This is a genomic window from Variovorax sp. E3 (assembly GCF_016082275.1).
Classification (GTDB): Bacteria; Pseudomonadota; Gammaproteobacteria; order Burkholderiales; family Burkholderiaceae_C; genus Variovorax.
Map to the genome: position 1 here is coordinate 1 of NZ_MOWM01000039.1, position 52,559 is coordinate 52,559.

The window sequence follows — 52,559 nt, forward strand, 5'->3', positions numbered from 1 at the left end:
GGCGTCGTAGCTGCCCCACTTGGCGTCGATGGCCTTGGCCAGCGCACCGCTGGGAGCACCGCCGCCTTGCGGCTTCATGCAGTTCCAGAAGAAGGTGTGGTTCCAGATCTGGGCGGCGTTGTTGTAGATGCCGCCGCTGGACTTCTTGACGATCTCTTCGAGCGTCATCGCCTCGAACTCGGTGCCCTTTTGCAGGTTGTTGAGGTTCACGACGTACGCGTTGTGGTGCTTGCCGTAGTGGTATTCCAGCGTCTCTTGCGAGTACTCGGGTGCCAGTGCGTCGAGCGCGTAGGGCAGGGGTGGGAGCTTGTGTTCCATCGTGGTTCCTTGTGGTTGTTGAAAGAAAAGAAAAACGGATTCAGTTGGCCGCCTTGGGCACGACCCGGTAGGCGCAGCGCCGCGCGCCCGCGAGCACGTGTTCGACGCGGCTCACGCTCACGTCGGGCCCCAGCACTTCGTCGAAGAGCTGCAGCTCGCTGCGGCAAAAGCCGGTGCAGGCCTGCGCGGCGGTGCAGATGGGGCAGTGGTTCTCGATGAAGAGAAAACCGTCGCCCCCGCCGTCGCCGTCGCCGTCGTCGGCCCGGAACTCGGCCATGTAGCCTTCGCGGCTGCGGATTTCCGCCAGCCGCTCCAGCCGCGTCTTCAGGCTGCGCGCGCCGCGCATGGCCTCGGTGTAGTTGGCGCGCATGGTGGCCTCGCGCGCGAGATGAGCTGGTCCATGCCCTTCTCGCCGAACACGCCGATGACGGCGCTGATCATCTGCACCGTCATTTCGGCGTGCGTGTCGGGAAAGCGCTTGTGGCCCTCCCCGGTCAGCCGCCAGATCTGCGTGGGCCGGCCGCGGCCGCTGGAGCGGCTCTCGGCGTCGACCAGGCCTTCGGCCTCCAGCTTGGCCATCTGCTGGCGCACCGCTTCCACCGTGACGCTCAGGATCTTGGCGATGTCGGGAATGCCGAGCGCGCCGCGGGTCTTGAGCGTCGAGAGGATGCGGTCTGCCGGCTGGTGCGGCATCCAGGTGGGCTTGGCGGCATCTGGGGCGGACATGGCGAGTTCGATCGTGGAGGAAAACGGTGCCATTGTCAGGTGGTTGGGCCTCCCCTTGTTCCGGCGGGTGCTTGCCAGCCGCCGCCCAGCGCCTTGTAGAGCGCGACGAGGCTGGTGTACGAGGCGGTTTCGGCCTCGGCCACCGCGTCCTGCGCGCGCAGCAGGGTGCGTTGGGCGTCGAGCACGCTCAGGTAGGGCGCGGCGCCTTCGCGGTAGCGCACCTCGGCCAGTTCGGCGGCGCGGCCGCTGCGTGCCGAGGCCTCGGCCAGCCGCTGCAGGCGCAGCTGGTTCTGGCCGTAGCTGGTGAGGGCGCCTTCCACGTCCTCGATGGCGCGCAGCACGGTCTGCTCGTACAGGGCGCGGTCGCCTTCGGCGCGGGCCTCGGCGCCGCGCACGCGGGCCTTGACCGAGCCCAGCCGCAGGGCAGGCCAGCTCACGCCCGGCGTCACGCTGAAGGCCCGGCTCGACGAACTGCCCAGGTCCGACCCGCGCAGCGCGATGAAGCCCAGGAAGCCGCCGATGTCCAAGCGCGGATACAGCTCGGCCGTGACCGCGCCCACGTCGGCCGTGCTGGCCGCAAGGCCGCGCTCGGCGCGCAGCACGTCGGGGCGGCGGCGCAGCAGGTCGCTCAGGTCGCCGACCGGCAGGCGCTTGTCGAGCACGCGCAGCGGCCGGGGCTGCAGCATCGGCTCCAGCTCGGCGGGGCGCAGGCCGGCCAGCACCGCAACGCGGTAGGCCGCCTGGCGGCGCGTGGTTTCCAGCGCGGGCAACTGGCTCTCGGTGGTCGCCAGGTTGGCCTGCGCGCTCGCCAGGTCGCCTTCGAGCGCGCGCCCGGTCTGCACCTGCGCCTCGGTCACGCGCAGGCTGCCGTGCAGGCTGTCGAGCGTGCGCCGCGTCACGGCCATGCGCTGCTCGGCGCCGCGCATCTCGTAGTAGTTGCGGGCCAGCTCGGCCACGGCCACGATGCGCACCTGCTCGAGGTCGGCCGCGCTGGCTTCGGCGCGCGCGGTGGCGGCGTCGTCGAGCCGCTTCAGGCGCCCGAACAGATCGATTTCCCACGAGGCGTCGAAGCCCGCGCGGCTGCTCTGCGACAGCGAGCGCACGTCGGGCTGCGCGCCGTTGTTGCCCTGCGCGATGCCGCGCGTCTTGCTCGCGCCGGCGGTGACCACCGGCAGCCGGTCGAGCTCGGCCCCGGTCTGCGTGGCGCGGGCTTCGAGCAGCCGGGCCTGCGCGATGCGGATGTCGTGGTTGGCGGCCAGCGCGCGGTCGATGAGCGCATCGAGCTGCGGGTCGTCGAGCTGGCGCCACCAGTCGCGCTGCACCGCGTCGTCGGCGAACAGCGAGCGCTCGGGCGCGAGATGGCGACCGGCGCATCGGCCGGCGCGGTGTAGGTCGGCCCGACGGCGCAGCCGGCCAGCACCAGCACGCTCAGTGCAAAAGGCGCGGCGTAGGAAAAGAGTCGGTTCATGGTCGTGCTCCTTGGCATCAGGCGTGTTCCGCCGCCGGTTCGCGCGCGGCCAGCGCATCGAGTTCGGTGGCGCGTTGCGATCGGCTCGCGGGGCGGTGGTCGCGGGCCAGCAGCGTGTACATGGTGGGCAGCACGAACAGCGTGAACAGCGTGCCCACCAGCATGCCGACCACGATGACCAGGCCGATGCTGAAGCGGCTGTTGGCACCCGCGCCGCTCGCGAACAGCAGCGGCACCAGGCCCATCACCATCGCGGCGGTGGTCATCAAGATGGGGCGCAGGCGGATGCGCGCGGCCTCCTCGATCGACGCGCGCCGGTCGAGGCCCTTGTGCATCTGGATCTCGTTGGCGAACTCCACCATCAGGATGCCGTGCTTGCTGATCAGCCCGATCAGCGTCACCAGCCCGATCTGCGTGTAGATGTTGATGGTGCCCAAGCCCAGCGCCAGCGGCACCAGCGCACCGCAGATCGACATCGGCACGCTGATCAGGATGATCAACGGGTCGCGCAGGCTCTCGTACTGCGCCGCCAGCACCAGGTAGATCACCACGATGGCGAAGACGAAGGCCATCACCAACGCCGAACCTTCCTGCGTGAACTGTCGCGCGTCCGACTGCCAGTCGTAGCTGAAGCCGGCCGGCAGCTTTTTCGCCTCTTCGCTCAGGAACGCCACCGCGTCGCCCATGGTCACGCCCGGCATCGGAATCGCCTGGAAGGTGGCCGCGTTGAGCTGGTTGAACTGGGTGAGCTTGTTGGGCCCCACGCTGGTCGACAGCTGCACCAGGTTGGCCAGCGGCACGGGCTGGCCGCTGGCGCTCTTCACGTAGTAGCGCGACAGCGCCTCGGCCGTCAGGCGCTGGTCGCGCGGCGACTGCGGAATCACGTCGTACGAGCGGCCGTCCATGCCGAAGCGGTTGACGTAGTTCTCGCCCACCAGCACCGCCAGCGTGTCGCCGATGGCCTTCATGGTCACGCCCATGCTGTTGGCCTTGGCGCGGTCCACGCGGATCTCGACCGTGGGGTTGTTGAACTCCAGGTCGCTGTCGACCACGGCGAACTTGCCGCTCTCGCGCGCCGACTTCTTCAGTGTTTCCATGGCCTCGAACACGCTGCGGTGGTCGCCCGCGCTGCGAATGACCATCTGCACCGGCAGCCCGCCGGTCGAGCCCGGCAGCGACGGCAGCTGGAACGCGAAGACGCTGCTGCCCTCGACCTCGTTCATGCGGCCCTGCGTGTCGCCCTGGATCTGGTCGGCGTTGCGCTTGCGGTCCTTCCAGTCCGACAGCTGCACGCCGCCGATGCTGTTCGACACGCCGTCGGAGCCGTTGATGAGCCAGCGGCCGGTGTTCTCGGGCAGCCCGGCGAACACCTCGTCCCACTTCTTGCCGAACTTCTCGACGTAGTCGATGTTGGCGTGCTGCGGCGACTTGATGGCCGTGAGCACCATGGCCTGGTCTTCACCCGGCGCCAGCTCGCGCTGCGCCGCGTTGTACAGGAAGGGCAGGCTCGCCAGCACCACCACCGCGAACGCACCCGTCACCCAGCGGTGGTGCAGAGACACGTCGAGCAGCCGGCCGTAGCGCGTCGACAGGCCGTGGAAGAACGACTCCGCCGCGCGCGACATGCGGCTGCCGGCGGGGTCCTGCGGCAGCAGGAACGAGCTCATCACCGGCGACAGCGTGAGCGCGATCACGCCCGACACCACCACCGCGCCCGCGAGCGTGAAGGCGAACTCCTTGAACAGCGAACCCGTGAGCCCGCCCATGAGCCCGATGGGCGCATACACCGCGGCCAGCGTGAGCGTCATGGCAATCACCGGGCCGGCCACTTCGCGCGCGCCGATCAGCGCGGCCTGCACGCGCGACTTGCCTTCTTCGATGTGCCGGTGCACGTTCTCCACGACCACGATGGCGTCGTCCACCACCAGCCCGATGGCCAGCACCATCGCCAGCAGGGTCAGCAGGTTGATGCTGAAGCCGAACAGCAGCATCAGCGCGGCGGCGCCCAGCATCGACAGCGGAATCGTCACCACCGGGATCAGCACCGCGCGCACCGAGCCCAGGCACAGGAAGATCACCACCACCACGATGGCAATGGCTTCGAGCAGCGTGTGCTGCACTTCGTCGATCGAGGCTTCGATGAAGCGCGCGAGCTCGAAGGGCAGCTGCACCTCCACGCCCGGCGGCAGGTTCTGCTTGATGCCGGGCAGCAGGTCGCGAATGCGCTTCACGATGACCAGCGGGTTGCCGTTGGGCGCGGCCTGCAGGCCCAGGTAGATGGCGGGGGTGCCGTCCATGGTGGCGCTGCTGTCGGCGCTCGCGGCGCCCAGCTCGACCGTGGCCACGTCGCCCAGGCGCACGATGGCATCGCCGTCGCGCTTGACCACCATGTCGCGAAACTCCGCCACGTTCACCAGGTCGGTGTTCACGCGGATGTTCGACACCACGTACAGGCCCTTGACCTGTCCGGGCGCGGCCTGCACGTTGTTCTGGCGCAGGGCGTCGGCCAGCTCGCCGGCCGAGATGCCGCGCGCGGCCATGCGGTTGGGGTCGAGCCACACGCGCATCGCCAGCGTCTGCCCGCCCGACACCTCCACGCCCGACACGCCGGGAATCGACGCGAACTGCGGCTGCACCACGCGCGAGAGGTAGTCGGTGAGCGCGGGCATCGGCATCGTCTGGCTCGAGAAGCCCACGTAGGCCACGGCCGTGGCCTCGCCCGACGACTTGAGGATGACGGGGTCGAAGGCCTCGGCCGGCAGCCGGTACTTCACCTGGCTGACCTGCGCCATGGCCTGCGTGAGCGCCTGGTTGGCGTCGGCGTTGAGCTTCATGCGCACGCTGATCACGCTGCGGCCCAGGGTGGAGGAAGACGACAGGTAGTCGACGTTCTCGATGGTCGCCACCGCCTGCGCAATGGGCTGGGTGACAAAGCCCTGCATCAGCTCCGGCGATGCGCCGGGGTACTGCGTGGTGATGGTGAGCGTGGTGCTTTCGGTCAGCGGGTACTGGCGCACCGGCAGGTCGCCCAGCGCACGCGCGCCGAGCAGCAGGATGAGCGTGCTCACCACCAGCGCCAGCACGGGCCGGCGCACGAAGAGGTCGGTGAACTTCATGACTTCGGCTCCTGCAGGGCCAGCGTGTCCTTGTCGGCCGGCGCGACGGCGGCGCCGGTGTACAGGCGCAGCTGGCCCGAGGTGACGACCTTGTCGCCGGCCTGCAGCCCCTGCTCGATGACGACCCGGCCGTCTTGCCGCTCGCCGGCCTTCACGAACACCTGCTGCGCGGTGAAGCCGTTGCCCTTGTCGGCGGCGCGCACCACGAACACCGCGTCGCCGTGCGTGCTGTAGGTGATGGCGGTCTCGGGCACGGTGATGGCGTCGGCGCGCGCGGGCAGCGCGACCTTGCCGTTGACGAACATGCCGGGCGTGAGCGCGCCGTCGGCGTTGTCGATGGTGGCCTGCAGGCGCACGGTGCGCGTGTCGCTGCCGATCTGCGGCTCGATGGTGGTCAGCCTGCCCTGGAACACGCGGCCCGGATACGCATCGACCGAAAGCGCCACCTGCTGGTTGCGCTTGAGCGCGGGCAGGGCGGTTTCGGGCAGCGTGAGGTTGGCGAACAGCGTGCGGCTGTCGGTGAGCGACACCAGCGCGTCGCCGGCGCGCACGAACTGGCCGAGGTTGACCTTGCGGATGCCCAGCACGCCGTCGAACGGCGCCTTGATGTGCTTCTGCTCGAGCATGGCCTGCGCGCGCCGCAGGTCGCCGCTGGCCTGGTCGAAACCGGCCTGCGCCTGGTCGAGCTGCTCCTGCGTGGCGGCCTGCTGCGGCACCAGCCGGCGCGTGCGCTCGAGCAGGGCCCGAGCGTTGGCGCGCTGGGCCGTGAGGCGCTCGAGGTCGCCTTGCTCGGGCGCGTCGTTGAGCTGCACCAGCAGCTGCCCCGCGCGCACTTCGCCGCCGGGCGTGAAGAGGATCTTCGCCACGCGCCCTTCGGCCTCGGCCGGCACCTCGACCTGGCGGTTGGCCTCCAGCGTGCCGATGCCGCTGAGAAAGCGCGCCACCTCGGTCTTGCGGGCGACGGCCACCGCCACCTTGGCGGGCGGCGTGCCGCCGCCGCCTTCGGCCGCCCGGGACTTCGTCGCGAGCCCGTAGCCGACGCCTCCCACCACCACTGCCGCCGCGAGCCCGGCGCCGAGCCAGGCCTTTGAATGCTTGTTCATATGCAGTCCGTTATTTATCAAAGAATGTGCTTTGATTATTATTGGGGGCCGACGGACTGTCGACAAGGACGTTGCAATGGCCGCCATAGGGCAGGGCTATCTGCGTGAAGCTGTGCATGTTGGGTTCTCCAGGTGCTTGCGCGGCGAATGCCGCAGACCTGAAGACGGGCGAGCGGTGTCGCCTGTGACAACGCGGCGGGCGAAAGCCATCACCCGGGTGCCGTGCATCGACCCGGGCCGCCGGAGGCCGATGTACATTGCGGCCTGCTCAGGAATCTTTCAGCATGGCCACCAAATCCCGAAAAAAGCCCGCGGCCGTCACCGAGGACGAGGTCTTCGACATGGCCGCCGAACTGTTCCGGGCGATGGCCGCGCCCATGCGGCTGAAGATCGTCAGCCTGCTGTGCAACGGCGAGAAGAACGTGAGCGAGCTGCTGGCCGAGATCGACACCACCCAGCCCAACATGTCGCAGCACCTGAACACGCTCTACCAGGCGGGCGTGCTGGCCCGACGCCGCGAGGGCGTGAGCATCTACTACAGCATCGCGAACGAGACCGTGGTGGCGCTGTGCCGCAGCATCTGCGTGCAGATCGCCATCGAGCAGGAATAAGCGGCCTTCGGGCGCCTCAGGGCTTCAGGTACACGTAGCCTTCCTTGGCCTGCAGCCGCGCCACCTCGGCCACGCCCGAGGGCACGACCTTGGCTTCCATCAGCAGCTTGCCCGCGTCGATGTGGCGCGTGGTCAGCGTGTTGTTGCACACCCTGAACTCCACGCCGCGCGCGGCCAGCGCGCTCACCGGCCCGCTGAACTCGCGGCCCTTGCTGTCCTTGGCGTCGGTCAGAAGAAAGTCGATGCCGGGGCCGTGCGTCACCACCACGATCTTCGCCTTCGGGTCCGCGTTGAGGTGGTTGGTGATGTTGGCGAGCACCGCCGCGCTGGTCTCGACGCCGGTGTTCACGTGATAGACCACCTTGACCTCCTGCGCTCCCGCGAACGAAGCGACCATGGCGAGCAGGAAGGCGATGAATGCGTGTCTCATGGGGAAACCCTCTGGTTGTTGTCGTCGTTCGCAAAATATCATCTTCTGCTTATATGTACAGCCGGGCAAGCCCGAGGCCATCGCCACGGCAGGAGACGACACACGATGTTCATGGCTCTTCTTCGAGGCCCGCGGCAGCTTGCACGCGCGGCAGCGAGCGCGTTGCTGGCGATGGCAATGACAGTGGCAACTGCCACCGCCTTCGCGGCACCCGACATCGAGCCGCTGCGCGTGGCGCCCGATGTCTATTACGTGCAGGGCATTCCGGCGCTGGGCTCGCCGGCCAACCAGAACTTCATTTCCAACGCGGGCTTCGTCGTCACGCAGGACAGCGTGGTGATGATCGACGCGCTCGGCTCGCCCGCCGCCGCTGAAAAGCTGGTGGCGCAGATCCGCAGGATCACGCCCAAGCCGATCAGCCACGTCATCCTCACGCACTACCACGCCGACCACGTGTACGGGCTGCAGGTGTTCAAGGCGCTGGGCGCGCAGGTGGTGGCGCACACGTTGGGCAAGGCGTACCTGTATTCCGACGCCGCGCGCCTGCGGCTCGAAGCCTCGCGCAAGGACCTCGCGCCGTGGATCGACGACAGCACGCGGCTCGTGCCCGCCGACGTGTGGATCGACGGCCGCACCGAGATGACCATCGGCGGCACGCGTTTCGTGCTGCAGCCGGCCGGGCCCGCGCACACGCCCGAAGACCTGGCCATCTACCTGCCGAAGCAGCAGGTGCTGTTCTCGGGCGACATCGTGTTCCGCAACCGCATTCCGTACGTGGGCACGGCCGACAGCCGCCACTGGATCGCGGCGCTCGACGCCCTGCTGGCGCTCGATGCGCGCGTCATCGTGCCGGGCCACGGACCGGCGTCGACCGAGCCGCAGCAGGACCTGCGCCACACGCGCGACTACCTCGTCTTCCTGCGCGGCGCGATGAAGAAGGCCGCGGCCGACATGACGCCGTTCGACGAGGCCTATGCCGCCACCGACTGGTCGGCGTACGAGTCGCTGCCCCTGTTCAAGGCCGCCAACCGCATGAACGCCTACAACACCTACCTGCTGATGGAGCAGGAGGCGCGATGAAACGTGGCCCTGTTGCCACGCGCCGCCACGCCGTCGTGGCCATGGCCGCGCTGTGCGTGGTGCCCGCAAGCCGCGCGGCGGAATCGGCATTGCCGTCGCCGGCATCGCTTGCCGATGCGCTCGCGAAGGCGCTCGCGCGGCAACAACCGCTGGTCGTCATGGCCAGCCTGCAGGGCTGCCCGTTCTGCAAGATCGTGCGCGAGCACTACCTCGCGCCTGAGCTCGCGGCGGGCCTGCCCGTGGTGCAGATCGACTTTCGCGACACGCGCGCGGTGCGCGGCTTCGACGGTGCGCCGCTCACGCACGAGGCCTTGCTCAAGGCATGGGGCATCACCGTCGCGCCCACCGTGCTCTTCTTCGGTCGCAACGGCCGCGAGGTCGCCGAGCGGCTGGTCGGCGGCGCATCGGACTTCTACGGCGCCTACCTCGAAGAGCGGTTGCGGCAGGCCCGCGCGCAGGCGGGTTTCCCCCAACCATCCAGCCCTTCCCTTCCGCGCGATCGCTCCTAAAATCATTACATAACGATTTACTTATTTAACGATGAAACTGGCAGCTTCGATGCGAGTTTCGAGGAGACAGAATTGAAGTTGTTGCCGTCGCTCGCGGTTGCCGCCGCATTGCTGATTTCGACCCAGGTTCACGCGAACAAGGAACTCGCCCAGAAGAACGCCTGCCTGGCCTGCCACGCGGTCGACAAGAAGCTGGTCGGCCCGGCTTATCAAGACGTCGCGAAAAAGTACGCCGGCCAGGCCGACGCCATGGCCGTGCTCACCGCCAGCATCCAGAAGGGCAGCAGCGGCAAGTGGGGCGCGGTGCCGATGCCGGCCCAGCCCGCGATGAGCGAGGCCGACGCCAAGGCGCTGGCCGCGTGGGTGCTGGGCGGCGCGAAGTAAGCCGCGCAAGGCCCGCCATGAGCGCCAGCAGCATCCAGCAGCAGCCCGGGCAGGTGCGCAAGGCACCGGAGAATTTCGTCGACGCACAGGGCGTGCGCACGGTCTTCTCGCAGGCCCATGCGGGGCGCCGCGATTTCATTCGCAACGCCTTCGCCGCCGCCGTTGCGGGCACGGCGGCCTCGTCCGCGCTTGCGCAGCCCGGTGCCGTCGGCGACGGCGATCCCGCCATTCTTCAGTTGCCCGCGCACAGCACGGGCCTGGGCCAGGCGGTGGTCACCGACGGCTACGGCAAGCCCTCCAAGTACGAGGCCAACGTGCAGCGCCGCCAGAGCCCGGGGCTCACGCCGACCGCGCAGGCCTCGGTGTCGTTCGCGCCGCTGCAGTCGCTGTTCGGCATCGTCACGCCGAGCGGGTTGCACTTCGAGCGGCACCACCAGGGCTGGTGGGACATCGATCCGTCGAAGCACCGGCTGATGATCAACGGCATGGTGAAGGCGCCCAAGGTCTTCACGCTCGACGAGCTGATGCGGCTGCCTTCGGTGTCGCGCTTTCACTTCATCGAGTGCGGTGCCAACACCGGCATGGAGTGGGGCAACGTCGCGGTGCCGACCGCGCAGTACACGCACGGCATGCTGTCGTGCAGCGAGTTCACGGGCGTGCCGCTGATCACGCTGCTCGAAATGGCCGGCGCCGACCTGAAAGGCGAACGCTTCGTGCTGGCCGAAGGCGCCGACGGTTCCTCGATGACGCGCACCATTCCCATGAGCCTCATCCGTTCGGGCGAGGTGCTGGTGGCCTACGGGCAGAACGGCGAGATGCTGCGCCCCGAGCAGGGCTACCCATTGCGGCTGGTGGTGCCCGGCGTGCAGGGCGTGAGCTGGGTCAAGTACCTGCGCCGCATCGAGCTGGGCGACCAGCCCTACGGCACCAAGGACGAGACGGTGCACTACGTCGACCTCATGCCCGACGGCCAGCACCGCCAGTACACCAGCATCCAGGAATGCAAGAGCGTGGTGACCACGCCTTCGGGCGGGCAGATGCTGCTGGACAAGGGCTTCTACAACATCACCGGCCTGGCGTGGTCGGGGCGCGGCAAGGTGAAGCGCGTGGACGTGAGCGTGGACGGCGGGCGCAACTGGCGCACCGCGCGGCTCGAGTCGCCGGTGCTGTCCAAGTGCCTCACGCGCTTCAACATCGACTGGGTGTGGGACGGCACGCCCGCCATCATCCAGAGCCGCGCGATGGACGACACCGGCTACGTGCAGCCGAGCTACCGCCAGCTGCGCGCCGTGCGCGGCACGCGCTCGATCTATCACAACAACGCGATCCAGTCGTGGCAGGTGCAGCAAAGCGGGGAGGTGGCGAATGTCCAGCTTTCCTAGCCGCGCGCTGCTGGCGCTGGTGGCTGCCTGCGGCGTGTGCGTTGCCGCGTGGGCGCAGCCGAAAACGGCAACGGGCTACCCCGGCATCGGCCGCGACGCCACGCCCAAGGAAGTGGCCGCCTGGGACATCGACGTGCGCCCCGACTTCAAGGGCCTGCCGCCCGGCTCGGGCTCGGTGGCGCGCGGGCAGGATTTGTGGGAAGGCAAGTGCGCGTCGTGCCACGGCGTGTTCGGCGAATCGAACCAGGTGTTCAGCCCGATCGTCGGCGGCACCACGGCCGACGACATCAAGACCGGCCACGTGGCGCGCCTGAAGGACCCGGCCTTTCCGGGCCGCACCACGCTGATGAAGGTCTCGAGCCTGTCGACCGTGTGGGACTACGTGTATCGCGCCATGCCGTGGAACCAGCCCAAGTCGCTGACGCCCGACGACGTGTACGCCGTGACCGCCTACATGCTGAACCTCGGCGGCATCGTGCCCGACGACTTCACGCTGTCCGACAAGAACATCCGCGAGGTGCAGGCCCGCATGCCCAACCGCAACGGCGCGACCACCGCGCACGCGATGTGGCCGGGCGCGGAGTTCGGTCGCGGCGCCAAGCCCGACGTCGCGGCCGTGGCCTGCATGCGCGACTGCGTGCCGGCCGAGCAGAAGGTGGCGCAGCTGCCGCCGCATGCGCGCGGCAGCCACGGCAACCTGGCCGACCAGAACCGGCTGGTGGGCGCGCAGCACGGCATCGAGACCGCGCCGCCGGCGGCCGTGAAGACCGGCGCGCCGCAGCCCGCGGCCGCCGCAGCCGCATCGAAAGCACCCGTTGCGCTGCTCGAGAAGAACAGCTGCACCGCCTGCCACGGCATGACGCAGAAGCTCGTGGGCCCCGCCTTCTCGGACATCGCCAAGAAGTATCCGGGCCAGGCCGACCACCTGCAGCAGAAGATCAAGGCCGGCGGCACGGGCGTCTGGGGGGCGATCCCGATGCCGCCGCAGGCCATCGCCGACGAAGATGCCAAGGCCATCGCACGCTGGCTCTCGGACAGTGCCGGACCATGAATCGACAGGAGACAACCCCATGAAGAACCGCAGACAGATGCTCAAGCAATCCGCCGCCCTCGCGGGCCTGGCGGCCACCGCCGCCTGGCTTCCCGCCACGGCGCTCGCGTATTCGAAGGATGCCTTCGAGGCCAAGAGCGTGGCCGACGCGCTGAAGGCCGTGGGCGCCGGCGCGCCCGCCGAGAGCAAGGACGTGACCATCACCGGCCCCGACATCGCCGAGAACGGCGCCGTGGTGCCGCTGAGCGTGGCCACCACGCTGGGCGGCGTGAAGCAGCTGATGCTGCTGGTCGAGAAGAACCCGACGCCGTGGTCGCGATCTTCAACACCTCGGAGTTCGTGGAGCCCAACTTCACCACGCGCGCCAAGCTGGGCCAGTCGTCCGACGTGTACGCCATCGCGATCATGAACGACGGCAAGGCCTTCTATGCGAAGAAGGAAGTGAAGGTCACGCTGGGCGGCTGCGGCGGTTGACGGCGCGGCGAACCCGCACGCAAGCACCTCACGACGACGAAGACAACAACAAGGAGACAAGACATCATGGCAGCAGATCCCATGCGCATCCGCGCCCAGGCTTCGGGCGACAAGACGACCGTGCGCATCCTGATGGCGCACGAAATGGAAACCGGCCAGCGCAAGGACGCCGCCGGCAAGACCATTCCGGCCTGGTTCATCCAGGAGGTCTCGGCCTCGCTCAACGGCAAGACCGTGCTCACCGCCGACTGGGGGCCGGCCGTGTCGAAGAACCCGTTCATGCAGTTCACGCTCAAGGGCGCGAAGGCCGGCGACAAGATCGCCGTGACCTGGAAAGACAACCGCGGCGAAACGCGCACCGACGAAGCCACCGTCAGCTAGGCGGGCGCCATGAACAAGACCACACGCCTGGGCCTGCTGGTGGCGCTGGCAGGCTGCTGCCTGCCGTTTCACGCCGCGGCGCAGAAGACCACCGCCGAAGGCATTGCCGAGTACCGCGCGCTGCTGCAGGACGGCAACCCCGCCGAGCTGTTCGAAGCCAAGGGCGAAGACCTCTGGAAGCAGAAGCGCGGGCCCAAGAACGCGTCGCTCGAGAAGTGCGACCTGGGCAAGGGCCCGGGCGTGGTCAAGGGCGCCTTCGCCGAACTGCCGCGCCACTTTGCCGACACCGGCCGCGTGCAGGACATGGAGTCGCGCCTGCTCACCTGCATGCAGACGCTGCAGGGCTTCGACGCCGCCGAGATCGCGAAGACGCCGTTCGGCAGCGGCGAGCAGAAGAACATCGAGGGGCTGGTGGCATGGATCTCGGCCGAGTCCAAGGGCCTGCCGCTGAACCTGCCGCAGTCGCACGCGACGGAGCGCCGTGCCTACGAGGTCGGCAAGCGCCTGTTCTTCCTGCGCGCCGGCCCGCACGACTTTGCCTGCGCCACCTGCCACGGCGCCGACGGCAAGCGCATCCGCCTGCAGGACCTGCCCAACCTCACGAAGAACCCCGGCGCGGGCGAAGGCTTCGGCGCCTGGCCGGCCTACCGCGTGTCGTCGGGCGAGCTGTGGGGCATGCAGCGTCGGCTGAACGACTGCTTTCGCCAGCAGCGCTTTCCGTACCCCGGCTATGCCAGCGACGTGACCGTGGCGCTGGCCGTGTACATGGGCGTCAACGGCAAGGGCGGCAAGACCACGGCCCCCGCCATCAAGCGCTGAGGAAACACGCTCCATGAAAACCGACCACATCCTCGGCGCCATGGCCGTGGCCTGCGCGCTCACCGTGTTCGGCTGCGCGTCCGTCGACAGCGCCGCAGACCTGGACAAGCTCACCGCCGAGGCGCTGCAACGCTCCTTCCGCGACCAGGGCATCGCCAAGGTCGAGCGCCTCGTGCAGGACCCGGCCAACCTCGCCTGCAGCGAGGCCGACGCCAGCGGCAAGCCGCTGGACGACAAGACCACCAAGGACATCGAGGCCGCCAACATGAGGACCATCCGCTGGCCGGCGGACGGCAAGTTCATCGGCGACTGGCGCGAGGGCGAAAAAATCGCGCAGAACGGGCGCGGCCTGACCTGGAGCGACCCGGCCACCGCCTCGGCCAACGGCGGCAACTGCTACAACTGCCACCAGATGTCGAAGGAAGAAATCTCCTTCGGCACGCTCGGCCCCAGCCTGTACCACTACGGCAAGCTGCGCGGCGTGAGCGAGCCGGCCAGCGCAGCTTCCAGGCCCATCGTCGAATACACCTGGGGCAAGCTGTGGAACGCGCGCGCCTACAACGCCTGCTCGAACATGCCGCGCGTCGGCCACTCGGGCATCCTGAACGAGCAGCAGATCCGCGACGTGATGGGCCTGCTGCTCGACCCGCAATCGCCCGTCAACCGCTGACCCGGCGGCGGAACGCTTTTCTCCCATGAACCTTTCCAAGCGCGAGTTCCTCCAGATGCTCGGCGCCGGCAGCGTGGCCGGCTTCGGGCTCGGCAGCCACGGCGGCAGCAACGCCGCCGCGGCTGCCGCGGCCATGGACAGCCTCTACACGCTGCCGCGCTTCGGCAACGTGTCGATGCTGCACATGACCGATTGCCACGCGCAGCTCAAGCCGCTGTACTTTCGCGAGCCCAGCGTGAACATCGGCGTGGGCGCCATGCGCGGCAAGGTACCGCACCTGGTGGGCGAGCACCTGCTCAAGGCCGCGGGCGTGCAGCCCGGCACGCGCGTGGCGCATGCGCTCACCTACCTGGACTTCGACAGCGCCGCGCAGCGCTACGGCAAGGTCGGCGGCTTCGCGCACCTGGCCACGCTGGTCAGGCAGCTCAAGGCCAGCCGGCCCGGCGCGCTGCTGCTCGACGGCGGCGACACCTGGCAGGGCTCGGCCACCTCGCTGTGGACGAACGCGCAGGACATGGTCGACGCATGCAAGCTGCTCGGCGTCGACGTGATGACCGGGCACTGGGAGTTCACCTACGGCATGGAACGGGTGAAGGAGATCATCGAGAAAGACTTCGCGGGCCGCGTCGAATTCGTCGCGCAGAACGTCAAGACCGCCGACTTCGGCGACCCGGTGTTCAAGCCGTATGTCATGCGCGAGATCAACGGCGTGCCCTGCGCCATCGTCGGCCAGGCCTTTCCGTACACGCCCATCGCCAACCCGCGCTACATGGTGGCCGACTGGACCTTCGGCATCCAGGACGACAACCTGCAGCGCGTGGTGAACGAGGCGCGCGGCAAGGGCGCGCAGGTGGTCGTGGTGCTGTCGCACAACGGCATGGACGTCGACCTGAAGATGGCCAGCCGCGTGACCGGCATCGACGCCATCCTGGGCGGCCACACGCACGACGGCACGCCCATGCCCACGCTGGTGAGCAACGCGGGCGGCAAGACCATCGTGGTCAACGGCGGCTCCAACGGCAAGTTCCTCGGCGTGATCGACTTCGACGTGAAGGGCAAGAAGGTCAGCGACTTCCGCTACCGCCTGCTGCCCGTGTTCTCGGACCTGATTCCGGCCGACAAGGAGATGGACGCGCTCATCACCCGCATCCGCGCCCCTTACGAGGCCAAGCTGTCGGAAACGCTCGCGCACACTGACGGCTCGCTGTACCGGCGCGGCAACTTCAACGGCACCGGCGACCAGCTGCTGCTCGACGCGCTGATGGAAGTGCAGGACGCCCCCATCGCCTTTTCGCCCGGTTTCCGCTGGGGCACCTCGCTGCTGCCGGGCCAGCCTATCACGCGCGAATGGCTGATGGACATGACGGCCACCACGTACTCGTACGCCACCGTGACGCAGATGAGCGGCGAGATGCTCAAGACCGTGCTCGAAGACGTCTGCGACAACCTCTTCAACCCCGACCCGTACTACCAGCAGGGCGGCGACATGGTGCGCGTGGGCGGGCTGCAGTACGCCTGCGACCCCACGGCCGGCATGGGCCAGCGTATCCAGGACATGCGCCTGGGCGGCAAGCCGATCGAGGCCGGGCGCAACTACAAGGTGGCGGGCTGGGCGCCGGTGAGCGAAGAGGCGCGCAGCGCCGGCAACAAGCCGGTGTGGGAAGTGATCGAGCCGTGGCTGAAGTCGCGCAAGGTCGTGACCGCGCGCCGGCCCGAGGAGCCGGTGCTCAAGAACATCGCGCCCAACCCGGGGCTGGGCTGAGACGCCCCGCGCGGCGGCGCGCTCCCTAGAATCGCCGCATGTCTGTAGAGCAAGTCTCTCTTCTCACGTCGCTCGCGCTCGCGGCCGCCTTCGTGCTGTCGGCCGTGTTCGGCGCCGTCGCGCGTTCCACGCGCTTTTGCACCATGGGCGCCATCAGCGACGTGGTGAACCTGGGCGACTGGACGCGCGTGAAGCAATGGGCGGCGGCCGGCGGCGTGGCGCTCATCGGCTTTTCGGCGCTGGTGTTCGCGGGGCTGGTCGATGCCGACCGCACGCTCTATGCATCGAGCCGCATCCTGTGGCTGTCGGCGCTGGTGGGCGGGTTGCTGTTCGGCGCGGGCATGGTGCTGTGCTCGGGCTGCGGCAACAAGACGCTGGTGCGCGTGGGCGGCGGCAGCCTCAAGGCGCTGGTCGTGCTGCTGGTGATGGGCGTCGCGGCCTTCGCCACGCTCAAGGGCATCACGGCCGTGCTGCGCGTGGCGACCGTGGACCACGTGCACTTCGACGTGACGACGAATGCCTCGCTGCCCGACGTGCTGGCCTCGGCATTGAAGATGCACGCGCCGTCGCTGCGCCTGCTGATGGGGCTGGTGATCGGCGGCGCGCTCATCGCGTGGGCCGCGTGGGGCCGCCGCGAAACGCGCGATGTGCGCAGCCTCGTGGGCGGCCTGCTGATCGGTTTGCTCGTGGCCGCGGCGTGGTGGCTCAGCGGGCATTGGGCCGTCGTCGAGGAACATCCGCTGACGCTCGAACACGTGTTCCTGGCCACCAACTCCGGCCGCGCCGAGGCATTGAGTTTTGTCACGCCAGTGGCCTACGCGATCGACTGGCTGATGTTCTACAGCGACGCCAACAAGCTGCTGACCCTTGGCATCGTGTCGGTGGCGGGTGTGGTCGTGGGCGCGGCGGTGCACGCGCTGTGGTCGCGCGAATTCCGCTGGGAAGGCTTTGCCGGCACCAGCGACCTCGCGCACCATATGGGCGGCGCGGTGCTGATGGGCGTCGGCGGCGTCACCGCGATGGGCTGCACCATCGGGCAGGGGCTGAGCGCGCTGTCGACCCTGAGCCTGGCGAGCCTGCCGGCGATTCTGGGAATCGTGGTGGGCGCGGTGGCGAGCCTGAAGTACCAGGCCTGGCAGCTCCAGCGGGAGCTTTGAGCCCGCCGGCAGCGACGGACCGAACGCCATGGGCACCCTGATCAGCCTCCTGGCGTACTTCCTGATCGCCATCGCGGTGGCCCCGTTGCTGCTGCTCTGTCTCTACGTGCTGGCCAGCCACTTCCAACTCAGGCTGGCCGAGCGGATCCTGGATGCCGCCATGCAGCTCCTGAAGCTGCAGTGGCTCAGCGCCGGCCTGCTGAACATCGTGGGCGGGCTCGCGCTCGGCGCGCTGGGGGTCTGGATGATCCTGCACTTCGAGCCGCTGCCGCAGCGGTTGCTGGGCGCCTTGCTGGTGCCCTTCGGTCTCTGGCGGGCCTTCAGGGGCGCGGCCCTGCTCGGGGCGTTCTCAAGAACGCGGGACCCGCGCTGACGCCGCCGCGCGCCCGCCGTTTTTACGCTTTCTTTACGCCCCCCTCCCCACTCTTTCCCCCGTTTTGACGCACGACTGCCGAGACTGAAGCCTGTCTTTTTTGCAGGAGTGATGTGTATGGACATCGTCTGGATGGGCGCCTTGCTGGCGCTGTGGGCCGTGGTGGGGGCCATGGTGATCGGGCTGAACAGGCTCGACGCACCGAACCCGCCGAAAACAACCGACGGAGCGTCATCGTGATCAGCCTCGAAGTTCTTTACGGCTTCGGCGCGCTGATTGCCGTGGTCCTGTTCGCCTACCTCGTGTTCGCGCTCATTTGCGCGGAGGAATTCTGAAATGACTTCTTCCGCCTGGGGCCTGCTGGCCCTTTTCCTGGCCCTGCTGCTCGTGCTGGCCTGGCCCGTTGGCAAGTTCCTTGCCGCGCTGTGTGGCGAGCGCGTGCCGCGCTGGATGCAGCGCGTCGAGGCGCCGCTCTACAAGCTCGCGGGCACGAAGCCCGAGCAGTCGATGCACTGGCTGCGCTACGCGCTCGCGCTGCTGGCCTTCAACGCCATCGGCGCGATCTTTCTTTACGCGCTGCAACGCCTGCAGGGCTGGCTGCCGCTGAACCCCGCGGGCATGACGGCCGTGTCGCCCGACTCGGCCTTCAACACCGCGGTGAGTTTCGTTTCCAACACCAACTGGCAAGCTACGCCGGCGAGTCGACCATGAGCTATCTCACGCAGATGCTCGGGCTCACGGTGCAGAACTTCCTGTCCGCCGCCACCGGCATCTCGGTGGCCTTCGCGTTGGTGCGCGGCTTCGCGCGGCGCGGCGACGGCAAGGGACTGGTCGGCAACTTCTGGGCCGACATCACGCGCATCACGCTATGGGTGCTGGTGCCGATCTCGTTCGTGATCGCCATGGTCTTCGCGGGCCAGGGCGTGATCCAGAACTTCGATGCCTACAAGACGGTGAACACGCTGGAGACCACGGCCTTCCAGCAGCCGAAGAACGGCGCCGACGGCCAGCCGCTGAAGGACGACAAGGGCCAGCCGGTGATGGAAGACGCCACCACCAAGACGCAGACGCTGGCCATGGGTCCGGTGGCTTCGCAAGAGGCCATCAAGATGCTGGGCACCAACGGCGGCGGCTTCTTCAATGCCAACTCGGCGCACCCCTACGAGAACCCGACGGCGCTGGTGAACCTGCTGCAGATGATCGCGATCTTCCTGATCCCGGCCGCGCTGTGCTTCACCTTCGGCCGCGTGGTCGGCGACATGCGCCAAGGCTGGGCCGTGCTGGCCGCGATGACGATCATGTTCGTCATTGCCGTGGCGGTCATCACGCCCGCCGAGCAGGCCGGCAATCCGCTGTTCGCCTCGCTCGGTGTCGACCAGGTGGGCAGCGCGCTGCAGGCCGGCGGCAACATGGAAGGCAAGGAGCTGCGCTTCGGCATCAATGCCTCGTCGCTGTTCGCCGCCGTGACCACGGCCGCCTCGTGCGGCGCGGTCAACGTCATGCACGACTCGCTCACGCCGCTGGGCGGCATGGTGCCGATGGTGCTCATGCAGCTGGGCGAAGTGGTGTTCGGCGGCGTGGGCTCGGGCCTGTACGGCATGCTGATCTTCGCGATGCTGGCGGTGTTCATCGCCGGCCTGATGATCGGCCGCACGCCCGAGTACCTGGGCAAGAAGATCGAGGTGCGCGAGATGAAGCTCATCTCCATCGCCATCCTGGTCACGCCCGTTCTGGTGCTGGCGGGCACGGCGGTGGCGGTGATTGCCACCGCCGGCAAGGCCGGCATCGCGAACCCCGGTGCGCACGGTTTCTCTGAAATCCTGTACGCGCTGACCTCGGCCGCCAACAACAACGGCAGCGCCTTCGCGGGCCTGTCGGCCAACACGCCCTTCTACAACGGCCTGCTCGCGCTGGCCATGTGGCTCGGCCGCTTCGCGATGATCGTGCCGGTGCTCGCCGTGGCCGGTGCGCTGGCCGCCAAGAAGCGCCTGCCCGTCACCAGCGGCACGCTGCCCACGCACGGCCCGCTGTTCGTCTCGTTGCTGATCGGCACGGTGCTGCTGGTCGGCCTGCTCAACTATGTGCCGGCATTGGCCCTCGGTCCGATCGTCGAACACCTCGTGCTCTGGAAATAAGAAGGAGCGCACCATGACTGCCAATACAAAAACCTCTCTCTCGCTGTTCGATGCGGCGCTGGTCAAGCCCGCCCTGTGGGGCGCCTTTGCCAAGCTGAACCCGCGCACCCAGTGGCGCAACCCGGTGATGTTCATCGTGTACATCGGCAGCATCCTGACCACGCTGCTCTGGGTGCATGCGCTGAGCTTCCCGGGCGACACCGGCATGAAGCCCGCCTTCGTGCTGGCCGTGACCATCTGGCTGTGGTTCACCGTGCTGTTCGCCAACTTCGCCGAAGCCCTGGCCGAAGGCCGCAGCAAGGCGCAAGCCGCGTCGCTGCGCGGCCTGCGCAAGGACACCTGGGCCAAGAAGCTGCACGAGCCGCATCACGGTGCGCGCTTCGCCGCCGGGCCGCCCCAGGGCGAAGCAGCCCCCTCGGGGGCAGCACGGCACACGCAGTGGCAAGCGCGGGGGCCCACAGCTGGCTGCCGGAGCAGGCGCCCAACCTGCGCAAGGGCGACGTCGTGCTGGTCGAGACCGGCGACGTGATTCCGCTCGACGGCGAAGTGATCGAAGGCGTGGCCTCGGTCGACGAGAGCGCCATCACCGGCGAATCGGCGCCCGTGGTGCGCGAGTCGGGCGGCGACTTCTCGGCCGTGACCGGCGGCACCCGCGTGCTGTCCGACTGGCTGGTGGTGCGCATCTCGGTGAACCCGGGCGAGTCGTTCCTCGACCGCATGATCGGCATGGTCGAAGCGGCCAAGCGCCAGAAGACGCCGAATGAAGTCGCGCTGACCATCCTGCTGGTGGCGCTGACCATCGTGTTCCTGATGGTCACGGTCACGCTGCTGCCGTTCTCGGTGTTCAGCGTGGAAGCCGCCGGTGCCGGCACCGTGGTGTCGCTCACCGCGCTGGTCGCGCTGCTGGTGTGCCTGATCCCGACCACCATCGGCGGCCTGCTGTCGGCCGTGGGCGTGGCCGGCATGAGCCGCATGATGCAGGCCAACGTGATCGCCACCTCGGGCCGCGCGGTCGAAGCCGCCGGCGACGTCGACGTGCTGCTGCTCGACAAGACCGGCACCATCACGCACGGCAACCGCCAGGCCACGTCGTTCCTGCCGGCGCCCGGCATTCCGAAGGCCCGCCTTGCGCGCGCCGCCATGTTCGCCTCGCTGGCCGACGAAACGCCCGAAGGCCGCAGCATCGTCGAGCTGGCCCGCCGCGACGGGCTGGACACCACCTCGGTCGACGGCGCGCGCTTCGTGCCTTTCACCGCGCAGACCCGCATGAGCGGTGTCGACCTGCCGGCGGCGGCGAACAGCCTGGACACCGACGACATCCTGCTGCGCAAGGGCGCGGTCGACGCGGTGCGCCGCCACATCGAGGCGCTGGGCGGCGTGATGGCGCCCGAGGTGCTGCGCGCGGCCGAGGAAACGGCACGCCGCGGCAGCACGCCGCTGGCCGTGGCCGAGGGCAACCGCGTGCTCGGCGTGGTCGAGCTCAAGGACATCGTCAAGACCGACATCAAGGAGCGCTTCGCCGAGCTGCGCCGCATGGGCATCAAGACGGTGATGATCACCGGCGACAACAAGCTCACGGCCGCCGCCATCGCGGCCGAAGCGGGCGTCGACGACTTCTTGGCCGAGGCCACGCCCGAAGACAAGCTCGCGCTGATCCGCCAGTACCAGGCCGACGGCCGCCTCGTGGCCATGACCGGCGACGGCACCAACGACGCTCCCGCGCTGGCGCAGGCCGACGTGGCCGTGGCCATGGGCAGCGGCACGCAGGCCGCGAAGGAGGCCGGCAACATGGTCGACCTGGACTCCAACCCGACCAAGCTGCTCGAGGTGGTGGAGACCGGCAAGGCGCTGCTCATGACGCGCGGCTCGCTCACCACCTTCTCGATCGCGAACGACGTGGCGAAGTACTTCGCGATCATTCCGGCGATCTTCGTGTCGACCTATCCGCAACTGGGCGCGCTCAACGTGATGCGGCTGGCAAGCCCGTCGTCGGCCATCCTGTCGGCGGTGATCTTCAATGCGCTGGTCATCGTGTTCCTGATTCCGCTGGCGCTGAAGGGCGTGCGCTACCGGCCCGTCGGCGCCGCCGCGCTGCTGCGCCGCAACCTGGCCATCTACGGCCTGGGCGGCCTGCTCGTTCCTTTCATCGGCATCAAGCTGATCGACTGGCTGCTCGTTGCAGTCCACCTGGTCTGAGGAGTCATTCGTCATGACAAGCAACATCACCAACAACAACGGCAGCAACAACAACGGCGGCGGCATCGTCCGCCCCGCGCTCGTGCTCTTCGTGCTGATGAGCGCGCTCACCGGTTTGATCTACCCGATGGCCGTCACCGGCGCCGCGAAAGCGGTGTTCCCCGCGCAGGCGGACGGCAGCCTGATCGTGCTCGACGGCACGACCGTGGGCTCCAGGCTCATCGGCCAGAACTTCAGCGACCCGAAGCACTTCTGGGGCCGCCCGTCGGCCACTTCGCCGCAGCCCTACAACGGCGTGGCCTCCGGCGGCGCCAACCAGGGGCCGCTGAACCCCGCGCTGACCGATGCGGTCAAGGCGCGCGTCGAGGCGCTGCGCGCCGCCGACCCGGGCAACACCGCGCCGGTGCCGGTCGACCTCGTCACGGCCTCGGCCAGCGGGCTCGACCCCGACATCAGCCCGGCCGCTGCGCACTACCAGGCGGCGCGTGTCGCGCGCGTGCGCGGCTTGCCGATCGATCGCATCAACACGCTGATCGCCGACAACACGCAGGGGCCCAAGTGGGGCTTCCTGGGCGAGTCGCGGGTCAACGTGCTCGCGCTGAACATCGCACTCGACGCTTCTTCCGGTTCCTTCAGTCCTTCGACCCCGCGTTGAGGAGCAACAAAAAATGGCCTATGCCGCCTACAGAGAACACCCTGGCGTGCCGCGAACGCACGCGCTCATGAACACGCCCCGCAGCCGCCCGTTCTACGTGCTCGACGTCACCGTCTGCTGCGCCGACGCGCTGCGCGTGCGCCGCAGCGTTGCCGGCTGCCCCGACGCGGGCGTGGTGCGCTGCGAGCCGCTGCTGCATGCCTGCAGCACGCAGGAAAGCGACGCGCCCTGCGTGCGCCTGATGATCCGCCTGCCGCTGGCCAGCTATGCCGACGTGCTGCACCGCCTGATCGAATGCGTGCCTTCCGGCGAAATCGGCCGGCTCGTGAGCTGGCGCGAACACCTCGCGCGCTGCGGCCTGCGCCATGGTCACTGATCTGCTGTTGGCCCTGCTCGCCATGGCGGCGCTGTTCGTGCCGCTGGGCTTTGCTTGGTGGGTGCTCTCGCGCACCGCGCGGCGGCATGCCGGGCGCCGCCGCAAGGACCCTCCGATGCGATAACCTGCGCCGTACCGATGCACGACGACCGTCCCAACCCCGACGCCCTGCTCGCGCAACTGCGCAGCGACGAGGCGCGCGCCCAGCGCGGCAAGCTGCGCATCTACTTCGGCGCCAGCGCGGGCGTCGGCAAGACCTGGGCCATGCTCAGCGCCGCCCAGCGCGAGCATGCCGCCGGCCGCGACGTGCTGATCGGCGTGATCGAAACCCACGGCCGCAGCGAAACCGCCGCGTTGCTCAAGGGACTCGACGCGCTGCCGCAGCGCGAGCTGGCGTACCGCGGCCGCACGCTGGCCGAGTTTGACCTCGACACCGCGTTGCTGCGCAAGCCCGCGGTGCTGCTGGTCGACGAACTGGCCCACACCAACGCCCCCGGCTCGCGCCACGCCAAGCGCTGGCAGGACGTGCAGGAGCTGCTGGCCGCCGGCATCGAGGTGTGGTCGGCGCTCAACGTGCAGCACCTGGAAAGCCTCAACGGCACGGTCGGCGCCATCACCGGCGTGCGCGTGCACGAGACCGTGCCCGACACCGTGCTCGACGAGGCCGACGAGGTGGTGCTGGTCGACGTCACGCCCGACGAACTCACGGCGCGGCTGGCGGCCGGCAAGGTCTACCTGCCGCAGCAGGCCGAGCGCGCGGCGCAGAACTTCTTTCGCAAGGGCAACCTCATCGCACTGCGCGAGATCGCGCTGCGCCGCACCGCCGAGCACGTGGAAGACGACGTGCGCGGCTGGCGTGTCGAGCAGTCGGGCGCGGGCGGCAACGGCCGGGGCCTGCAGGCCTGGAACACCTCGGGCGCCATCCTTGCCTGCGTCGGTCCGCACGAGGGCGCGGCGCAAACCGTGCGCACCGCCGCGCGGCTCGCGGGGCAGCTCAATGTGCGCTGGCATGCGGTGTATGTCGAGACGCCCCGGCTGCAGCGGCTGGCGGCCGCAGAGCGTGACCGCATCCTCGCGGTGCTCAAGTTGGCCGAAGAGTTGGGCGCGGCCACGGCCGTGCTCACCGGCTCCGACGTGGCCGAGCAACTGGCCGAGCAGGCGCGCCGGCTCAATTGCGCGACGCTGGTGCTGGGCCGTGCCGAGCCCGCCACCGGCTGGCGGCGCTGGTGGCCCGCGGCCGCATCGCCGCTTGCGCTGTCGCGCGCGCTGGCGCAACGCGCGCCCGCGCTCGACATCATGGAAGTCGCGCCCGCCGACAGCTCGCGCCGCCTGTCGCGCGCGCCGCTGGAAGGCGCGCGCATCGACAGCGACGACCACGAGAAGGCGCCGACCTACTGGCCCGGCTATGCCTGGGCGGCGGCCACCAGCATCGCACTCACGCTGGTCTGCACGCCGCTGGCCGGCGTGCTGGAGCTGTCGAACATCGTCATGCTGTTCCTGCTGGGCGTGGTGGGCGTGGCAATGCGCTTCGGGCGCGGACCTTCGGCGCTGGCTGCGCTGATCAACGTCGCGGCCTTCGACTATTTCTTCGTGCCGCCGCGCATGTCGTTCGCGGTGAGCGACGTGCAGTACGTGCTGACCTTCGCGATCATGCTGGGCGTCGGCCTGCTGGTGGGCCAGCTCACGGCGGGCCTGCGCTTCGCGGCCGGCGTGTCGACCAGCCGCGAGCGCCGCGCGCGCTCGCTGTTCGAGCTCACGCGCGAGCTGTCGGCCGCGCTCGAAAGCTCGCAGGTCGTCACGCTCGGCGCCGCCGCCGTGCGGGGCCATTTCGGCGGCCATGCGCTGGTGCTGGTGACGGACGCGGCCGACCAGTTGATGATGCCCGCCGACCCGCCCGAAGGCTTCGCGCCCCAGGTGGCCGACTGGGCCTTCCGCCATGGGCAGCCCGCCGGCCTTGCCACCGCCACGCTGGCGGCGCAGCCCTGGCACTACGTGCCGTTGCAGGCGCCGATGCGCGTGCGCGGCGTGCTCGCGCTGTCGCCCGCGCAGCCGCGCTGGCTGCTGATTCCCGAGCAGGCGCAGCAGCTCGACACGCTGGCGCGGCAGATCGCCATTGCGCTGGAGCGCGTGCACTACGTCGAGGTGGCGCAGCAGGCCGTGGTCGAGATGGAGTCCGAGCGCCTGCGCAACGCCTTGCTGGGCGCGATCTCGCACGACGTACGCACGCCGCTCACCGCGCTGATCGCGCTGGCCGAATCGCTGCAGACCTTGCCGCCCGAAGAACACGCCGATGCCGCGCGCGCCATCGTCGCGCAGGCGCACGAGCTGCATGCGCTGGTCAACAACCTGCTGGACATGGCGCGGCTCGAAAGCGGCATTGCCGGCGGCGCGGTCAACCTGCGGCGCGACTGGCAGTCGGTCGAAGAAGTGGTCGGCTCCGCCATTCGCGCGGCGCGCACTTCGCTGGGCAACACGGTCGTGCAGACCGCGCTCGATGCGGAGCTGCCGCTGGTCGAGTTCGACGTCGTGCTGATCGAGCGCGTGCTGGTCAACCTGCTCGAAAACGCCACCAAGTACGGCGCGCCGCCCATCGTGGTCGGCGCGCGGGCCGAGCCCGGCACGCTGGTGCTCACGGTGCGCGACCACGGCCCCGGCCTGCCCGCCGCGTTGCTGGGCCACGAGCAGAAGCTGTTCGACAAGTTCACGCGCGGCGAGGCCGAATCGGCCACGCCCGGCGTGGGGCTGGGCCTGGCCATCTGCAAGGCGGTGGTGAGCGCGCACGGCGGCGAGATCGCGGCCGGCAACGCCCGCGACGGCGGTGCAGAATTCACGGTCACCTTGCCCCGCCGCGAGCCGCCCGAACCGGCCGAAGCCCAACTCTGAACCCATGCCATCTCCCACCGCCATCGTGATCGAAGACGAGCCGCAGATCCGCCGATTCGTGCGCGGCGCGCTCGAGGCCGAGGGCTGGGTGGTGCACGAGGCCGGCACCGTGCGCGACGGGCTGGCGGCAGCGGGCACGCGGCAGCCCGACCTGCTGGTGCTCGACCTCGGGCTGCCCGACGGCGACGGCGTTTCGCTGATTCGCGACGTGCGCGGCTGGTCGGCCGTGCCGATCATCGTGCTGTCGGCGCGCACCGACGAAGCCGACAAGATCGCGGCGCTCGACGCCGGCGCGACGACTACCTCACCAAGCCCTTCGGCACCGGCGAACTGCTGGCACGCGTGCGCGCCAACCTGCGGCGTCCCCGCGCGGCGGGCGGCGGCGGCAACGACGAGCCGGCCGAGGCACTGTTCCGCTTCGGCGAGATCGAACTCGACCGCGCCGCGCGGCTGGTGCGGCGCGCCGGCGTCGAGGTGCACCTGACGCCCACCGAATACCGGCTGCTGTCGGTGCTGGTCGCGAACGCGGGCCGCGTGCTCACGCAGCGCCAGCTGCTGCGCGAGGTGTGGGGCCCGTCGCACACCGACCAGAGCCACTACCTGCGGATCTACATGGGGCACCTGCGGCAAAAGCTCGAGGCCGACCCCGCGCAACCCCGGCACCTGCTGACCGAGACGGCCGTGGGGTATCGGCTGGTGGTCTAGCGCGGTCCCTGCGGCACGTGGCCAGATTTCATTGTTTTCAGTCCAGGCGCCGTTATCGGTTTCGGCGCGACCCGGCGAACACTCTTCCTGTCCGAACACCCGGACCCCACAGGAGAGCAGATTTGCATATCGTCATCATCGGCGCGGGCCTCGGCGGCCTGTGCCTTGCCCAGGGCCTTCAGCGTCGCGGCATTTCCTTCGACGTCTACGAGCGCGACGCCGCCCCCGACAGCCGCCCGCAGGGCTTTCGCATCAAGATCGACCAGACCGGCCAGCAAGCCATCGCGGCCTGCCTGCCGCCCGCGCTGAATGCGCTGCTGCGCGACACCTGCGCGATCCCGGTGAACGGCGTGAACCTCATCGGCCCCGACCTCGAACCCGTGAGCGACCGCTGGGTCGCATCGTGGCAGCGCGCGGGCGGCGACGACGCACCCGTGGGCCGTGTCGAAGACCTCAACGCCGACCGGCTGGCGATGCGCAAGGTGCTCTTGCGCGGCATCGAGGCGCATGTGCATTTCGGGCGTGGCTTTGTCGGCTATGAGCGCAGTGAACGCGGCGGCATGTGGCGCGCGAAGTTCGACGACGGCAGTACAGTCGAAGGTGACGTGCTCGTGGCCGCCGACGGCGTCAACTCCACGCTGCGCGCGCTGCGGCTGCCCGGCGTGGCGCCGGTCGACACCGGTTCGACCTGCATCTACGGCAAGGCCTTGTTCACGGCCGATGCTGCCGAGCGCATCGCGCCGCTGTTCCACACGAAGACTTCGGTCGCGTTCGCCGATCGCTTCGCGGTCATCGTCGATCCGATGAAGTTCAGGCAGCCGCTCGGCGACTATCTGTACTGGGCGGTGATTGGTCCGAACGACCGCTTGCACGTTCCCGCATCGCACTCGCGCGGCCATGCGCATGCGACCGTGTTGTCCCACACCGCCGGTTGGCATCCCGCTTCCGCGCACTGTTCGAAGGCGCGGTGCCGTCCGATGTCGCGATGCTGCCGATCCGCACGATGAACGCGCCCCCCGCATGGCCAACGGATGGCGTGACCGTGCTCGGCGATGCCATTCACGTCATGAGCCGGCGGGTGGGCTGGGTGCGAACACGGCGCTGCACGATGCGGCGATGCTCGCGGAGAAGCTCGGCGCTGCCGCCGCAAAGGGAACGCCCGTGGTGGCGGCGGTTGCGGAATACGAAGCGCAGATGCGCGACTTCGCGCGTGAAGCCATTCAGCAGTCGAACGATGGTGCGGCGCTGTTGTTCGGTGCGGTGGCTGCGTAGCGACCGAAGGAATTGCCGGGTCGCGGTGGCAGTCTGTGCGCCGTCTTCGGGGCGTGTGCACAGGACAGCGGGTGTCCCCCTCCGCGAATGTCCCCCGGCCTGCGGCCTCCTCCTTTATTTCGCTGCGGGAGACACCCGATGCCCTGTGCACGTGGGCACGCGGCTGGTGTTCAGCCGATCAACCAGTGCGCTGAAAACGCTCACGCTGATGGTGTGCTCTGCGCAGCGAAATAAAGGAGGAGGGGCGCAGCCCCGGGGGACATTCGCGGAGCAGAGCACACCGTCGGCGTGGGCGCACCCCGAAGACCGCTCCCAACAGCGCAAACTCAGCCCGAAATCCCCTTGTTCGGATTCAGCAAGAACTTCTCCCCCGTCGCCTGCTTCCCATACACCCCGATCGCATCGAGCTGCAGCGCTTCGACCAGCGACACCTCGCGCGTGTACTTGCTGGCGAACGTCGTCTTCAATTCCGCGACCACGCGCGCGCGCAGGCGCTGCGTGCCCGCATCGCCCAGCTTCTGCAGGAACGGGAACAGCAGCCATCCGCCCATGCCCCATGCCATGCCGAAGTTGCGCACGAACTCCGTCGGGCCGCGGTCCAGGCCGCCGTAGATGTAGACCTGCTTGTGCGTCGTCGAGCCGTAGCGGCTGTATTCCTTGGCCGTGCGGTTCAGCGCCGCTTCCATGCAGCCCAGGATCTGCCCCGCGAGCTTGCCGCCGCCGGTGGCGTCGAAGGCCAGCGTGGCGCCGGTCTCGACCAGCGCCTGCGTCAGGTCTTCGAGGAAGGTGGGCGAGCTTGCGTTGCACACGTACTTCGCGCCCAGCCCGCGCAGCAGGTCTTCCTGCTCCTGCTTGCGCACGATGTTCACGAGCGCGATGCCGTCCTTCTGGCAGATCTTGTTGAGCATCTGGCCCAGGTTGGACGCCGCCGCCGTGTGCACCAGCGCCTTGTGGCCTTCCATGCGCATCGTCTCGACCATGCTCAGCGACGTGAGCGGGTTGACGAAGCACGACGCGCCTTCGGCGGGGGTGGTGCCGGGCGGCAGCTCCAGGCACATCGCGGCGGGCACGGCGCGGTACTGCGAGTACATCGCGCCGCCGATGGCCGCCACGGTCTTGCCGAGCAGCGCTTGCGCGGCCGGCGACGAGCCGGCCTTGACCACCACGCCCGCGCCTTCGTTGCCGACCGGCATCGACTGGTCGAGCCGCGCGGCCATGGCAGGGCGCGCGCGTTCGGGCACGGTGGCGGTGACGACGGGGCGCTCGGCGGTGCCCGAGGCCTTGGCGGTGCTCATGTCGGCGGCGCCGAACAGCAGGCCCAGGTCCGACGGGTTCAGCGGCGACGCCTCGACGCGGATCACCACCTCGTGGGCCTGCGGTTCGAGAATCGGGTCGTCGTGCAGCGAGAGTTCGAGTTCGCCGTTCGAACGGACGAGGGAGCGGATTTGCAGCGCCATGGAAGAGCCCTTTGAAGAGGTTCGAAGATGGCCATCGGCCACGGGGCGGCCAGTATAGGAGCGGGTCCTGAAACCCGCTGGCGCCTTCAGGACACCACGGGAATCACGGGGGCATGCGCCAACGCGTGGCGCATCTTCGCGGGGTCGAGCCGCTCGATGTAGCGCGGAATGTTGCGCCACAGCGTGTGATAACCGTAGCCGCCGCGCAGCATCTCGTGGTGCGCGCTGTCCTTGTCCCATTGCTGCACGGCCATGCGGTACACCGCCGCGATCACGCCGGTGCGGTCGGCGCCGTGCATGCAGTGAATGAGCACCGGGCCGTGCTTCTCGGCCTCGCGAATGGCCACCAGCGCGCGCAGCACCTTGGCGTCGTCGATGGACCAGGTGTTGATCGGCACGCGCACCAGCCGGATGCCGGTGCCGGCGAACACCTTCTTGTCGTCGTTGAACGAACGCAGGCTCACCACCGTGTGGATGCCGAGCGACTGCAGCGCCGCCATGTTGGCGCGTCGCGGTTGCGCGCTGCGGTACAGCGTGGGCGTGATGCGGTGCAGGTTCTCGACGTGCAGCTCGTCGAGCGGGTCGGCCCAGTGGCCGGGGCGCGTGTCGGTGGTGGCTGTCATGTGGTTCGTCACCTGCGCCGCCAGTGGCGCACCGTGAGGATCAGCAGCGCCACCGCGAGGCCGCCCCAGTAGTCGACCGGCGCGCCCCACAGCCAGTGCTTGTGCCAGAACGCATCGACCGGGTTGAAGCGCGCCCAGCCGAAGGCCGGGTTGATGAGGAACCACAGGAAGTCTTCGCAGACCCAGAACACGATCAGCCCCGCCACCGCGAGCCCGACGTTGCGCCACGTCCAGCGGCCGTTGAAGGCCAGCGGCGAGAAGAACACCAGCGCCATGAAGGTGAACACCCACGCGTGGTAGCCCGTCATGGCGCGGCCGCCCCAGAAGAGGTCGAGCCAGATGCTGTTTTCGATGCGCCAGGTCGGCAGCGATGTGGCCCAGCCCGCGCCGCCTTCGATCTGGATTTCCGCATTGGCGAAGAAGAAGGCCATGACGGCCACCCACACGAGGTAGCCGATGGTGCGGCCCACGCCGGTCTTTTCCTGGAGGTCGCGATTCATCGTCGTCATGGTCATGAGGCGACAGGCTTCGACAGCACGTGCTGCAGCACCGCGCGCGCCGCCTGCGGCTTGCCGAGCGCGCGGCTGCGCGCGGCCATGTTCGCGAGCTTGGCCGGGTCGGCCATGAGCCGCGCGACCTTGTAGTCGAGCCCGATCGCGTCGTAGGCCAGCCACGCGGCGCCTTCTTCCATCAGGAAGCCGGCGTTGTGTTCTTCCTGCCCCGGGATCGGCGAGATCAGCAGCATCGGCTTGCCCAGCGCCAGGCACTCCGACACCGTGAGCCCGCCCGGCTTGGTGACGACGAGGTCGGACGCCGCCATCATCTTGTGCATCTCGTTGGTGAAGCCGATCGCGACCACGCGGCCGGGGTAGCGCTTGGCCAGCGCCTCGAGCTTGCCGTGTGCCTCGACGTTGCGGCCGGCGACGGCGATCACCTGGAAGTTGCCTTCACCGCCGAGGCCGAGCACGCGCTCGACCATGCTCGGCAGGTCACCCACACCCGCACCGCCCGAAGCCATCAGCAACACGGGCCGCGACGGGTCGAGGCCCAGCTCGGCCGCGCAGGCGTTGCGAGACAGCGAAGGCACGTCGGGCTCGGAAAACGCCGGCATCACCGGAATGCCGGTGACATGGATACGGTCCGCCGGAATGCCGCGCGCCCGCAAGCGAAACGCCACCTCTTCGGTCGCCGCAAGATAGCCCGCCATGCCCGGCACCAGCCACATGTTGTGCAGGTCGTAGTCGGTGATCTGCAGCCACACGGGATAGTCGATGCGCCCCCGGTTGCGTTCGCGCATCAGCAGTTCGGCCGGCAGAAAGTGCGTGCAGATCACCGCATCGGGCTGCTCGCGCCGGATCTCCTTCACCAGCGCCCCGGTGCTCAGCCGCTCGATGCCGCGCCGCAGGCGTTGCGAGGGGGCGTGGTGCGGCGTGGTGTCCGTGCGTTGGTGCAGGTAAGACCACAGCTCGGGTGCCCGGTTCACGAGCTGGATGTACCAGTCGGTGTAGACCTTCCGAAAGCCGCCGGCCACGTGGGCCATGGCATCGATGTGGACCGCCGTGCAGGGCGGGGCGAGGGACTGGGCGGTGGCGGCAAGCGCCTGTGCTGCACGCACGTGGCCGTTGCCGGCGCTCACGCTGAGGATCAGGAGTTTGGTCATGAATTCGGAGATCTGCGCGGATTATGGCCATGCGATGTGGCACCGCCTTCTGTGGGCCACCTCGACAACGGCTTGCACGGTGACAAAGGGCTCACTCTGCGGATCTGTGACGACGATCACGCCGACGGTGTGCTCTGCTCCGCGAATGTCCCCCGGCCTTCGGCCTCCTCCTTTATTTCGCTGCGCAGAGCACACCATCGACGTGATCGCTCAGAGCCCTGGTTGATCGGCGAGCGCCAGCAGCGTGCCCTAGTGCGCAGGGCATCGGGTACTCCCCGCAGCGAAATAAAGGAGGAGGAGGGGCGCAGCCCCGGGGGACATTCGCGGAGGGGAGTACCCGGTGTCCTGTGCACCCGCCCCGAAAGAACCCGACCCCGCCTTCAGAGCGGCGCCCGAGAAGTCACGAACTGATTCACCCCCGCCGCAGCCCGCTCACGAATGGCATCGAAAGTCGTGCTCTGAACGATGCGCCCGTTCTCGAACACCGTCTGCAACTCATCGACTTGGCCCGCCGCAAGCGCTTCTTCGCGAAGGGTCTGCATGTCGCCTCGAGCATTGCGAACCAATGCAAGCCGCCCCTTCTTCGAAGCCTTGCTCACGTCGCCTACGGGCGACTTGTAGACATCGCGCCACTCGCCGTTCACCTGCATGGCCGAGCACTTCATCGCCCACTGCATCGTGTCGCGATTGACCTGCTGCAACAGCCCCCCGCCCATGCCGAACGAAATGTTTTCCGTCGAGAAACCATTGTGGAAAAAGTTCGACAGGCACAGCCGCAGCGAATCGAGATTCACCCCGTCGCCCTGGATGATGCGCACATTGTTCAGCACCCGAAAACCCTTGGCATTGGTCGTCGTGCCGAAACGGTCGGCCAAAATTTGCGCCACCTTCAGCGTCGTTTCCGCCGGGTCGCCCGAGTCCGGCCGCACCACCAGCGTCGCGCCCGACGCCACCACCTTCGCCTTCAGTTCGCCACCCCAGATGCGCGCGCAGGCGTGAAGATGTCGTAGCTGTCGCTCACCACCGCAAACGTCGCGCCCGGCTTGCCGAACTGGTCGATCATGTTGCCGTAGGCATCGGCCTCGTGCTCGCGGCCCCAGCCCGTGATCGTGCTGTGCTCGGCCGCGGGAATCGAGAAGCCCGCCACGTCGCAGTCGTAATACCGGCGCGCGGCGACCAGCGCGGCCAGCGTGTCGGTGCCCATGAAGTTGACCAAGTGCGCCATGCCGCCCAGCGCCGCCGACTCGAGGCTCGACACCCCGCGCGCGCCGAAGTCATGCAGCCTGAAGGCGATCTGCCCTTGCGGGTCGTCGCAGGTCGCTTCGAGATACCGCAGCAGCGTGGTGCGCGCCGCCGCCGACAGCGTGGCCACCGTGGTCGGGTACCAGATCGCGCGCAGCAGCTCGGTCTCCAGAAAGCTCGTGATCCAGAAGAACTCAGGGTCGGTGTTCTCGATGGTCGCCAGCACGTTGTGCACCGGCGTCACGCTGCCCTCGGGCACCGCGCGGATGCGCACCGGCATCAGCCCGCCGTGCTTGTCGATCAGCCGCAGCCAGCCTTCGCGGTTGAAGGGCTCGCCGTGCGCGGCCATGAGGGCAGCGGCTTCCTCGACGTCGTCGCGCGTCACCGGCGTCTGCAGGTATTCGCGCAGGTAAGCCTGCAACCCGAAGAACAGCGAGTGGCTGAAGATGCCGCCGCGCGACTCGATGTAGCTGTACACCGTTTGCGTGCCGGGCGGGTACTGCATCCAGTGCGACACCTTGTACGAGTCGGTGCGCAGCAGCAGGTTGTTGCCCAGGGGCGAGGAGGTGAGATTGCGGTTCATGTGTGAAAGCTCCTTTCACTGTGGCACCCGTCAACCGGGGCCGTTCTTGCTTGCTGACAAAAAAGCCTGGACCGTCGTCTTTCAGTTCTTGCCCAGGCCACCCAGAAAATGGTTCGCGATGAAGAAGTGGTCTTCGTAGATGCGGTCCTGCATGTCGAGGAACTCGGCAATCGGCACCCAGCGCACCTCGGCCGCGTCGTCGTCGGCGCGCACGTCCGACAGGCCGGTCCACTGGTTGTGCGCCAGTTCGAAGAAGAAGCCGTGCGTGATGGTGCGGCCGCGCTGCGAGCGGTCGGGCGCGTCGAACACATGGCTGGCCTTCATGCTGCCGTTGAGCACGGGCACGGGCACCTTGAGCCGGGTTTCTTCCTTCAGCTCGCGGATGGCCGCGTCCTGCAGCCGCTCGTGCTGGCCGACGAAGCCGCCGGGCAGCGCCCACGTGCCCTTGCCGGGGTGGAACTTGCGCCGCACCAGCAGGATGTGGCCGGCCTCGACCACGATGGCGTCGACCGTGGTGTAGATCGGCGGAAAGTCGCTGCCGGCGTAGCGGTACTTGTCGCGGTAGTCGACCAGGAAGGCGCGCTCTTCGCACAGCTCGGCGTAGTCGGCGGTGCGGGTGAACTGGTCGAGGAACGCGGCCGTGCCGTCGGGCAGGTCGGCGCGCGCCAGCTGGCCGCGGTTCTCGGGGTCGAAGTAGAGGCTGCGCACGTCGGTGGCGTTCAGGCTCTCCACGCTGTTCTGGCCGGCGAACTCCCAGTGCGGGAACAGCTTGAGGTAGTAGCTCGACGCGTCCTTCAGGTGCCCCACCAGCGCCACCCTGGCCTTGGCGGGCGCATGGCCGTCCTGCGCGATGAGCCGCTCGACCGCCGACTGGATCGACGCGATCCAGATCTGGTCGTTGTAGGGCGAGTCGCCCACGCCGACGACGCTCACGCGCATCTGCTCGGTGCCGCGCAGGCAGGCGCGCACCATGCGTTCGCGTTCGTCGAAGGTGAAGGGGTTCTTGACGCTGCGTGGCTTGCGGTCGGAGCCGACCACCACGATGACCCGATCGGCGGCGCGAAGGCCTTCTTCGATGAGTCGCTGGTGTCCGAAATGAACGGGCTGGAAGCGCCCGATGACGATGGCGTACTGGTACTTGCGTGCGTTTTGCGTGTTCACTTGGGAATCCCCCAAAAATGGCGCGATCAACTCGCGCTGGGTTCAGGATAGCATCGGTGCCGCCCCATGATCAAGCCCCTTCCGATGACCGAGCCCTCTACCTCCCCCAACGCGCCCGTGCGCCTGAACAAGCGCATGGCCGAGCTCAAGCTGTGCTCGCGCCGCGAAGCCGACGAGTGGATCGCCAACGGCTGGGTGAAGGTCAACGGCAAGCCGGCCGAGATGGGCGTGAAGGTCACGCCGTCCGACCGCATCGAGATCGACAAGGCAGCCAAGGGCCAGCAGGCCAACCAGGTCACCATCCTCATCAACAAGCCCATCGGCTTCGTGAGCGGCCAGGCCGAAGACGGCCACGAGCCGGCGGTCACGCTGTTCACGCCGCAGAACCGCTGGGCCGACGACAACGCGCGCTTCTTCTTCAGCCCGCAGCAGCTACGCGGCCTGGCGCCGTGCGGCCGGCTCGACATCGACTCCATCGGCCTGCTGGTCATGACGCAGGACGGGCGCGTCGCGCGCCAGCTCATCGGCGAAGACTCGGTGATGGAAAAGGAATACCTGGTGCGCGTGGCCTACCACGGCCTGGGCCAGCCCGCGCCCACCGGCCAGCTGATTCGCATGGACGACGACGACCCCGTCACCAGCAACGTGCAGGCGGTGTTCCCGCCGGCCATGCTGGCCCGGCTGCGCCACGGCCTGAGCCTCGATGGCCAGGCGCTGAAGCCGGCGCGGGTCGAGTGGCAGAACCCCGAGCAGCTGCGCTTCGTGCTCACCGAAGGCAAGAAGCGGCAGATCCGCCGCATGTGCGAGCTGGTCGGCCTGAAGGTGGTGGGCCTGAAGCGCGTGCGCATCGGCAAGGTGATGCTGGGCAACCTGCCGGTGGGGCAATGGCGCTACCTCGGGCCGCACGAGAAGTTCTGAGCCTGCGCGCGCTGAACCGCGCCACCCTGGCGCGGCAGCTGCTGCTCGAACGCCGCAAGCTGTCGGTCGTGCAGGCCGTCGAGCGGCTGGCCGGCCTGCAGGCGCAGGCGCCGAACCCGCCGTACATCGGCCTGTGGAGCCGGCTCGAAGGCTTCGGGCGCGACCAGCTGACCGAGGCGATGCGCAAGCGCCGCATCGTGCGCCTGTCGACGCTGCGCTCCACCCTGCACCTCATGACCGCCGCCGACGCGCTGGCCTGGCGTCCGCTGCTCGAGCCCGTGCACCAGCGCGGGCTGCTGGGCAACCACAAGCGCGCGCTCGACGGCCTCGACCGCGCGGCCGTGGTCGCGGCGGGAAAGGCCCTGCTCGGCGAGCGTCCCCGCACCGGCACGGAACTGGGGCAGGCGCTGGCACTGCAATGGCAGGGGCGCGAGCCCGCATCGCTGGCCGCGCTGATCCGCAACAACCTGCCGCTGGCGCACCTGCCGCCCGCCGGCAGCTGGAACTCGCACCAGAACGCGGTGCTGCAGCCCCTGGGCGACTGGCTGGCCGACACCGGGGAGCCTCCTCCGGCTCCGGCCACGCAAGACGACCTGCTGCTGCGCTACCTCGCCGCCTTCGGCCCTGCCACGCTGGCCGATGCCGGTGCGTGGTCGGGCCTCACGGGCTGGAAGGCCGTAGCCGAGCGCCTGCGGCCGCAACTGCGCGTGTTCGCCGGCGCGCAGGGCGAAGAGCTGTTCGACCTGCCCCGCGCACCCCGCCCCGACCCCGACACCCCCGCGCCGCCGCGCCTCGTCGCCGAGTGGGACAACCTGCTGCTCGCGCACGCCGACCGCACCCGCGTGCTGAGCGAAGCACACAAGCCCCGCGTGTTCACCGCCAACGGCATCGTGCGCGGCACGGTGCTGCTCGACGGCTTCGTGGCCGGCACCTGGAAGGTCGAGCGGGACAAGCGCGCGGCCACCGTGGCGCTGGAACCCTTCACGCGCTGGTCGAAGGCCGAGCGCCTCGGCGTCGAGGAAGAAGCCTTGCGGCTGCTGGCCTTCGCGTCGGACGGCGAGGGCGAAAGCCATGCCGTGCGCCTGCCATGACCCCGCGGCGCGACAGGCGCATAAGCGTCCACTAAGTATTCGCCCCTACGCTGCGCCCGGCGCAGGCACTTCCGGTCATCCCGATCGCGTGCTACCTTGCGGCCGAAGGAGTCGCCGCGATGCGCGTTCTGCTGGTGGAAGATGACGAAATGATCGGGCGCAGCCTCAAGCAGGCGCTCGAGGGCGCGGGCTGGTCCGCGGACTGGGTGCGCGACGGCGAGCTGGCGCAAAGCGCCCTGGGCGACGGCGGCTACACCTGCGTGCTGCTCGACCTGGGCCTGCCCAAGCAGGACGGCACCGAGGTGCTGCGGCGAGCCCGCGAACGCGGCGACGCCACGCCGGTGCTGGTGCTCACCGCGCGCGACGGCCTGGACGACCGCATCCACAGCCTCGACCTGGGCGCCGACGACTACCTGCTCAAGCCCTTCGAATTCCGCGAGCTGCTCGCGCGCATGCGGGCCATCGTGCGGCGCCGCGACGGCGCGGCGCATTCGCTGGTCGGCAGCGGCACGCTGCAGCTGGACCTCACCACGCGCGAGGTGCTGGTCAACGGCGAACGCGAGGCGCTCACCGCGCGCGAGTTCGCGCTCTTGCACGCGCTGCTGGAGCGGCCCGGCGCCATCCTCTCGCGCGAGCAGCTCGAGAACCGCATCTACGGCTGGGGCGAGGAAGTCACCAGCAACGCCATCGACGTGCTGATCCACGGCATGCGCCGCAAGCTGGGCGCCGACTCCATCCGCACGTCCGCGGCCTGGGCTGGCGCGTGGCGGCATGACCGGGGTGGCGCGCAGCGGCGGCCGCTGGTGGCGGCCGCACTCGCTGCGCACGCAACTGCTGCTGTGGCTCATCACGCTGCACCTGGGTGCGGCGGTGCTCACGGCGTGGTTCTCTTTCGTGGCCTACGGCAACCTCGTGCACAACTCGATGGACGAGCAGATGCGCCTGGTGGCCGAGTCGTACGCGGGCAGCGACCCGATGAAGACGCCGCGTCCCATGGACGGCGAGGCCGCGTTCTCGCGCGGCACCTTCATCGTGCAGATCTGGAGCGCCGACGGCCACACGCTGCGCGCCAGTTCGTGGCCCGTGCTGGCGGTGCCGCTGCAGGCCAGCCCCGGTTTCAACGACGTGAACACGGGCGCGCATGCGCAGTCGAGCTGGCGCGTGTTCACCGCCGAGCCCGGCCAGCGCGCCGACCAGCCGCGCGTGCAGGTGCTGCAGAACGAGGACTACCGCCGCCGCCGCGCCCTGCGCCGCGCGCTGCTCGAAGGCCTGCCGATCACGCTGCTGCTGCCGCTGGCGCTGCTTATCCTGTGGATCATCGTGTCGGCGGCCTCGCGCTCGCTGCGCGCGGTGGCGCGCGACGTGGCCTCGCAGGACGAGCGCAGCCCCACCGAGCTGTCGCTGGCGCGCGTGCCCGAAGAAATCGCGCCGCTGGTGGGCGCCTTCAACAACCTGCTGTCGCGCGTGCGCAGTGCCTTCGCCACGCAGCGCCGCTTCGTGCAGGACGCGGCGCACGAGCTGCGCACGCCGATGGCCGCCATCGGCCTGCAGATCGAGAACCTGCGCGCGCACGTGCCGGCCGGCGAAGCCACCGAGCGCTTCAACCAGCTCGAGGCCGGCGTGACGCGCGCCCAGCACCTGATCGAGCAATTGCTCAACTTGTCGCGGCAGGACGCGCCGCAACGCAGCGCCGCGGGCGAGCGCGTCGACATCGAGGTGCTGCTGCGCGAGAGCGTGAGCCAGCTGATGGTGCTGGCCGATGCGCGGCGCGTGGACATCGGCTTCGAGGGCGGCATCGCGGCGGTGGTGTTCGCGCCGGCCGCCGAGCTGCGCAGCGTGTTCGACAACCTCATCGACAACGCGCTGCGCTATGCGCCCGAGGGCGGCGTGGTCGACGTGCGGCTGCACCGTGTCGACGGCCACATGGTGGTCGACGTGCTCGACAACGGCCCCGGCATTCCGCAGGCCGAGATCGCCCGCGTGTTCGACCGCTTCTTTCGCGTGCCGGGTTCGGCGGCGGGCGGCAGCGGGCTGGGGCTGGCCATTGCGCGCACGGCGGCGGAGCGCAACGGCCTGCGCATCGAGCTGCGCAATCGCACCGACGGGCTGGGGTTGATGGCGCGGGTGCACCTGCCTGCGGCGTCCTGAGCGGTCGTTGCGGGTCGTTCGGCCCGCGAGTGAACCAAAGCATCAAGGCACGAAGGCTGCACTCACCTGCGCCTAAGTCTTCGCTCACCCGTGCCTCAGTCTTCACTCACCTTCATCTCAGTCGGCGTGCCTAGAGTGCATTCAGGCCCTGCCACGCGCAGTTCGCGCGATGGCTCGAGGCCGGAGACGACCTGTACCCAGGAGAAAACACCATGCGCATTTCCTTCAAGCTTCTCGCCGTCGGTTCCTTTGCTGCGCTCGCGGCGCTGGGCACTGTCGCTGCATCGGCCGAGACCACCGACGGCTCGGACTTTCATCCGCTGCAGATGAACTCGCCTGAAAAGCCTGAAGTCCAGGCCGGCGCCATGGCGGCTGCCCGCCCGACCGGTACCGAACCCATCGGCCAGTCGACCAGCGCACCCGCGATGAGCTCGACGATGCCGGTGGCCGACATCCAGGCCGGCGCCTATGCGGCCTCGCACCCGACCGCACCGAGCCGATCGGGCAATCGACTTCGCTGCCGATGGTGAAGTCGGGCAGCGGCAGCTGAGTCTTTCTCAGTCGTCGTTGCCGCTGAGCAGGGCGCGGTAGATCAGCGCGCCGAGGATGGCGCCCGCGATGGGCGCCACCCAGAACAACCACAGCTCCGACACCGCATAGGACGGCCCGAACAGGGCCGGGCCCGTGCTGCGTGCCGGGTTCACCGAGGTGTTGGTCACGGGGATCGACACCAGGTGGATGAGCGTGAGGCACAGGCCGATCGCCAGCCCCGCGAAACCGCCGGCCGCGCGCTTGGCGGTGGCGCCGAGGATGACGATCAGGAACACCGCCGTCATCACCACTTCGCAGACCAGCGCGGCCGTGAGGCCGTACTTGCCGGGCGAGTGCTCGCCGTAGCCGTTGGTGGCGAAGCCGCCGATGTCCGCGCCCGGCTTGCCCGTGGCAATGAGGTACAGCACGCCCGCCGCCGCGATGGCGCCGAGCACCTGCGACACGATGTAGCCCGCGAGTTGCGAGACCTTGAAACGGCCCGCGGCCGCCAGGCCGATCGACACCGCCGGGTTGAAGTGCCCGCCCGAGATCGGGCCCAGCGCATACGCCCCCGTCACGACCGTGAGGCCGAAGGCCAGCGCGACCCCGAGAAAACCGATGCCGGTACCTGGAAAGGCCGCGGCCAGGACCGCGCTGCCGCAGCCTCCGAGCGTGAGCCAGAAAGTACCAATGAACTCGGCCGACCATTTTTTGTAGGTACTGTGTTCCATGACGCTCCATCCTGAAGTTGAGAAGTTGCGCCGGCCCCCGGCCTTTGCGCGGGGCGGATTCTAGGAACGACAAGGGGGGGTGCGCAGCATGTCTTTCGGCCTATCGGAACCTATTCACGGTTGCTGTGACTTTGTAGATTCGCGCAAGAGGGTGGCGCTCGCGACCTGAGCATTCCGTCACGTTTCCCAGAGCGACATTTTCAGAACGTGACGACGATCTTTCCGAAGGGCCCGCGCGCGAGGTGGTCGAGCGCCGCCGGCACTTCGTCGAAGCCATAGCGCGCCGCGATCACCGGCTCGAGCGCATTCACGTCGATGGCGCGCACCAGGTCTTCGAGCGCGCGCCGGTGGCCCACGCCGATGCCCTGCACCGCGGCGCGGCCCAGCACCATGGCATAGAACGACGCGCTCAGCGTTTCGCCTTCGAGCATGCCGATGACCGACACGCGCCCGCCCTGCCCGAGCGCCTGCAGCGATCGGTCGAGGTTGGGGCCGCTCGCGAGTTCGAGCACATGGTCCGCGCCGCGCCCGTGCGTGAGGCGGCGCACTTCGGCGGGCCAGTCGCTGTCGCGCGCCAGCGCATGCGAGGCGCCGAGCGCGAGCACCCGCGCGCGTTTTTCTTCGCTGCCCGTGACCACGATCGCCTGCGCGCCATGCAGCCGCGCGATCTGCAGGCCGAACAGCGCGACACCGCCGGTGCCGTGGATCAGTACCGTCTGGCCCGCGCGCAGCGCCCCGGTCTCCACCAGCGCGAACCAGGCGGTGAGGCCCGCGCAGGGCAGGGTGCTGGCCTCGGCCAGGCTCAGCGTGGCGGGCGCGGCCACGGCCCAGGCCGCGTCGATGCACACGTGCGAGGCCAGCATGCCCGGCCCCGGGCCGCCGAGCAGCGTGGCATCGGGCTGCCAGCGGCCGTCGATCCAGCCGCCCCAGAAAGTGTTGATCACGCGCTCGCCCACCGCGAAGCGTGTCACGCCCTCGCCGACGGCCACCACGGTGCCCGCCATGTCGGAGCCGGGCGTGAAGGGCAGCGCCAGCGGCATGCCCATGCCGTCTTGCACCATCAGCAGGTCGCGGTAGTTGAGCGCCACCGCGCCGACCCGCACCAGGATCTGGTTCGCGCCCGGCGCGGGCAGCGGCGCTTCGGCCTGTTCGAGGTTCGCGCGGCCGAGCACCGGCAATTGCCAGCGGCGCAGCGTTCGAGCTTCTTGCATGAGAGGACTCCAGGGAAAAAGGGAGTCGTCATGCTATTGAGGATGCCGTGTACCCGGTGGCGGATAATTTTCGCCTTACTGGTGCTTGAAAGTCTCCAATGGGCCAACGTCTGCAGGGTATCGAGGAATTCGTCGCGGCGGTGGAGGCGGGCAGCTTCGCGCTGGCCGCGCAGCGCCTGCACGTCACGCGCTCGGCGGTGGCCAAGAGCATCGCGCGGCTCGAGGCGCGGCTGAACACGCGGCTCTTCCTGCGCACCACGCGCAGCCAAAGCCTCACCGAGGAAGGCCACGGCTACTACGAGCGCTGCCGCCGCGTGCTGGCCGAGCTCGAGGCGGCCGAGGCCGTGGCGACGTGGCGCGCAGCACCGCCTCGGGCCTGGTGCGCCTGAGCATGCCCGCGATGCTGGGCCGGCTGAAGGTGGGGCCGCTGCTGCTGGCTTTGGCGCGGCGGCACCCGCAGCTGTCGCTCGAGCTCTCGTTCAACGACCGGCGCGTGGACCTCGTGGAAGAAGGGCTCGACCTGGCCATCCGCAGCGGCGAGTTGGCCGACACCGCCGAGCTTGTCGCGCGGCAGGTGGGCACGCAGTGATGGTGCTGTGCGCCGCGCCTGCCTACCTGGCCGAGCGCGGGCATCCGCGCTGCGCAGGCGAGCTCGTCGCGCCGCACGAGGCGGTGTTCTACGCGCGCGACGGGCAGGTCTCGACGTGGCGCTTCCATGTCGACGACGGCGGCCCCGCGCGGACGATCGACGTGACGCTGCCCTCGCGCCTGCGCTGCGACAGCGCCGAGGTGTTGCTCGAGGCCGCCATCGGCGGCATGGGCCTGGCGCGCCTGCCGGCCTGGCTGGCCGCCGATGCGCTCGCGGCCGGCACGCTGGTGCGCGTGTTCGACGAGCCGCGGCCCTTCGGCTTCGCGCTGCACGTGATCCGCGCGCGCAGCCGCTACCTGCCGCTGAAGACGCGCGTGGTGGTCGACTGGCTGGCCGAACACCTGCCGCCGCTGCTGGCCGCGCGCTGAAAACCCTCGTCGCCGCCCCGCGATGCGGGCGCTATCCTGCGGTTTCGAACAACGAGGAGACCCGCCCCATGCCCCCTTTCGCCATCCGACACCTGGCCGCGCCCCTGGGCCTGGCGAGCCTTGCCGCCGCGGCCCTGTTCGCCGCGCCGAGCGCCGCCGCGCAGGGCACCGTCAACGCGCTGTGCAGCACCGATGCGGGCTGGTGCGAGGCGGCTGCCGCGGCCTTCACGCGCGAGACCGGCATCAAGGTGCAGCAGGCCCACAAGGGCACCGGCGAAATCGGCGCCCAGCTGCGCGCGGAAGCCGCCAACCCCAAGACCGACATCTGGTGGGGCGGCACGGGCGACCCGTTCCTGCAGGCGGCCGAGCAGGGGCTGCTGGAGCCCTACCGGCCGGCCTACATCAACGACCTGTACGACTGGTCGGTGCGGCAGTACGCGATGTCGCAGAACATGGTGGGCGGCTTCTACACGAGCGCCATCGGCTTCGGCTTCAACACCGACCTGCTGAAGAAAAAGAAGCTGCACGAGCCCAGGTGCTGGGCCGACCTGGTCAAGCCCGAATACAAGGGCGAGATCGAAATCTCGCACCCGGCCTCCAGCGGCACGGCCTACACCATCATCGCGGGCCTGGTGCAGCAGATGGGCGAGGACGCGGCCTTCGACTACCTGAAGAAGCTGCACCGCAACGTGACCAGCTACACCCGCAGCGGCCAGGCGCAGGCGCCCAACGTGGCCAAGGGCGAGGTGGCCATCGGCGTGAGCTTCATCTTCGGCTTCGAGCGCTGGCGGTATGACAAATTCCCGGTCAAGACCGCCGCGCCCTGCGAGGGCACCGGCTACGAGGTCGGCGGCATCGCCCTCGTGAAGGGCGCGCGCAACAAGGAGAACGCCAGGCGCTATTACGACTGGCTCATGAGCCCCGCGGGCCAGGCCATCGGCGGCACGGCGGGCAGCCTGCAGTCGCCGGCCAACAAGACCTTCAAGCCCGACCCGCGCATTCCGTCGATGGCCGACGTGAAGCTCATCAAGTACGACTTCGAGAAGTACGGCAAGGCGGCCGAGCGCAAGCGGCTCATCGACCGCTGGACGCGCGAGGTCGAGTCGCAGCCGCGCTGATCATTCGGCTCAGCCCGGTTCAGGAGCACGCCTTGTTGTGCGAGGCGTGCATGCCCTTGGCCTTGGCATCGGCCTCGCTCAGGTACTCGCCCTTCTTGGTCTTGCCGTAGTAGCGGTCGCCCATGCAGTGGTAGACCTTGGTCTCGTCGTTGGCCCACACCTTGCCGGCGCCGCCGCCGGGCGCGGCTGCCATCTTCGTGAGGTCGGGGGCGCCGGGCGTGCGCGTGGCCGTGCCGGTGCTCGGCGCCACGCCGGTCTTGTCGACGCTGGCCGACTGGGTTTCCACGGCGGGTGCCGTCGCCGCGGCCGGCGCGGCGGGCGCAGCCGCGGCGCCCTTGCCGAACCAGGTCTTGATGCCCTTGTGGCCACGGCAGGCGCCGGACTTGGTGTCGGGCGAGGCGTAGCTGCCGTCCTTGCATTGCACGGTGGTGCCGGCCGGCGCATCCGCGGGCACCTGCGCCTGTGCGGCGAAGGCGGCGAGGCCGAGGCAGGCGGCGATCCACAGCGCTGCGGGGTTCTTGTTGTTCATGCAAAGCTCCTGAGAGGGTGGAAGGGCAGCTTGCAAGCTTTGGGGATCAATCCCAGCGCCACCTGACTTGCGCGGGAGCGCCGGCATCAGGGTATTCAGGGCATTCAGGGCATTCAGGGCGAGCTGGCCGTGAAGGTGACGACGCCGCTGTACGTGCCGGCCGTGCGGCTGGCCAGGTTGGCGTACTGGAAGGTCCAGGTCGCGGTGCGCATGGTGACGAGGCCGGTGGAATCGGTGGAGGCCACGTTGACCGTGGCGCCGCTGCCTGTGTTGGGAATCACCGGCGCGGGCAGGTTGGTGTCGCTCGAGCTGATCGTGATCTCCGACATCGGGATGGTGCCCACCGTGCTCGTGAGCGGTGTCGTCACCGTGGCGTGCAGGCCGATCTTGCCGGCGTTGCTGCGCACCTCGACGGCCAGGGCGTTGTTGCTCGGCGTGACGCCCAGCACCGGCGCGGCGCCGCTCCAGTTCACCGGCTTGTTGTTGCCGGCCGTCGGCGTGGTGGGCCCGCCGGGAATCGTCGGCGCCACCAGGAAGCTCACGCCGCTGGTGGTGCCGCCCGGCATGGGCCAGGCGCCGTCGCCGATGCGAAAGAAGATGAACTTGTCGATGGCGAGCGTGAAGTTGAGCGACACCGGCCCCGTCACCAGCGGCACGTTGCTGCTCGGGCCCGCGGTGGCGCTGGCGGCCTGCACGGGGGCCGTGGCCACGGCCAGCAGGCATGCCACCACGACGGCGCCGCCGTCGCGATGGCATGCCTTGCGGGGCTTCACTTCAGCTCCACGTCCACCTTGAAGCTGCCCTTGTCCCAGTCGAGCGTGCCGCTGGCCTTCACCGGATACACGGGCGGCTGCGCGGGCTGCCCGCCGTCGCTCTTGGGCACGAGCGCCAGCGTGCGGGTCTGGCCGGGCAGTACCGGCGTGCCCTCGGGCACCAGCTCGAACGCGCGGCCCTTGCTGTCGGTGGCGTCCAGGCTGCCTTCGAGCCGCCCGTGCGCGTCGCCCGTGTTGACCACGGTGATCAGCGAGCGCCGCGCGCCCTCGGCGTCGCCGCTGGCGATCTGCCGGATCTCCAGCTTGGGCTCGGCGCCGTTGAGCAGCACGTACACCGCCACCGCGATGCGCCCCGTGACCGGCAGGTTCAGGCTCGCGCCGCCGCTGCGGATGACGGTCTGCTGCGCCGGCTCGGTGCCCTCGATGGCGATCATGAAGCGGCACTCGCCGCGCGGCGCGTCGGCGGGCGGCTCGACCTGGAAGCGGAACGACTTCTTGCTGCGCGCCGGCACCGAGAGCGTGCGCCGCTCCAGCATGACCCAGGGCCGGCAACTGCCGGGCATCAGCTCGTCGTGGTAGCCGATGTTGCCCTCCGGCGAATAGCTCCAGTCGATGGTGCGTATCGCCACCTCGGTCGCCACCGGCGCCAGGTTGTGGATGTCCAGCGACTGCCCGATGCGCGTGCCGGCCTTGCCCGCGAGCTCGAAGCGCGAGGGCATGACCGCCACCTCGAACGGCGCGGCGGCGACGCCGGCCGCGGCCATGGCCAGCAGCACCGACAAGGCGGCGAGCAGCGCGCGGCGCGCGGCGCGAAGGGACTCGAAGGTGTCGTTCATGGCAAGGTCTCGATCTCGAAGGTCGACTCGAAGCTCAGCGCGGAACCCGCGGGCATGCGCAGCTCGCGCGGATCGACGCGCAGCGTCAGGTCGAAGGTTTCGTTCATCCACGGCGTCTGCACCACGCCGTTCCATACCTGCACGCGGTTGCCGGGGCGGCCCGAGCCGCCGGCGAAGGCGCCGCTGCCGCGCCAGTCGATGCGCAGGCCGGCCGGCGAGCGCAGCCCCACGATGGCCGGCGGGATCACGTAGAAGATGCGCGCGCGCCGCCCGACGTAGGGGCTGGTGGCCAGGCGGTACTCGATGCGTCCGAAGGGCAGCACCAGCAGGTTGCCGTCCATGCCCTGGGCGCTGCTGAAGCGCCGCGCACCTGCGCGCGCGGCGAGGCCGAGTCGTCCAGCGCGCGACCTGCGCCCACGCCGCCGCGGCCGTGCCGAGGCACAGCGCGCAGGCCAGCGCGCGCAGACGTGGGCGTAGGCGCCGCGCGCTCATTCCATCGACGCCGTGAAGCGCACGGTGCCCGTGTAGGTGCCGCCCGGGTAGACGGTGTCGTTGGCGTAGGAGAACAGCAGCGTCGTGGACGCCAGCTGCCGCGACTGGTAGGTCCAGGTGCCGACGCCCAGCACGCACGGCAGGCCCAGCAGCCCGACGCAGAAGGAGGCGTTGGCGTTGTAGCTTGCGATCGTCTGGTTGGCGCTGCCGTCGAAGCTGCCGTTCTGGATGTCGCCCGACGCGGCGTTGTCGTTGCCCGAGGCCGTCCAGCTGATCTTGCTGAAGGGAATGGTCGCCGAGCCGCAGCCGCCCGACTGGCAGGCCAGCGCCACGGCCGAATCCACGCGCAGCGTCACCGGGCGCGCGATGGTGTTGTTGGTGGAGACGGGCCGCACCGGCGTGACCCAGACCGTGATCGACGGGGAGCCGGTCACCGCCGTGGGCGTGAGGCCGGCGTTGGCGCCCGTGACGCTGAAGGCCACGGTGTCGACCGTGGTGCCGGGCGAGCCGACGCGCAAGGTCAGCCCGTAGGAGCTGCCCGTGTCGGTCACGATGGTGATGACGGCGTGCGCGGGCAGCGCGGCGCAGGCCGCCAGCGCCGCCGCCGCCGTCGCCGCCGTCATCGCGGCGCGGTACCACCGGTTCCGCGACCCGCCGCGCATCAGATGCCCTGGGCCGTGTAGGTGATGGTGTTGGTGTAGGTGTTCGCGACCCATGAGGCCGGCGCGCCGCCCAGCGCATAGGCCCAGGTGCCGGTGGCCACCGTGTTCGACGTGAACGTGGTCGAGGCGCAAGCCCCGAGATTGGCGCCCGGGTGCGGCAGCGTGCCCGTCGTCGTGACGGTGAAGTCCGCGTTGGCCGGGCCGCCGATGGCGTTCCATGCGCCGACGGCGCAATTGATGGTGCCCGCGCCCGCGTTGGTCCATGCGTACACGGTGAGCGTGTTGCCCGTCGCGGTGGGCGTGACGACCGGGGCCGCGCCGCTCCAGTCGACGTTGGTGTTGTTGACGCCGGCCAGCGGCGTGGTGGGCACGGCGGGAATGCTGAGGCCGGAGGTCCATGCGACCGTGTCCACCGTGGTGTTGGTCGACCCCACCCGCAGCAGGATGAGCTTGGGCACCGTCACGCTCAGGTTGACCTTGGCCTGCGCGGTGATCGTGCCCGTGCCCGAGCCGTACTGGCTCTCGGCCATGGCGGCGCCGCCGGCCAATGCCAGGGCGAGGGTGGCGAGCGATACGGCGAGCAGGCGTGGGGCGAGGGTTCTACGGGTCATGAAGTCTCCTAGTGATGAACGCGGGTGGAACAAACCGGATGAAAGGCGTCGCTCATTCGCCCACCTTGACCACGGGGATCTCGGCGGTGGCCTGGCCACGCAGGGGGACATCGACACTCATGCCGCTGTCGCTGGCCGCGCCCCAGGGCAGCGGCACGCTGTCCAGCATGAGCGTCAGCTGGTGGCGGCCGGTGGTGACCAGCGGAAACTCGAAGCGGCCGTCGCGGTCGGTGACGGCGCGGTAGCGCCCGTCCAGCAGCACCTCGATGCCGGCCGCGCCGCCTTCGCCGGCCTGCTGCTGGCCGTCGCGGTTGGCATCGAAGAACACGTGGCCCGACACGCTGCCGCCGCCCGCGCCGCCGCCGCGCATGCCGGCGGCCCGGTAGGCCGTGCCGGCGCTGCCTTCCCAGCGCAGGTAGACGTACGCGGTCTTCTCTTGACTGCGATAAAGGTTGGTGCCGGGGAACGCGCTCGGCACCATCGCCGCGCGCGCCTGGTTGAAGCTGGCCGCGAAGCCCAGGCGCCAGCCCGGCGCCAGCTCCTTCTCGGCCGTGACCGAGCCCGACAGGCCCCGGCTGGTGTACAGGCCGCCGCTTTGCGAGGTGTAGCGCAGGTTGCCGCTCACCTGCAGGCCGTTGTCGAAGCCGTGGCGGAACTGCACGCCGGCCGTGGGGTAGTTGCGCGCGATGCCGCCGCTGCGGTCGCGCGCGTAGCCCAGGGTGGAGGTGAACTCGGTGCGCGTCGTTCCCGAGCGCCCGCCGATCCAGTCCTGCTCCCACTGCAGCTCCTGGCCGGTGGCGGCCGGGTCGTTGCGCACGAGCAGCTCGTTGCGCCGCACCGTCAGCGTGAAGCGGCTGCGCGGCCAGTCGAAGAAGCGCGCCTGGTAGAAGGCGTTGCCGTAGAGGCTGCGCGCGTCGGACGCCAGGGCCGCGCTGGCGGCCGCGAGGGGGGCCGTGCCCCGGTCGTAGCGCGTGCGGTACACGTTCAGGCTGCCGCCCACCGAGGTGTCGCGGTCGAACAGGTACTGGAAGTTGCCGTTCGCGCCCACGCGCGAATAGCCCGCCAGGTGAAAGCTCGCGTCGGGCTGCGCGCGCTCCTGGTCGACGCCCGCGCCCCAGCTCATGCGGCTCGTGCTGCGGTCCACGCGCCAGTAGGCGCCGCCGGTGCCGGTGGCCAGCGCGTAGTCGCCGAAGTGCAGGTTGGGCCGCGCCGTGTACACGCCGAACTCGTGCCGGTAGAGCCCGGTGCGCGCGCTGGCCTCCAGGAACAGGCCCTGCGAGCCGCCCGTGGGCACGCCCGCCGTCGGCGAGTCGACGTGGCTGCCCACCAGCGTGACGCGCGCCTTCAGGTCGCCGTCGCGCACCACCTCGCGGCCATGGCCCAGCGAGGCGGCCCAGCTCGTGACGTTCTTCTGGCCGAAGCCCAGCGCCGAGAGCGGGTCGATGTAATAGGCCGGAATGTCGCGCGCCTGGTCGACCTGCAGCGCGGTGAACCACCCCTCGCCCAGGCGCTGCGTCAGCCCGAGCCAGCCCAGCGAGCCTTGGCTCTTCTCGAAGCCGGGGTAGGGGCCGCCGGCCATGTTGCCGCGCTGGCCGAAGCCCGCGCGCAGGTCGAGGTCGGAATTGAAGATGCGCGCCGAGACCCCGCGCACCGTGCTCGAGCCCAGCGAGAGGCGGTAGTTGCGGCTCAGGCCGTCGGTCAGCTCGCTGTAGATGTCGCCCACGGCGCTGTCCGCGAAGGTCTGCGTGGTCAGGGGAAAGCCCAGGTTGCGCAGCGTGAAGCGCCCGCTGGTGGGCTCGCGCGCGTAGCCCAGCGCGCCGATGCTGCCGCCGTCCACGCCGTTGTTGCCGCTCAGGTGGCGCCCGTCGGCCTGCAGCACGAACTCGCCGTAGTTGAGCGTCTCGCGGCGGTATTCGAAGCGCTGGCCGAACTCGGCCGCATGCTGGCGGCCGAAGCCGGTGGCCGACGCCGTGCCGAAGCCGATGCGGCTTTCCACCAGCCAGGCGCGAAAGCCCTGCGGCTGCTCGGGCTCGGGCGTTGCATCGGCGCTGCCGCCGGGGTCGGTGTCCGCCGTCATGAAGCGGTCTTCGTAGGCCTTGGGGGCGGCGGCGGCCAGCGCCCGCAGGCGCGCCTGTTCCGCCTGGGCGCGGTCCATGGGCTGGATGCGCGCGTCAGCCGCCACGGTCCCGCCGGAGGAAGAGGGCGCAGGGGAGGAAGAGGGGGAGGTGGTGGAAGTGGACTGCGCCTGCGCCGGCGGCAGCCAGAGCAGTGCGGTTGCGCAACCGAGCCACGCACGCGCGACGGTCGGGCGCCAGCGCGCTCCGGCGGTATCGACCGCAGTCCGCAGTGTCACTCGAATCATCAAACGACATCCCTGTTTCCCGGAGCATCGCTGCCCTGTTCAGTATCGAATGGGAGGATATTTCAGAAGTGTCATCCACGGTAACCTTTTGTGTATCAAGGGTCTTGCCACAGAGGGCGCAGGCCGGTTCTTTCGTTAAGAATGTGACGCGCCTCACTCTTTGGCAGCGCGCCTGTTGTGAAAGGGCACGCACGCCTTACCTGAGAAACTTGGCGCGTCGTCACCTCGTGGCGGTCATGCCGACTTAGAATTTTTTCGATCCGATATTTCCTTTTCCATGGCTGATTCCTCCAAAACCAAACTCCCGTTCCAGGCCGAAGTCGCGCAACTGCTGCACCTCGTGACGCATGCGCTGTACTCCAACAAGGAAATCTTCCTGCGCGAGCTGATCTCGAACGCGTCCGACGCGTGCGACAAGCTGCGCTTCGAGGCGCTCGACCATCCCGAGCTGTACGAAGACCAGCCCGAGCTCGACGTGCGCCTGTCCTTCGACAAGGCCGCGCGCACCATCACCATCACCGACAAGGGCATCGGCCTGTCGCGCCAGGAGGCCATCGACAACCTCGGCACCATCGCCAAGAGCGGCACCAAGGACTTCATGAGCAAGCTCAGCGGCGACCAGAAGGCCGACGCGCAGCTCATCGGCCAGTTCGGCGTGGGCTTCTACTCGGGCTTCATCGTGGCCGACAGCATCGCGGTCGAATCGCGCCGCGCGGGCCTGCCCGCCGACCAGGGCGTGCGCTGGGTCAGCGGCGGCGCCGGCGACTTCGAGGTGACCGACATCACGCGCGCCGAGCGCGGCACCAGCATCACGCTGCACCTGCGCGACGACGCCGACGAATACCTCAACGCCTGGAAGCTCAAGCAGATCGTCGGCAAGTACTCCGACCACATCTCCCTGCCCATCCTGATGGAAAAGGAAGAGTGGAAAGACGGCGAGAACGACCAGCCCGGCGACATGGTGAAGACCGGCGAATGGGAAACGGTGAACAAGGCCAACGCCTTATGGAGCCGCCCCAAGAAGGACATCACGCCCGAGCAGTACGAAGAGTTCTACAAGAGCATCAGCCACGACTACGAGGCCCCGCTCGCCTGGAGCCACAACCGCGTGGAAGGCAGCACCGAATACACGCAGCTGCTCTACATCCCGGCCAAGGCGCCGTTCGACCTGTGGAACCGCGACAAGAGCGCGGGCGTGAAGCTGTACGTCAAGCGCGTGTTCATCATGGACGACGCCGAGGCGCTGCTGCCCAGCTACCTGCGCTTCGTGAAGGGCGTGATCGACTCGGCCGACCTGCCGCTGAACGTGAGCCGCGAGTTGCTGCAGGAAAGCCGCGACGTGAAGGCCATCCGCGAAGGCAGCACCAAGCGCGTGCTGTCGATGCTCGAAGACCTGGCGAAGAAGCAGAAGACCGGCCCTGAAAGCAGCGAAGGCAAGATCGACGTGGGCTCGGGCGAATCGGTGCCGGCGCCGGAGCCGACCGAGGCCCTGAACGATGTCAGCGACGTGGTCGACAAGAACGCGCCCACCGCCGCCGAAGCCGCAGCAACCGCCGCCGACGAATCGGGCAAGTACGCCAGGTTCTACGCCGAGTTCGGCGCGGTGCTGAAGGAAGGCCTGGGCGAGGACATGGGCAACCGCGACCGCATCGCCAAGCTGCTGCGCTTTGCCTCGAGCACCACCGACGGCGTGAGCGTGAGCTTCGCCGACTACAAGGCGCGCATGAAGGACGGCCAGGACGCCATCTACTACATCACGGCCGACAACCTGGCCGCCGCCAAGAACAGCCCGCAGCTCGAGGTGTTCAAGAAGAAGGGCATCGAAGTGCTGCTCATGACCGACCGCGTGGACGAGTGGTCGCTGAACTACCTCACCGAGTTCGACGGCACGCCGCTGCAGAGCGTGGCCAAGGGCGCGGTCGACCTGGGCAAGCTGCAGGACGAAGACGAGAAGAAGGCCGCCGAGGAAGCCGCCGAGTCGTTCAAGCCCATGCTCGAGAAGCTCAAGGAAGCGCTCAAGGACAAGGCCGAGGACGTGCGCGTGACCACGCGCCTGGTCGACTCGCCCGCCTGCCTCGTGGTGCAGGACGGCGGCATGAGCACGCAGCTCGCGCGCATGCTCAAGCAGGCCGGCCAGCCCGCGCCCGAGCTCAAGCCCGTGCTCGAGGTGAACGCCGAGCATCCGCTGGTGAAGAAGCTGGAAAGCTCGTCGCACTTCGACGACCTGGCCAACATCCTGTTCGACCAGGCGCTGCTGGCCGAAGGCGGCCTGCCGGCCGACCCGGCCGCCTACGTGAGGCGCGTCAACGCGCTGCTGGTGTGATCGCCCGGCCGCGCACCGTGCTTCGGACCGCGGCGCTCGCTTCGGCGGCGCTGGGGCTCCTCATGGTGGGCGGCTGTTCGCACTACCGCATCGGCATTCCGCTGGTGCCGGGGCTCTCGCTGGGGCTCGGCGCCACGAAGGACGGCAACTTTTCGGCGGGGCTCAACACCGGCTTCGGCCCGCTCGGCGCCGGCGTGGCCGTGAACAACAGCGGCGTGGTCACGGGCTCGGCCAGTGCCGGCGTGGGCGCCAGCATCGGGCCCGTGGGCAGCGGCGTGGGCGTGGGCAAGGGCGTGGTGCTGCATGACCCGAAGGCGGGGAGGGCGGCGACGCCCGCTCCGGCTCCGGCGGTCGCGGCGGAGCCCGTGGCGGCTGCTTCCGCCGCGCCCGTCACGATCACCAAGGCTGGTGTCACCCAGCCGATGGCCGCCGCCCCGGCGGCGC

The 52,559-nt window shown here is 69.3% G+C and carries 45 protein-coding genes and 9 pseudogenes; 33 read left to right on the forward strand and 21 right to left on the reverse strand.

Annotated features, from left to right (window positions below):
- The 5 genes and pseudogenes from BMG07_RS15845 to BMG07_RS15865 all read right to left on the reverse strand — a co-directional run.
- A partial coding sequence (locus BMG07_RS15845; protein WP_374221285.1) for a superoxide dismutase occupies window positions 1-318 on the reverse strand: 318 nt, incomplete at its 3' end.
- Window positions 319-358: 40 nt separating this feature from the next.
- Window positions 359-1,044 (reverse strand): annotated as a pseudogene (locus tag BMG07_RS15850) (helix-turn-helix transcriptional regulator).
- 35 nt (window positions 1,045-1,079) lie between these two features.
- Window positions 1,080-2,512: pseudogene (locus BMG07_RS15855) on the reverse strand (efflux transporter outer membrane subunit).
- A gap of 17 nt (window positions 2,513-2,529) precedes the next feature.
- Window positions 2,530-5,628, reverse strand: coding sequence for a MexW/MexI family multidrug efflux RND transporter permease subunit (locus tag BMG07_RS15860; protein ID WP_198085382.1), 3,099 nt, complete (start codon window positions 5,626-5,628; stop codon window positions 2,530-2,532).
- Entirely contained in the window at window positions 5,625-6,731 is a 1,107-nt protein-coding gene (locus BMG07_RS15865; protein WP_198085383.1) for an efflux RND transporter periplasmic adaptor subunit, read from the reverse strand. The genes BMG07_RS15860 and BMG07_RS15865 overlap by 4 nt, the downstream gene beginning before the upstream one ends.
- Before the next feature lie 284 nt (window positions 6,732-7,015).
- On the opposite strand from BMG07_RS15865, the gene BMG07_RS15870 reads away from it, so the two are divergent.
- Entirely contained in the window at window positions 7,016-7,342 is a 327-nt protein-coding gene (locus tag BMG07_RS15870) for a metalloregulator ArsR/SmtB family transcription factor (RefSeq protein ID WP_198085384.1), read from the forward strand.
- 16 nt (window positions 7,343-7,358) lie between these two features.
- Here the strand turns inward: BMG07_RS15870 and BMG07_RS15875 are convergent, their stop codons facing one another.
- On the reverse strand, window positions 7,359-7,772 hold the full coding sequence (locus BMG07_RS15875; protein WP_198085385.1) for a DsrE family protein: 414 nt from the start codon (window positions 7,770-7,772) through the stop codon (window positions 7,359-7,361).
- 177 nt (window positions 7,773-7,949) lie between these two features.
- On the opposite strand from BMG07_RS15875, the gene BMG07_RS15880 reads away from it, so the two are divergent.
- From BMG07_RS15880 to BMG07_RS15980, 23 genes and pseudogenes are all read left to right on the forward strand, one after another.
- Window positions 7,950-8,852 (forward strand): MBL fold metallo-hydrolase, encoded by a 903-nt coding sequence (locus BMG07_RS15880; RefSeq protein WP_269759031.1) that lies wholly within the window; start codon window positions 7,950-7,952, stop codon window positions 8,850-8,852.
- Complete coding sequence (locus BMG07_RS15885; RefSeq protein WP_269759032.1) at window positions 8,849-9,361, forward strand: hypothetical protein; 513 nt, start codon at window positions 8,849-8,851, stop codon at window positions 9,359-9,361. The genes BMG07_RS15880 and BMG07_RS15885 overlap by 4 nt, the downstream gene beginning before the upstream one ends.
- A 78-nt stretch (window positions 9,362-9,439) precedes the next feature.
- A complete protein-coding gene (locus BMG07_RS15890) occupies window positions 9,440-9,745 on the forward strand; it encodes a c-type cytochrome (protein ID WP_374221287.1) in 306 nt (101 codons plus the stop codon).
- 17 nt (window positions 9,746-9,762) lie between these two features.
- Complete coding sequence (gene soxC / locus BMG07_RS15895; protein ID WP_198085388.1) at window positions 9,763-11,127, forward strand: sulfite dehydrogenase; 1,365 nt, start codon at window positions 9,763-9,765, stop codon at window positions 11,125-11,127.
- Window positions 11,111-12,178, forward strand: coding sequence for a c-type cytochrome (locus BMG07_RS15900; RefSeq protein ID WP_198085389.1), 1,068 nt, complete (start codon window positions 11,111-11,113; stop codon window positions 12,176-12,178). Before soxC ends, BMG07_RS15900 begins: the two co-directional genes overlap by 17 nt.
- Window positions 12,179-12,197: 19 nt before the next feature.
- Window positions 12,198-12,652, forward strand: a pseudogene (gene soxY / locus BMG07_RS15905) (thiosulfate oxidation carrier protein SoxY).
- 81 nt (window positions 12,653-12,733) lie between these two features.
- Entirely contained in the window at window positions 12,734-13,033 is a 300-nt protein-coding gene (soxZ, locus tag BMG07_RS15910) for a thiosulfate oxidation carrier complex protein SoxZ (protein ID WP_198085417.1), read from the forward strand.
- Window positions 13,034-13,042: 9 nt separating this feature from the next.
- The gene (soxA, locus tag BMG07_RS15915) at window positions 13,043-13,852 is read left to right on the forward strand and encodes a sulfur oxidation c-type cytochrome SoxA (protein ID WP_198085390.1); all 810 of its coding nucleotides are present in this window, start codon (window positions 13,043-13,045) and stop codon (window positions 13,850-13,852) included.
- A 13-nt stretch (window positions 13,853-13,865) separates the two neighbouring features.
- Window positions 13,866-14,522 carry a sulfur oxidation c-type cytochrome SoxX gene (soxX, locus tag BMG07_RS15920; RefSeq protein ID WP_198085391.1) on the forward strand — a complete coding sequence of 219 codons (657 nt, stop codon included), beginning with the start codon at window positions 13,866-13,868 and terminating at the stop codon, window positions 14,520-14,522.
- A 25-nt stretch (window positions 14,523-14,547) separates the two neighbouring features.
- The gene (soxB, locus tag BMG07_RS15925) at window positions 14,548-16,284 is read left to right on the forward strand and encodes a thiosulfohydrolase SoxB (RefSeq protein ID WP_198085392.1); all 1,737 of its coding nucleotides are present in this window, start codon (window positions 14,548-14,550) and stop codon (window positions 16,282-16,284) included.
- A gap of 38 nt (window positions 16,285-16,322) precedes the next feature.
- Window positions 16,323-17,441, forward strand: coding sequence for a YeeE/YedE family protein (locus BMG07_RS15930; protein WP_198085393.1), 1,119 nt, complete (start codon window positions 16,323-16,325; stop codon window positions 17,439-17,441).
- Window positions 17,442-17,469: 28 nt separating this feature from the next.
- The gene (locus tag BMG07_RS15935) at window positions 17,470-17,814 is read left to right on the forward strand and encodes a hypothetical protein (RefSeq protein WP_198085394.1); all 345 of its coding nucleotides are present in this window, start codon (window positions 17,470-17,472) and stop codon (window positions 17,812-17,814) included.
- A 117-nt stretch (window positions 17,815-17,931) separates the two neighbouring features.
- A complete protein-coding gene (locus BMG07_RS42250; RefSeq protein ID WP_269759033.1) occupies window positions 17,932-18,054 on the forward strand; it encodes a hypothetical protein in 123 nt (40 codons plus the stop codon).
- Window positions 18,051-18,149, forward strand: coding sequence for a K(+)-transporting ATPase subunit F (gene kdpF / locus BMG07_RS15940; RefSeq protein WP_019657711.1), 99 nt, complete (start codon window positions 18,051-18,053; stop codon window positions 18,147-18,149). Before BMG07_RS42250 ends, kdpF begins: the two co-directional genes overlap by 4 nt.
- A 1-nt stretch (window position 18,150) precedes the next feature.
- Window positions 18,151-19,949: pseudogene (kdpA, locus tag BMG07_RS15945) on the forward strand (potassium-transporting ATPase subunit KdpA).
- Between the two features lie 13 nt (window positions 19,950-19,962).
- Window positions 19,963-22,145, forward strand: a pseudogene (gene kdpB / locus BMG07_RS15950) (potassium-transporting ATPase subunit KdpB).
- 13 nt (window positions 22,146-22,158) lie between these two features.
- On the forward strand, window positions 22,159-22,800 hold the full coding sequence (gene kdpC, locus BMG07_RS15955) for a potassium-transporting ATPase subunit KdpC (protein WP_198085395.1): 642 nt from the start codon (window positions 22,159-22,161) through the stop codon (window positions 22,798-22,800).
- Between the two features lie 67 nt (window positions 22,801-22,867).
- Window positions 22,868-23,176 (forward strand): hypothetical protein, encoded by a 309-nt coding sequence (locus tag BMG07_RS15960; protein ID WP_269759034.1) that lies wholly within the window; start codon window positions 22,868-22,870, stop codon window positions 23,174-23,176.
- Window positions 23,166-23,300, forward strand: a complete 135-nt coding sequence (locus BMG07_RS42255) for a hypothetical protein (protein WP_269759035.1) — start codon at window positions 23,166-23,168, stop codon at window positions 23,298-23,300. Before BMG07_RS15960 ends, BMG07_RS42255 begins: the two co-directional genes overlap by 11 nt.
- A 14-nt stretch (window positions 23,301-23,314) precedes the next feature.
- Window positions 23,315-26,059 (forward strand): DUF4118 domain-containing protein, encoded by a 2,745-nt coding sequence (locus BMG07_RS15965; protein ID WP_198085397.1) that lies wholly within the window; start codon window positions 23,315-23,317, stop codon window positions 26,057-26,059.
- A gap of 4 nt (window positions 26,060-26,063) precedes the next feature.
- Window positions 26,064-26,764, forward strand: a pseudogene (gene kdpE / locus BMG07_RS15970) (two-component system response regulator KdpE).
- Between the two features lie 122 nt (window positions 26,765-26,886).
- Window positions 26,887-27,771, forward strand: coding sequence for an NAD(P)/FAD-dependent oxidoreductase (locus BMG07_RS15975; protein WP_198085398.1), 885 nt, complete (start codon window positions 26,887-26,889; stop codon window positions 27,769-27,771).
- Window positions 27,772-27,784: 13 nt separating this feature from the next.
- Window positions 27,785-28,036, forward strand: a complete 252-nt coding sequence (locus BMG07_RS15980) for an FAD-dependent monooxygenase (RefSeq protein ID WP_198085399.1) — start codon at window positions 27,785-27,787, stop codon at window positions 28,034-28,036.
- 326 nt (window positions 28,037-28,362) lie between these two features.
- Here the strand turns inward: BMG07_RS15980 and BMG07_RS15985 are convergent, their stop codons facing one another.
- The 6 genes and pseudogenes from BMG07_RS15985 to BMG07_RS16010 form a co-directional block, all read right to left on the reverse strand.
- Window positions 28,363-29,493, reverse strand: coding sequence for a zinc-binding dehydrogenase (locus BMG07_RS15985; RefSeq protein ID WP_198085400.1), 1,131 nt, complete (start codon window positions 29,491-29,493; stop codon window positions 28,363-28,365).
- 86 nt (window positions 29,494-29,579) lie between these two features.
- Window positions 29,580-30,116 (reverse strand): dual specificity protein phosphatase family protein, encoded by a 537-nt coding sequence (locus tag BMG07_RS15990; RefSeq protein ID WP_198085401.1) that lies wholly within the window; start codon window positions 30,114-30,116, stop codon window positions 29,580-29,582.
- An 8-nt stretch (window positions 30,117-30,124) separates the two neighbouring features.
- Complete coding sequence (locus tag BMG07_RS15995; RefSeq protein ID WP_198085402.1) at window positions 30,125-30,616, reverse strand: hypothetical protein; 492 nt, start codon at window positions 30,614-30,616, stop codon at window positions 30,125-30,127.
- Between the two features lie 11 nt (window positions 30,617-30,627).
- Window positions 30,628-31,776, reverse strand: a complete 1,149-nt coding sequence (locus tag BMG07_RS16000; protein WP_198085403.1) for a glycosyltransferase — start codon at window positions 31,774-31,776, stop codon at window positions 30,628-30,630.
- A 380-nt stretch (window positions 31,777-32,156) separates the two neighbouring features.
- Window positions 32,157-33,601, reverse strand: a pseudogene (locus BMG07_RS16005) (nicotinate phosphoribosyltransferase).
- An 81-nt stretch (window positions 33,602-33,682) separates the two neighbouring features.
- On the reverse strand, window positions 33,683-34,762 hold the full coding sequence (locus BMG07_RS16010; RefSeq protein WP_307866981.1) for a bifunctional nicotinamide-nucleotide adenylyltransferase/Nudix hydroxylase: 1,080 nt from the start codon (window positions 34,760-34,762) through the stop codon (window positions 33,683-33,685).
- Window positions 34,763-34,846: 84 nt separating this feature from the next.
- Between BMG07_RS16010 and BMG07_RS16015 the strand changes: the two genes are divergently transcribed.
- The 5 genes and pseudogenes from BMG07_RS16015 to BMG07_RS16035 all read left to right on the forward strand — a co-directional run bounded on the left by BMG07_RS16015 (window position 34,847) and on the right by BMG07_RS16035 (window position 39,449).
- Window positions 34,847-35,680, forward strand: coding sequence for a pseudouridine synthase (locus BMG07_RS16015; protein WP_198085418.1), 834 nt, complete (start codon window positions 34,847-34,849; stop codon window positions 35,678-35,680).
- Entirely contained in the window at window positions 35,647-36,771 is a 1,125-nt protein-coding gene (locus BMG07_RS16020) for a winged helix DNA-binding domain-containing protein (protein WP_198085405.1), read from the forward strand. The genes BMG07_RS16015 and BMG07_RS16020 overlap by 34 nt, the downstream gene beginning before the upstream one ends.
- A gap of 119 nt (window positions 36,772-36,890) precedes the next feature.
- Window positions 36,891-37,546, forward strand: a pseudogene (locus tag BMG07_RS16025) (response regulator).
- Entirely contained in the window at window positions 37,543-38,919 is a 1,377-nt protein-coding gene (locus BMG07_RS16030; RefSeq protein WP_198085406.1) for a HAMP domain-containing sensor histidine kinase, read from the forward strand. Before BMG07_RS16025 ends, BMG07_RS16030 begins: the two are co-directional and overlap by 4 nt.
- Window positions 38,920-39,131: 212 nt before the next feature.
- Window positions 39,132-39,449, forward strand: a complete 318-nt coding sequence (locus tag BMG07_RS16035; RefSeq protein ID WP_269759036.1) for a hypothetical protein — start codon at window positions 39,132-39,134, stop codon at window positions 39,447-39,449.
- Between the two features lie 27 nt (window positions 39,450-39,476).
- Here BMG07_RS16035 and aqpZ read toward each other — a convergent pair whose 3' ends face one another.
- Together aqpZ and BMG07_RS16045 are read right to left on the reverse strand one after the other, a co-directional pair.
- Window positions 39,477-40,181, reverse strand: coding sequence for an aquaporin Z (gene aqpZ / locus BMG07_RS16040; RefSeq protein WP_198085407.1), 705 nt, complete (start codon window positions 40,179-40,181; stop codon window positions 39,477-39,479).
- A gap of 200 nt (window positions 40,182-40,381) precedes the next feature.
- Window positions 40,382-41,392, reverse strand: coding sequence for an NAD(P)-dependent alcohol dehydrogenase (locus BMG07_RS16045; protein WP_198085408.1), 1,011 nt, complete (start codon window positions 41,390-41,392; stop codon window positions 40,382-40,384).
- Between the two features lie 98 nt (window positions 41,393-41,490).
- Between BMG07_RS16045 and BMG07_RS16050 the strand changes: the two are divergent.
- A pseudogene (locus BMG07_RS16050) lies at window positions 41,491-42,409 on the forward strand (LysR family transcriptional regulator).
- A 68-nt stretch (window positions 42,410-42,477) separates the two neighbouring features.
- The gene (locus tag BMG07_RS16055) at window positions 42,478-43,527 is read left to right on the forward strand and encodes an ABC transporter substrate-binding protein (RefSeq protein ID WP_198085409.1); all 1,050 of its coding nucleotides are present in this window, start codon (window positions 42,478-42,480) and stop codon (window positions 43,525-43,527) included.
- A 19-nt stretch (window positions 43,528-43,546) separates the two neighbouring features.
- Here BMG07_RS16055 and BMG07_RS16060 read toward each other — a convergent pair whose 3' ends face one another.
- From BMG07_RS16060 to BMG07_RS16090, 7 genes are all read right to left on the reverse strand, one after another.
- Window positions 43,547-44,056, reverse strand: a complete 510-nt coding sequence (locus tag BMG07_RS16060) for a DUF3761 domain-containing protein (RefSeq protein WP_198085410.1) — start codon at window positions 44,054-44,056, stop codon at window positions 43,547-43,549.
- Window positions 44,057-44,169: 113 nt separating this feature from the next.
- Entirely contained in the window at window positions 44,170-44,829 is a 660-nt protein-coding gene (locus tag BMG07_RS16065; RefSeq protein ID WP_307866982.1) for a hypothetical protein, read from the reverse strand.
- The gene (locus BMG07_RS16070) at window positions 44,826-45,665 is read right to left on the reverse strand and encodes a hypothetical protein (RefSeq protein WP_198085411.1); all 840 of its coding nucleotides are present in this window, start codon (window positions 45,663-45,665) and stop codon (window positions 44,826-44,828) included. Before BMG07_RS16070 ends, BMG07_RS16065 begins: the two co-directional genes overlap by 4 nt.
- Window positions 45,662-46,006: a hypothetical protein gene (locus BMG07_RS16075; protein ID WP_269759037.1), complete on the reverse strand. Its 345-nt coding sequence runs from the start codon at window positions 46,004-46,006 to the stop codon at window positions 45,662-45,664. Before BMG07_RS16075 ends, BMG07_RS16070 begins: the two co-directional genes overlap by 4 nt.
- 147 nt (window positions 46,007-46,153) lie before the next feature.
- Entirely contained in the window at window positions 46,154-46,780 is a 627-nt protein-coding gene (locus BMG07_RS16080) for a hypothetical protein (RefSeq protein ID WP_198085420.1), read from the reverse strand.
- A gap of 38 nt (window positions 46,781-46,818) precedes the next feature.
- Entirely contained in the window at window positions 46,819-47,430 is a 612-nt protein-coding gene (locus tag BMG07_RS16085) for a hypothetical protein (RefSeq protein WP_198085412.1), read from the reverse strand.
- A gap of 52 nt (window positions 47,431-47,482) precedes the next feature.
- On the reverse strand, window positions 47,483-49,792 hold the full coding sequence (locus BMG07_RS16090; protein ID WP_374221286.1) for a hypothetical protein: 2,310 nt from the start codon (window positions 49,790-49,792) through the stop codon (window positions 47,483-47,485).
- Between the two features lie 277 nt (window positions 49,793-50,069).
- On the opposite strand from BMG07_RS16090, the gene htpG reads away from it, so the two are divergent.
- The gene (gene htpG / locus BMG07_RS16095) at window positions 50,070-52,115 is read left to right on the forward strand and encodes a molecular chaperone HtpG (RefSeq protein ID WP_198085414.1); all 2,046 of its coding nucleotides are present in this window, start codon (window positions 50,070-50,072) and stop codon (window positions 52,113-52,115) included.
- A gap of 17 nt (window positions 52,116-52,132) precedes the next feature.
- The coding region (locus tag BMG07_RS16100; protein ID WP_307866983.1) for a hypothetical protein at window positions 52,133-52,559 on the forward strand (427 nt) is incomplete at its 3' end.

Bases quoted from the DNA above. Each gene is read 5' to 3' on its own strand.
- BMG07_RS16055 (WP_198085409.1), top strand. From the start codon at position 42,478: ATGCCCCCTTTCGCCATCCGACACCTGGCCGCGCCCCTGGGCCTGGCG.
- BMG07_RS15960 (WP_269759034.1), top strand. From the start codon at position 22,868: ATGAACACGCCCCGCAGCCGCCCGTTCTACGTGCTCGACGTCACCGTC.
- soxB (WP_198085392.1), top strand. From the start codon at position 14,548: ATGAACCTTTCCAAGCGCGAGTTCCTCCAGATGCTCGGCGCCGGCAGC.
- BMG07_RS15930 (WP_198085393.1), top strand. From the start codon at position 16,323: ATGTCTGTAGAGCAAGTCTCTCTTCTCACGTCGCTCGCGCTCGCGGCC.
- soxC (WP_198085388.1), top strand. From the start codon at position 9,763: ATGAGCGCCAGCAGCATCCAGCAGCAGCCCGGGCAGGTGCGCAAGGCA.
- BMG07_RS42255 (WP_269759035.1), top strand. From the start codon at position 23,166: ATGGTCACTGATCTGCTGTTGGCCCTGCTCGCCATGGCGGCGCTGTTC.
- htpG (WP_198085414.1), top strand. From the start codon at position 50,070: ATGGCTGATTCCTCCAAAACCAAACTCCCGTTCCAGGCCGAAGTCGCG.
- BMG07_RS16000 (WP_198085403.1), bottom strand. From the start codon at position 31,776: ATGACCAAACTCCTGATCCTCAGCGTGAGCGCCGGCAACGGCCACGTG.
- soxX (WP_198085391.1), top strand. From the start codon at position 13,866: ATGAAAACCGACCACATCCTCGGCGCCATGGCCGTGGCCTGCGCGCTC.
- aqpZ (WP_198085407.1), bottom strand. From the start codon at position 40,181: ATGGAACACAGTACCTACAAAAAATGGTCGGCCGAGTTCATTGGTACT.
- BMG07_RS15860 (WP_198085382.1), bottom strand. From the start codon at position 5,628: ATGAAGTTCACCGACCTCTTCGTGCGCCGGCCCGTGCTGGCGCTGGTG.
- BMG07_RS16085 (WP_198085412.1), bottom strand. From the start codon at position 47,430: ATGACCCGTAGAACCCTCGCCCCACGCCTGCTCGCCGTATCGCTCGCC.
- BMG07_RS15875 (WP_198085385.1), bottom strand. From the start codon at position 7,772: ATGAGACACGCATTCATCGCCTTCCTGCTCGCCATGGTCGCTTCGTTC.
- BMG07_RS15990 (WP_198085401.1), bottom strand. From the start codon at position 30,116: ATGACAGCCACCACCGACACGCGCCCCGGCCACTGGGCCGACCCGCTC.
- soxZ (WP_198085417.1), top strand. From the start codon at position 12,734: ATGCGCATCCGCGCCCAGGCTTCGGGCGACAAGACGACCGTGCGCATC.
- BMG07_RS15870 (WP_198085384.1), top strand. From the start codon at position 7,016: ATGGCCACCAAATCCCGAAAAAAGCCCGCGGCCGTCACCGAGGACGAG.
- BMG07_RS16020 (WP_198085405.1), top strand. From the start codon at position 35,647: ATGGCGCTACCTCGGGCCGCACGAGAAGTTCTGAGCCTGCGCGCGCTG.
- BMG07_RS15965 (WP_198085397.1), top strand. From the start codon at position 23,315: ATGCACGACGACCGTCCCAACCCCGACGCCCTGCTCGCGCAACTGCGC.
- BMG07_RS16075 (WP_269759037.1), bottom strand. From the start codon at position 46,006: ATGGACGGCAACCTGCTGGTGCTGCCCTTCGGACGCATCGAGTACCGC.
- BMG07_RS15880 (WP_269759031.1), top strand. From the start codon at position 7,950: ATGACAGTGGCAACTGCCACCGCCTTCGCGGCACCCGACATCGAGCCG.
- BMG07_RS15900 (WP_198085389.1), top strand. From the start codon at position 11,111: ATGTCCAGCTTTCCTAGCCGCGCGCTGCTGGCGCTGGTGGCTGCCTGC.
- BMG07_RS16090 (WP_374221286.1), bottom strand. From the start codon at position 49,792: ATGATTCGAGTGACACTGCGGACTGCGGTCGATACCGCCGGAGCGCGC.
- BMG07_RS16060 (WP_198085410.1), bottom strand. From the start codon at position 44,056: ATGAACAACAAGAACCCCGCAGCGCTGTGGATCGCCGCCTGCCTCGGC.
- BMG07_RS15865 (WP_198085383.1), bottom strand. From the start codon at position 6,731: ATGAACAAGCATTCAAAGGCCTGGCTCGGCGCCGGGCTCGCGGCGGCA.
- BMG07_RS15885 (WP_269759032.1), top strand. From the start codon at position 8,849: ATGAAACGTGGCCCTGTTGCCACGCGCCGCCACGCCGTCGTGGCCATG.
- BMG07_RS16080 (WP_198085420.1), bottom strand. From the start codon at position 46,780: ATGACGGCGGCGACGGCGGCGGCGGCGCTGGCGGCCTGCGCCGCGCTG.
- BMG07_RS16070 (WP_198085411.1), bottom strand. From the start codon at position 45,665: ATGAACGACACCTTCGAGTCCCTTCGCGCCGCGCGCCGCGCGCTGCTC.
- soxA (WP_198085390.1), top strand. From the start codon at position 13,043: ATGAACAAGACCACACGCCTGGGCCTGCTGGTGGCGCTGGCAGGCTGC.
- BMG07_RS15985 (WP_198085400.1), bottom strand. From the start codon at position 29,493: ATGGCGCTGCAAATCCGCTCCCTCGTCCGTTCGAACGGCGAACTCGAA.
- BMG07_RS15980 (WP_198085399.1), top strand. From the start codon at position 27,785: ATGGCCAACGGATGGCGTGACCGTGCTCGGCGATGCCATTCACGTCAT.
- BMG07_RS16035 (WP_269759036.1), top strand. From the start codon at position 39,132: ATGCGCATTTCCTTCAAGCTTCTCGCCGTCGGTTCCTTTGCTGCGCTC.
- BMG07_RS16015 (WP_198085418.1), top strand. From the start codon at position 34,847: ATGACCGAGCCCTCTACCTCCCCCAACGCGCCCGTGCGCCTGAACAAG.
- BMG07_RS42250 (WP_269759033.1), top strand. From the start codon at position 17,932: ATGGACATCGTCTGGATGGGCGCCTTGCTGGCGCTGTGGGCCGTGGTG.
- BMG07_RS16030 (WP_198085406.1), top strand. From the start codon at position 37,543: ATGACCGGGGTGGCGCGCAGCGGCGGCCGCTGGTGGCGGCCGCACTCG.
- BMG07_RS15935 (WP_198085394.1), top strand. From the start codon at position 17,470: ATGGGCACCCTGATCAGCCTCCTGGCGTACTTCCTGATCGCCATCGCG.
- BMG07_RS15995 (WP_198085402.1), bottom strand. From the start codon at position 30,616: ATGAATCGCGACCTCCAGGAAAAGACCGGCGTGGGCCGCACCATCGGC.
- kdpC (WP_198085395.1), top strand. From the start codon at position 22,159: ATGACAAGCAACATCACCAACAACAACGGCAGCAACAACAACGGCGGC.
- BMG07_RS16045 (WP_198085408.1), bottom strand. From the start codon at position 41,392: ATGCAAGAAGCTCGAACGCTGCGCCGCTGGCAATTGCCGGTGCTCGGC.